The following is a 56,862-nucleotide window of genomic DNA, read 5'->3' as shown; positions in this document are numbered from 1 at the left end:
TTCTACCTGGGACTCTCGCGCGCCAGCGCCATGTCGAGTTCCATCATCGAGGCCAGCGCCAACTTCCTCGCCATCCTCTTTGCCGCTCTGGCGTTTCGCACCGAAAAGCTCGATGCGACCAAGGTGCTCGGCTGCGTACTGGGCTTTGCCGGCGTCGCATTCGTCAACCTTTCGGGTGCGGACGGCACCTTTGGCTTTACACTCGACGGCGAGGGATTTATCTTGGCTTCCACTATTGCGGGCGCCCTGTCGACCTGCCTCATTGGCATCTTCTCGCGCGAGCATGACGGCGTCTTGCTCGCCGGCTGGCAGTTTTTAGTCGGCGGTTTGGTCCTTACCGCCATCGGGTTTTTGATGGGCGGCGCGCTATTCCCCACCGAAATCGCCCCCGCCATCGCGCTCATCATTTATATGGCGCTCATTTCCGCCGTCGCGTACTCGCTGTGGTCCCGCCTACTCGCCGTCAACCCCGTTAGCCGCGTTTCGGTCTTTGGCTTTATGAACCCGGTCTTTGGCGTGCTGTTGAGCGCGTTGTTGCTCGGAGAGGGCGCTGGCACGAGTCCCGTTACCGTAATTGTGGCCCTGCTCTTGGTCTGCAGTGGCATCATCATTGTCAACAAACCTAAAAAGGCCTAACAAACCACCCCGTTTGGAAAAGGGCAGCTCTCGCTTTAGCTTAATGGAGTACACTGTATCTCGTTGATTTCGTACCGAGTCGCGGCGACAGACGCCGTCTTGCCGTAACGCGCCGGCGACATCGAGGGGATACAGATGCATAAGAAACTGGTTATGGGAAACCAGGCCTTTGCGTATGCCGCGCTTGCGGCGGGCGTTCGCGTGGTCGCCGGTTACCCGGGCACGCCGTCGACGGAACTTGTCGAGACAGTTGCCAAACTCAAGGCCCAAGGTAGTGCCGAGGGTGTCCACGTCGAGTGGTCGACCAACGAAAAAGCCGCGCTCGAGGTGCTGGCAGGTGCATCGTATGCAGGAGCGCGCTGCCTTTTTACCTGCAAACAAGTCGGACTAAACGTTGCCTCCGACCCGCTCATGAGCCTCAACTACGTGGGCATCAAGGGCGGTCTGGTGCTGTTTGTCGCCGATGATCCCGGCCCCATCTCCTCTCAAACCGAGCAGGATACGCGCCGCTTTGCCGCATTTGCGAAGATCCCCGTGCTCGATCCGCAAAATCTGGAGCAGGGTTACGCGATGATGCAAGAGGCATTTGAAATCTCGGAGCGCTACCATACGCCCGTTATCGTGCGCCCCACCACCCGCGTGTGTCACGCCTCAACCTATTTGGAGGTACCCGAGCATACCGTCGCACATCCCGCTGGCACCTTTGAGAAGGACCCCAAATGGGTTATCTTCCCGCGCCGTTCGTTTGCCGCCCATGGCGAGGTTAACGAGCGCCTGCCGCAGATTGCAGACGCCTACTCCAGCGGCAAGGCCGCAGACGCGTTTAACCCCATCGAAAACCATGGCGATGCCACGCCGCGCCTGGTGAGCTACCCCGCTCCGAGAAAAAGACGAGGCGCATCTTCGACAGCCGATACTAGTCCCCGAAAGCGCAGAAGGGGCGCACGACCATCGCAACGGTCGTGCGCCCCTTTTTTCTAGCGTATCTGGACGCCGGCTTTCTTCTTCTCGCGCTTGACGCGGTAGAGCTCCGCGTCGGCAGCACGGAGCAAGTCTTGCCAGGTATCGACGCCATCACCAACCCGTGCGTAGCCGATGGACATCCGCAACAGATACGGAACCTCGGCGCGCGCGAGCTCGTCGTTGATTGCCGCGCACAGATGCAAGATATCCTGCTCCGCTATCGCCTTTTGAAGCACCACGAACTCATCGCCGCCATAACGCGCGATAAAGCTACCAGACGCCGAGCAGACTTCTTTGAGCGCAGCGGATATGACCTGAAGAGCATGGTCGCCCTCCACATGTCCATAGCGGTCGTTAATCTGCTTAAAGCCGTCGGCGTCCATCACAAGCAGATACACGTCTTTGGCCTGATCCACATTTGAGAAGAGCGACAGTATATAGGTCTCAAAACGGTTGCGATTGTTGAGGCCAGTCAACGGGTCGGTCGAGATGAGCTGCTCCTGGAAGACAATGTAGAGCAGCAATATGCTAATCATTATGCCGACACAAAGGCCGGGCAACGAGTATACAACCTGAAAGGTACCGCCCACCAGGGCCGGAATGGCGAAAAATGCCAAGGTTCGATAGATGGTCTTCGTCTGCAGGCTCTCGACCCTGCGAGATTGCACAAACGCATGTAGGGACGTATGTATAACGTAACAGTAGCTGACAATGGGCTGGATCATATAAGCAGAGCCGCGACTATACACGCCCTGCGAATCGATATAGAACAGGGCGTGCGTCCAGTAACTGGTAAACGCCAGCACGACCACCAGAACCGTAGGCGACGCTACAAGCACCACCCTATAGCGCGAGGCCAAAAGGCGAGAACCCTGCACCGTCTCGGAATAGATAAACCAAATGAGACACACGATGGCAAAGAGCGAAAACGAAACCGCGTTGGAAATCCAGTTGACAGCAATGCCCAACGTGCCGTCCACACCATCCAATAGCACCCAGATCATATCGAATAATATGTACGCGGCAGAGGTGTAGCCAAGCATGCTAAACAATAGCTGCTGGGTGCTCGAGAACAAGGAGCGACGACTCCGCACGGCAAGCCCGATAAGAACAATCATGCTTAGCAGGAATATCTCAATCTTGAGCGCCTTAACCACCAGGCCCATCTCCCCATCATCAAACCGACAGCGCTTCTACGAGCCGCACGCATCACCATAACTCCCCCAATCCAGAGGGGAATGAGGGAATAATACCAGAGCGCCCGGGCGCTCTCACGGCGCGAGTTGCACGCCAGCATCATTGATGGGCGCCGATGGCTACTCGCCATCGATGTCGGCCGCGACGGCTTCCTCGATGGCCTCGACACCGGCGGGCGACAGGTCTTCCTTGCCCTGGTAGAACTTCTTATCGACCCAACCGGTCAGAATCGGAGCCATGATTGCCGTGATGATGACGGCGGTGGCGATCTGAGCGTATGCGGCGGGCGCAAGCTCGGCATAGCGCGGAGCGACCTCGGCAAGAGCAACCGGCGTGGTCATAGCCGTGCCGGCGATGGTGGAACAAGCCACGGCGGCTTTGCCGTTACCGCCGCACAGGCGCTCGAACGCAAAGGTGATGGGACCGACGACAAACAACGTGACAAGGCCCAGCAAGATGCCGGAAATGCCGCCGGTGATAAAGCTCGACAGGCTCATAGACGCACCGAGCTGAAATCCGATGACGGCAATCGCAGGATTGGTGCCGGGAACCAGCAGGTTCTTGATGAACGGAAAGAGGTTGCCCAAAACCATGCCAATCACGAGCGGCAGGATGGAACCGATGATGGTGCCAACGGGAATGTTGGCAAGACCAGAGACACCAAGAATGATCATGGTAACCGCAGGGCCCGCCGTGAAGAACAGGATGCCCACGGCGCCCTGCTCGGACTCGTCGCCAAACTCGCCCATGATGCCCGTGTAGAGCGCCATGTTGCAAAACGTAATGCCGCCGATGATGGAAACCGAGCTCAGGCCCAAAAAGTTGTCATTAAAGAAATACGCAACGCTCAAGCCCAGCACGGCTGCCACCACAAGCTTAGGAATCAGTACGACGATGCCGGTCTTGATGGCACCCGGCGTGGACTTAAAGCTGATGCCGGCACCCACGAACAACAGGATCGCGGCGACGATGGTATTGGAACCGCCGCGGCAGGCGGCGGTAAAGAAGCCGCCGATCTCGAAGACCTGCGGGCAGAAGGTATTGAGCAAAAGGCCGACGATCATCGGGTAGATCATGATGTCACCCGGAATGCGCGGTACTTTGAATTTCTTTTGCTCGTTGGCGATCGCTTCCTGTGCCATGAAACCCCCATTTCCGCCGACGCAGAACAAAAGCCCACGTCATGCTTTGCTACAGTAAAGTTTGACCATGGTACCAGAAGAAGCAGACCGGCTCGGTGAGAAATCCGATTCGTGGGGCCCGGACGGTAAACGCACCCCACTCCTATACGAGGCTCAAAACGATATAGAGCCCGATACCCGAGACGCAGCACCACAACATCGACTTTGTCTTGATTGCCACCGCAACGACGCCGACAGCCGCTGCGAAAAGAGCAGGCAAATAAAGAGCGATGTGCAGACAAAACCCGCAATAGCGGTGGGAACATCGACAACGGCGCACCTATCGCAACATAGGCAAGCATCACCGGCCAGACGGTTTTAACGATTTTGAGCACCATGGCGTTCCTCGTCCCGACAAGCTTTCCGAGCCGCATTCGACGACATGGCAGAATCATCGCCCGGCGGCAACCGAGTTCACCTACAATTGCCACCGGATCGAAAGACACAGAAAGACACAGCTTTTTAGGAAGTCGTTATGACAGCTATCGATCGAACGGGGGCAATCGCGGCCTTCAGGACCTACACCGATGCCTACGATGCCTCCAATCCGCGTATCGCGCTCAAAATCGAGCATACGTACCACGTTGCCGAGGCATGCGATGCCGTGGCACGCAAGCAGGACTGGGCACCGCAGGACATTGACCTGGCGTGGCTTTGTGGGCTGTTGCACGATATGGGCCGCTTTGAGCAGCTGCGACGCTGGGACACGTTTAAGGATGCCGAGAGCATGAGCCATGCGAAGTTGGGCCTCGAGGTCCTCTTTGGCAAAAACCCTGCAGACGCGCCCGCGGCAACAAGTATCCGCGACTTTATCGACAGCCCGGCAGAAGACGAGCTCATCCGCGCGAGCATCGCCTATCACAGTGACTTTCGCCTGCCGGCACAACTCGACGAGCGTACACGGTGCTTCTGCGATATCGTGCGCGATGGCGACAAAATCGACATTATGCGCACCATCGCCGACAGCACCGTCGACACCATCCTCAAGGTGGATGAGGACGCATTTCTCGCCAGCCACTTCTCGGCGCCGACGTTGGCCGCCTTTGACGAGCACCGCTGCGTCGCACGTGATGAACGCGACGAGCCCGCGGACTACCTGGTAGGACTCATCTGCTTTATGTTTGAGCTCGTCTATCCGGCGAGCCGCGCGCTGGCGCGCGAGCAGGGCGATATCTACCGCCTGCTCGACGCGCCCTTTGGTATTACGCAGCCCTTTACCGACCCCGCCACACAGGCAACCTGGAGCCGTCTTAGGGAAGAGATGCGCGACTGGCTGGCGCGCGCCTAGCGCTCAAGCTGGGCTAGCAGCTCCTCGACGACCTCGACGGCATCACCGACAACCTTGTACTGGGCAGCACCAAAGATGGGGGCATCCGGGTCCTCGTTGATGGCGATAATGCATTCCGCCCCACCGATGCCGGCAAGATGCTGGATGGCGCCCGAAACACCGATACTCACAAGCATCTTGGGCGAAACCGATACGCCCGTCTGGCCAATCTGATGGCGATACTCCAACCAGCCGGCCTCCACGACGGGTCGCGTGCAGCCAAGCTCGGCTCCCAGAGCCTCGGCGAGCCTTCGCATCAGCGGCAGGTTTTTCTTGGAACCAATGCCGCGACCTACCACGACCAGGCGCTCGGCATCGGCGATTGAAGCCTGCTGTCCCCACTCCTCGGCGGGAATCGAGATCTCGACACGAGCCTTAGCATCATCCGCAAGTGCTATCTGGGTGATCGTGCCGGAGCGGCCGTAGTCAAAGTCGGGCGCCTTAAAGATGCCGGGGCGCACCGTTGCCATCTGGGGACGATGATTGGGGCAGACGATGGTGGCCATCAGGTTGCCGCCAAACGCCGGACGCGTCTGTTGCAGCAGCCCCGTCTCCGTATCCATCGAAAGCACGGTGCAGTCAGCCGTAAGGCCCGTCTGCAAACGCACGGCAACGCCGGGTGCCAGTTCGCGGCCAAAGGCGGTCGCTCCGTACAGAATGGCCTCGGGCTTGCGCTCTGCCACCAAATCGCAGACGAGGCGAGCGTAGACCTCCACATCGTTCTGGCGCAGACGCTCGTCGCGACAGATCAGGACCTCGTCTGCACCGGCGCAAATCAGATGCTCCAGGTCACCGAGAGAACCCTCGGGGCCCATGCCGACCAGCGCCACCAGGCGACAGCCGCGTGTATCCGCAAGCTCGCGGCCCTTGCCCATGAGCTCGAAGGCAACGGGAGCCACCGTATCGTGCTCGTCGGTCTGCGCGAATACCCAAATGTCTCGATATGCATCGAGGTCAACCGCGCCGGCGGCCTCGTCGCGCTCGATCGAAATGGCATTGACGGGGCAAGCGTCGACGCACCCGCCGCATAGGATGCAGCTGTCGGTTACGCGGGCGCAACGGTTGGGCCGCTCGCCTTCCACTACGATGCCGCCCGAGGCACAGGAGCGAACGCAGCGACCACAGCCGATACAGGCTTCGCTATCGATAATCAGTCCGCTCATCTATGCCATCCCCTCGATAATCTTGGCAAGTTTCGCCGCCTGCTCGGACGCCGTTCCGTCAACGGCCTCGCATGTTTGGTCGCGGTCGGGCACAAACGATCGCACGACCTGTGTCGGCGAGCCGGCAAGACCGCAGCGCGCGGGGTCGGCGTTCACGTCGGCAGCGTTGACCACGCGCACGTCCGCCTCCTCGGCCGCACGAATACCGGCGATACTCGGCATACGCAGTCGGCCAATCTCCTTGGCAGTCGTCATCGCGCACGGCATCTCAAGATAGACCGTCTCCTCGCCGGCATCGCAGCCGTGAACAAGCGCCAGTGAACCACAGGTCGTAAAGCCCGCACTCTGCACGCAGCTCACGTCGGTCACGCAGGGAATCTCGAAGGCACCGGCAAGCTCGGGACCAATCTGGGCCGTATCGCCGTCCACCGCCATCTTGCCGCAGATGAGCAGGTCGAAGTCCTCGTCGAGCGCCTCGATGCCGCACTTGAGGGCATAGGTGGTTGCCAGGGTATCGGCACCTGCAAAGGCGCGATCGGTTAGCAGCAGTGCGTCATCGGCGCCTCGGGCGATGCAGTCGCGCAATAGCGATTCAGTCGCGGGGATGCCCATCGACACCACCGTTACGCGCACGTCCATGCCAAAGTCGATAAAGTCGTCCTTCAGCGCCAGCGCGCATTCCAAAGCGCTCGCGTCAAAGGGATTAATGACCGCCTGCTTACCATCGCGCACGATGGTATTGGTCTTGGGGTCCATCTTGACCTCGGTGCTGCCCGGCACCGCCTTGACACACACCACCATATGGAAATCGCTCATCTTCACGCGCCCCCTTTCTGGACGAGCTCATCCAAGAGCTGCTCCGAAAACAGGTTACCGCGGCCCAGCTGCCCGGCAGGATCGAGCTGGAGCTTGAGCCGCGCCGACTCGACCATGGCCTCGTGACCGTACATCGTCTCCAAGAAGCCCGCCTTGATCTTGCCGACGCCGTGTTCGGCGGAGACGGCGCCGCCCATGGCCGTGACCTCGGAAGCCCACTGGGCAAAGAGCTCTCCGCCGCGGCGGTAATCCTGCGCATTGCGCGGCAGAATGTTCACATGCAGATGGTTGTTACCGATGTGCCCCCAGGCGGCAGATTCAAGCCCACTTTCGGCCAACGTGCGGCGATAAAGGGCGATGACATCGGCCAAGTGTGCGTTGGGCACCGACATATCCGACCCCAGCTTGGTAATGGTGGGGTCCGTGCGGCGACGCTCGTCGATGAGCATGTTGACGCTCTCGGGCACCGCATGGCGGAAGAATCGCTGACACTCGCGATCGACCTCGGTGCGCGCGACCCATGTCGCATCGTCGCTGCCGCCCGCAAGCTCCAGTACCCACCCCAAGTGATACAGCTCCTCAGTCGCCTGGGCTTCGTCGTCGCAGTCGAGCTCCACGTAGACACAGACCTTGGCGTCTTTGTCGAGCGCCGGCAGCGAGGCGAACGCAGTCGACTGCTCGCGCTGACGACGCAGGATATCCAGGGCGCCCGCATCGAAATATTCGATGGCAGCCGCGTGGGACAGGACGGGACGTACAGAATCGGTGAAGGACACGGCCTTGTCTTCGCTGTCAAAGAAGCAGCTCACGCCCCAAACGACCGTAGGCGCCGCCTGCAGGGCAATCTCGAGCTCGGTGATGACGCCGAGTGTTCCACACGCACCGATAAACAGATCGATGGCATCCATATCGTCAGCAACGAAATAGCCCGAAGCATTTTTGGTCTTGGGCATGGTGTAGTCGGGAAGGTCGAGCTCGAGCGTGCGGCCCTGCACCGTGACGAGCGAAAGGCGACGACCCTGTGCAAAAACCTCGCCACGGTGAAGCTCGAGCAGGTCGCCATCGGTCAGCACGACATGAAGGCCCGTGACGTGAGGGCGCATGGGGCCGTAAGCGTAGCTACGGGCGCCGGAAGCGTTGCATGCCGCCATACCGCCCAGGCAGGCAGACGCCTCGGTGGGATCGGTAGGAAAGAATTGCTCGGGAGCTTCCTGGAACTCCTCGTAGGCCTCAAGCGATGCCTGGTCCCAGCCGGCAGTCGGCAGCACTTTCTTGCCCAGTTGCTTGCGCAGCTCAGACAGCACGACGCCGGGCGCCACGCGCAAAAGAAAGCGGCCCTGCTCATCGCGGCGAATGCCTAGGTAGCGATTCATGCGGGAAGTATTGAGAATGTGACCGCCATGAGGCACGGCGCCGGCGGCAAGACCGGTCCGGGCGCCCTGAACCGTCACCGGGACACGCTCGGCATGGAGCTTTTCCATAATGGCGCGGACCTCGTCCTCCGTTGTCGGAAACGAGATGCTCGAGGCCTCGCCCGATGTGCGAGACTCATCGCGACCATACTCTTCGAACTCGTCGGTGAAGGGTTTGATGGTTGCAGACACGCGAACTCCCCCTTTAGCTAACTACAGTGTTTGCAGGGAAATGTTACCGCATCGTTTCACCGACATGTTCGAGACCGTCTCCATAATTGACGTTTTTAACGTTCGCGCAATTCGGCGAACGGTGGAATTTTCGGGACAAGCGACGCTTTTGCCACACGTTGCCGCGCAGCCACAACATGTGCATTTATCAGTCAAAAATAGTTGAGATTTTTTTCACATGCTTTTACCTGCGGAGATATCGGCTCGTCAAGCAATTGGTTAGTTATTGGGCAAGTTGCGGCTGATACGGTCGGCATCGACAGCCAAACCAATAGGAGTTTTGGCCCCAGAGCAGGGAGGTTTCCATGGCATATTACTGGCCCCAATACGGTTTCGCCATCGAAGTCGATGACGACCCCTATCTCTTGCCTTTCGACGAAGATGCATTTCCAGGTACGGAGGTCTACCACGTCACCACCGATGTGATCTGCGACCCCGAGTCGTTCTCGGCGCTCGCCCACCACATCGCGCGTATCCACAACATCGAGCTCCCTCACGACTTCGACGAGCTCATCTATTCGCGCCGCCTGATGCTTCACATGCTCTTTGGAGCGGACCCGTCCACGTTCGCACGTGTCTACACCACCAAGGACGCCGCATGAGTGCGAAGAAGCCGCCCCGCCTTGCAGGACTGGGGCGTCGCAAGAAACTCGTCGTTGTCTGCCTGGCTGTCGTCTGCGCCCTCATCGCCGTAGGGCTATACGCCTGGCAGTCGCAGCCCGTGCCCGAAGCGGGCGCCTCAGTCACGACGGCAGAAGGTAAATCGCGCCAAGAAATCCAGGATGAGCTCGACGCCATCGTCCGCGACAACATGATGACGATCTCGGTCGCGCCGGTCGCACAGTTGCAGGAAGGCGGCAAGTTGCGCGTCAACGTGCAAAACGTCCAAGACAACAAGTTTCCCCAGCGCTTCCGCGTGATTCAAAACGACGAGACCATCTATGAGTCCGGTGTGGTCGAAGCCGGCAAGACGGTTGAGACCTGCCCCGCCGGCGATATCCAAGAAGGCGAGGCATATATCGAGATTCAGGCACTCGATGCCAAGACCTACGACACCCACGGCAATCCGACGCGCGTCAAAGTGCGGGTGGCACAGGCAGAAGGCTAGTGGCCGACGCGCTCGCAGGGGCAGCACCCTGTCCCCATTCGTCCAACCATCACGGAAACAGTCCGTGACGAGCAGAAAGGATCGATTATGAACACACCCATGAACCTGAGCGGAGCCAGGGCACTCGCCGTGGGCGCAGGGCTTACGCTCGCACTTGCGATGGGCGCCGCGCCAACGGCGGCCATGGCAGAGGTGCGCGTTGGAACCACCGATGTGACGGTGAAGGCCGACATTAGCAATGTTTCGTTTAAGGCGCCAACGGTCATCCCCTTTGCCGCCAAAGCCGACGGAACGCTTGTAGGACCCTCCGACGAGACGATTACCATCGACAACCTCTCGGCATATGGCATCCACGTCACCAACATGAAGGTCACGGCCAAGAACGACTGGACAATCGTTGCAGACGCAAAGACGGGCTCGGCCCAGAACTCCATCGATTTTAAGGTTGGCCCCGATACGGCAGAAAAGGATGCCAGCTCGGCGACTCAGACTACGGGCCTCGATCTTTCCAAAGACGCAAGCTTCGACATGAAGTACAAGGACATTGGCGACGGAACGGACAAAATTAGGCTCAATGTGAGTGGCCACGTCGCCCGCGTCACGCGTGACATCTACCACGCCACCGGTACGGGAGATCAAGTGGCAAGCATCACCTGGACGGTCGAGCCCGGTGCGCACGCCACGTCCTAAGGCGATTGCACTGGCCGCCATCGTCAGCATCTTGGCGTCCGCACCCGCAATGGCCTTTGCTCAACAAGAGCAAGCGCAAGCGGCCACAGAAGTGACCGTCGATCTTTCGGGCCTTAATCGCGGCAGCCGTCACGAGCCGCTCGTCCAGACGAGCGACACCCGACAACTCATTGCGGTAGGCGTCGCCACGGTGGGAGCAGGACTGACGTGCCTTGGCCTGCACATCAAACGCAACCAATAGCCAAGCACGACCGGAGTACGCGGAATAGATAGGAGAACCATGGCACCCAAAAACCTTTTGCCCGTTGCCGCGCTCTGCAGCGCACTGGCGAGCGGTACGCCTCTCGCCGCTTGGGCGACGCCCGCCACGGCAAGCTCCTTACCGCAAGCTCTGAACCCCGCGTCGAATTCGTCGGGTATCGTCGCCTGCCAACGTTTTTCGCTCGCACATGCCACGGTCCGAACCTCGGGATGCCTTCACCGCAATACGGTCGACTCGATAGTCGTGGATATCAATCGACCGGACAAGGAGAACGGCCCCCAGACAGGTTGCGCCATCTGCACATGGAAATCGGCTGCAGTCGACGCCGATGGCGACCCATGCGACTTAGAGCTGCGCATCGATATTGCCTCGGTCGATGACTCGGCGAACGGGGCAAAGGTCGTCTTCGACAGCGCGGCCCATGAAGAAGAAGGGGGTGTATGCCTGGGCTGCGTTCCCTCGAATGTCGATGGCGCGCAGCCCATCATCTCCTTTACGGCGTCGCTGCGGCTGACCAAGGCGGACACCGAAGCCATCGCAACGGGAGATGCGCCTTTGCTGTTCTACGCTGGCGACGCGGACGACCAAAAGGTTCAAAGCACCGGGCAGAAGGGCTCGCTTAACCTCACGCGCGGATCAGAACCCGCCCCCATCAATATCGATGCCCAGGAGCCGGGCGTGCAGCGCATTCTCGCCGATCCGGCGCTGCTCCAAATGACATGGCACGGAGTGGGGTCCGTCGAGATTGCCGCTCCTATATCGAGCGATAATGACAAATCCCCCAAAGACGAGGTCGCAGACGCACCGGCACATGTTAACGATGCATCATCAGAAGACAACGCTGCGGTTCCTCTCGAGAAGCCAAGCGGCAGCGCCACCGAACTAGGCGATTCCCAACCGAAAGACGGCCTGGACTTTGCCGCTCCCCCAGGTGTCGACGAAGGCAACTGTTGCATGATGGTCGCGCTCGACCACACGGAAACCGTCGATGCTGCAAGCATTGAGCCAGTCGCTGCCAATGCGCCCCGCCGCAAAAATATCCTCATCGCATTCCCCAACACCGTCGAGCTCGTCTTTTTGCCTTCGGGCGAAGTCGTCGCGCCTACGGCACTTACAGCAGTGGGAGCAAAGAGCGCATCGAACGATATCCAAGCTATCTCGGCACTTGATGCCACAACGACCGCCAAGTTACACCTTTATTCCGTTGCAGCAGACGGAACGCGAACCGAAGAATTCGACGGAACCAAGCTTTTGGTTCCTCGTCGCATCGGTATCCAAGAAGACGTCCCCTATCAAATGGAACTTGAAGGGTTCGATCGCGCACGAGATGCCGACATCATTGCCGCAGCCATCGAATCCCCGCAGCACCTCATGACGCTGCGCTTCGACTTTAGCCCCATCCTGTCCTAGACCGCTAACCGCCGCTTGGCTCGGATACTGAGCGCCCCCTCCCCGTTCTGCTACGATTGCCGCGTTGGCATCAATTACAGGAGGGTTCATGCCGGGTTTAGGAACGATCATCAACGTCGCGCTTTTGATCGCGGGCGGTCTGCTTGGCCTTATGGGTGGGCGCTTCATTACGCCTCGCATCCAAGACACGCTCATGAAGGCGTCGGGGTTGTGTGTTCTGTTTATCGGCCTGGGCGGCACCATGCAAAAGATGCTCGTTATCGATGGAGAGGCGTTGGCGACCACCGGCACCACCATGCTTATCGTCTCATTTGCCCTCGGTTCGCTCATCGGCGAGGCCATCAACCTGGAGGCCGCCATCGAGAACCTCGGCGAATGGCTCAAGCGCAAAACCGGCAGCGAAGGCGACAACGAGTTCACCAACGCCTTTGTCTCGGCATCGCTCACCGTGTGTATCGGTGCCATGGCCATCGTAGGATCGATTCAGGACGGTCTGCTCGGCGACTGGTCCACGCTTGCCCTGAAGGGCGCGCTGGACTGCATCATCGTCTGCACCATGACGGCCTCGCTTGGCCGCGGCTGCATCTTCTCGGCCCTGCCCGTTGCCGTATTCCAGGGCACGATCACGCTTTTTGCCGGCTCACTCTCCCCCATCATGACCACCGCAGCCCTCGACAGCCTTTCGCTTGTGGGCTCTATGCTCATCTTCTGTGTTGGGGTTAACCTTATTCGACCTCAGACCTTCCGCACGGCCAACATGCTCCCCTCCGTCGTCGTGGCGGTCATCTACGCCCTCTTGTTCTAAATCTATCTACGTAGCGGTTTCTCGAACACCTGTTTGATGCTGTGCTATGATATGAGGTCACCGAAGCTGCGTTAGGAGAGGAGAAGCGGTGGCCGACCAGGACGTCAAGATGCTCATCGAGCGCATTATGGCCGAGGCCCGGACCCATCAGTCCGCCCGCTTCTCAAACGAAATCTATGCTGACGAGCCGATTCTCAAGACCGGTCGACAGATGCAGAACTTCCTCCCCGACCAGTACCGCAAGATGCGCGAGATATCACGCTGGCAAGATGATCCCAAAGGCGGCGCGGGACGTTGGCTATCGGAGGCGGAGCTCTTTTACCGCCAAGGCCTGCTGATGGCCGACTTCGAGGACGATTGTCCCTACAACGGCACCTTTAAGTCGTACTTTCCCACCTACAATGCCATGAGCGATCGACAGTTGCGCGGCTACTTTACCTGGCGTGCCCAAGTGCGCCGCGGAACTGTCGAGGAAACGTCTACGTCCTTTGCCTTCCTGTATCTCTATGAGCTGATCTGCGGCATTGGCGTAGATGACCCACTCGATGGCTTTAGCAAGATCAAGGCCTTTTGGAACGCCTATCGTGCCTTCGAGCCCGGCATCGACCGGTTTGCACGCGTGTGGTTGCAAGATTACGCCGTTTTCCACGGGCTCGACCCCAAACTGCTTCGCGACTCTAAAACCGTCATGTTCGATAACGCCCTTATCGAGCTGCGGCGCGCGGCTCGAGACCTTGCACCTGCACCGACGCCGTCGGACCTGGCGCCTGCGCGTCGCAAGACCTCCGAGCCTACGCTCCCCCTCCCGCCCGACGAGGCGGGCGAGGAGCGACTCATGGCCGCTATCAACGCCCTCTCCACGTATAACCTCGATAACTCTAGACTCGATCGCAGCCACCATCGCGACCTACGCCACGTGGCATGTGCCGTGTACGTCCGCATGGCGCGCTACTATGACACGCATCGAAAGACCGGTATCGTGGCGAGCTTGTTTGGGGAGGAGACGGCCATGCCCTATACCATGTTTGCCTCGGCCGTGTTCTTTGCGCCCGAGCGCCACGAGGACTGCGAATACCGTCTTGACCCCATCCATATCTACCGCTGCCAAAACGGTTTTTGGGAATGCATGCGAATTCACGGCAGCAGGCAAAAGAGCAGCAAGCTTGGTGAGATGATGCGCGCCTGCGACCAACGTCTGCGCCTGGCCCTAGCCCCCGCCCACCCCCTGAAGGAGGAGAAGGTCCCCAAATATCTGGCCAAAATCATCGATGACGAGATCGTGGCATGGCTTTCGTGGGATGCCGCACACCAGCCCATCAAGATCGATATCGATTTGAGCCAGCTGGGGCACATTCGGAGCGCCGCCGCGCAAACGCGTGAAGCGCTTTTGATTGATGAGGAGCGCGAGGACGGCATGCCCGTGGAAGCCGAGGCAACGCTTATCGAGCAGCCGGGCCGCGAGTCTGCGCCCGGCATGACTGCCGAACCTGGCGAGATGACCATTCAGCAAGACGAACCCGACGAGCCGACTGTCTCCGCCGAAGAGTTTGGCGTCATGGCACCGCTCCTCGTGTCTGCGCCCGCACCCGCAACGCCCGCGTCTGCCGAAGCTACGAACAAACTCGCGCCCGCCGAAGATGCCTTTCTTCGCGCGCTCCTCGAGCAAAACACAGCGCAAGCGACATCGGCAGTGGAGAGGTCGGGCCAGAGCGAGGATATGCTCGTCGACAACATCAACGAGACGCTCTTTGACCTGGTGGGAGACACCGTTATCGAGTTCGGCGCGGCAGGACCGCAAATTATCGAGGATTACGAAGCAGACGTGAGGGGATACCTAGACCATGAGTGATACCGCATCCGCAGCACCCCGCGTGCCCAAGCGCGTCGCTGCCGTCATTCTCAACTCACTCAAGGGCGGTGTGGTCCCGCGCATCGGCCTTCCCTATATCACCGTAGGGCGCGAGGTCGAGATCCGCGCTCTGCTCACCGATTTGAGTCTCATCGCCGACGGTGGCGCGAGCTTCCGGTTTCTGGTCGGTCGCTACGGCGCAGGCAAGAGCTTTTTGCTCCAGACCATCCGCACGCACGCCATGGGCGAGGGGTTCGTCGTCGCCGATGCCGACCTGTCGCCCGAGCGCCGCCTGCAGGGCGGTCAGGGGCAGGGCCTTGCCACCTACCGTGAGCTCATCCGCAACATATCGACCAAGACGCGCCCCGAGGGCGGTGCGCTCAACCTTATTCTGGATCGCTGGGTCGCCTCGTGTGCCGACGTCGACGAGTCGGTCGTCAATGCCCAACTGGCCCCGCTCGAGGAGATGGTCCACGGCTTCGACTTCGCCCGCATGCTCCGCCGCTACCGCACGGCCGTATCCGAGGGCGATGAAGAGGCCATGAGCCGCGTAACCAAATGGATCCGCGGCGAATACCGCACCAAGAGCGAGGCTCGCGCCGAACTGGGTTCCTCGACCATCATCAGCGATGACGACTGGTACGACTACGTTAAGCTCATTGCGCGCTTTTTGGTCTGCAGCGGCTACAAGGGCATGCTGGTGCTCATCGACGAACTCGTGAATCTGTATAAGATTCCCAACGCGATCACGCGCCAATACAACTACGAGAAGATCCTGACCATGTACAACGACACGCTCCAGGGCAAGGCGCAGTACCTGGGCATGATCATGGGCGGCACGCCAACCTCCATCGAAGACCGCCGCCGCGGCGTGTTCTCCTACGAGGCCCTGCGCAGCCGACTCGCTCAGGGCCGCTTTGCACGCGAGGACCTTAAAGACATGCTCGCGCCCATCATCCGTCTGCAGCCACTCACCTACGAAGAGTTGCTGGTGCTGATCGAAAAAATCATGCAAATTCACGCCGGCTACTTTGGCTGGACGCCCACGCTTACCGAGAACGACCTGGTGGACTTCCTCAAGATTGAGTTCGGTCGCGTGGGAGCCGACACGCATCTGACGCCGCGCGAAGTCATTCGTGACTTTATCGAGCTGCTCGACATCCTATGCCAAAACCCCAACGCCAACGTGGCCGAGCTGCTGCAAAGCGTCGGCGGTGACGCGCCAGCAGCCGCAACAGACGACACCGGCACCGCAGGCGCCGACCGCAACTTCGCCGAATTCGCCATCTAACCTGCCAAAAAGGGACAGGTTTATTTTGGCAGGTTTTATCTGGGCAAACATTGAAGCAGTCATGCAGCAAGCCACTGCCTGCCGCGTTGAGAGATTCGCTTTTGAAAGGAGGCCCCGTGAACGCCTTTGACCGCTACGCCCCGTTTATCCAAGACTTCATCTACTCCCACGATTGGGAGAGTCTCCGCTCCATTCAGGTTGCGGCGGCAGATGCCATCTTTAACACACAAGACAATGTGCTCCTGACGGCATCCACGGCTTCCGGCAAAACCGAGGCGGCCTTCTTTCCCATCCTGACCGAGTTTTGGGAAAGGCCGCCCGCGAGCGTGGGCGCCCTCTACATCGGCCCCCTCAAGGCGCTCATCAATGATCAGTTCGTCCGCCTTAACGACCTCTGCGAAGAGGCCGATATCCCTGTCTGGCACTGGCATGGCGATGTCTCGCAGTCGCACAAGGCTAAGCTCATCAAAAAGCCGAGCGGCATCTTGCAGATTACGCCCGAGTCACTCGAGGCGCTCCTGATCCATAAGCACATGGCGATCCCGCGCATGTTTTGCGACCTGAGCTATGTGGTCATCGACGAGGTCCACTCGCTCATGCGCGGCGACCGTGGCGGGCAGACGCTCTGCCTTATCGAGCGACTCTCGCGCATGGCCGGCGTGCAGCCTCGACGCATTGGCCTTTCGGCCACCATCGGCGACCCCGAGCGCACGGGCGCTTTTCTCTCACAGGGAACGGGACGTGACTGCGTTATCCCCCGTTTTGAGGAACCGCGCCGCGTGTGGCGCATCTCCATGGAGCACTTCTACAACTCGGGTCCCCAGGCACAGCAGCGGGGATTCGAGAGCATGGGTCCTCAAGAGGCCGAAGTTCTTGCCTCCGAGCGCATTGAGGCAGCAGCACCCACGGCGCTGCCGGCCGACACCCAAGGCATGTGCCACAGCGGACAGCCCACACAGGAGGAGCGCCGTCAACGTCGCAAACGGGCACAGGGTAAGGCTACCTCCGGGAACCGCTGCACTTCTTCGGCCCCCGAGGGCGAAGTCGACATCCCCCGGGCCGCCGAGCAAGCGCTCCTCAACCCCACCGACACCGCACCCGACAACGCCGATCCCGGCATGGGCTATATCTTCGAACACACCCGCGGGCGCAAGTGTCTGGTCTTTGCCAACTCGCGCGAGGAGGCAGAGGCCGTATGTTCCATGCTGCGCAGCTACTGCGAGAGCCGACACGAGCCTGACCGTTTCCTCATCCATCACGGCAATCTTTCGGCATCGTTGCGCGAGACGGCAGAAGAGCTCATGCGCGATGAGGAGCAGGCACAGACGACCGTCACCACCTCTACGCTTGAGCTTGGCATCGATATCGGCCGTCTGGAGCGTGCATTTCAGATCGATGCGCCATTTACCGTCAGTTCCTTTTTGCAGCGAATGGGCCGCACGGGACGCCGCGACCTTCCGCCCGAGATGTGGTTTGTCATGCGCGAGGAAGAGCCCGAGCCGCGCACGATGATGCCCGAAACCATTCCGTGGAAGCTCCTGCAGGGCATCGCACTCGTACAACTCTATCGCGAGGAAAAGTGGGTCGAGCCGCCCGAGCTCGATCGACTCCCCTACAGTCTGCTCTATCACCAGACTATGTCGACGCTTGCCAGCACCGGAGAGCTCACGCCGGCAGAACTTGCCCAGCGCGTGCTCACGCTCAGTTATTTCCACCGCGTCTCAGCCGATGACTATCGCGTGCTGCTGCGTCACCTCATTAAGATCGACCATATCCAGGTCACCGAGGGCGGCGGACTCATCGTGGGCCTCGCGGGCGAGCGCATCATCAACAATTTTAAGTTCTACGCCGTGTTCCAGGAAAACGAGGAGTTCACCGTTCGCAGCGAGTCGGCCGAGCTAGGCACGATCGTCAATCCCCCACCGCCCGGTGAGCGCATCGCCATCGCCGGGCACTGCTGGATTGTCGAAGAAGTGGACTGGAAGCGCCACACCGTCTTTGCTACGCAGGTCAAGGGCCGTGTGCCGGCTTACTTTGGCGATTGCCCCGGCGACATCAACACGCATGTACTCGAGCGCATGCGTAAGGTGCTCAACGAACATGCCGCGTATCCGTACCTTATGGGCAACGCGCGAGCCCGTCTGGCGCAGGCTCGCCATACGGCCGAGATTTCGGGTGCGGGCACTAGGCCGCTCATTAACCTGGGCGGCGACACCTGGGTGCTCTTCCCCTGGCTGGGCAGCTATGCCTTTTTGGCGCTCGAGCGCATGCTCAAGATTAAATGTGCCGCGGAGCTGGGCCTTCGCGGACTCGACCCGTCGCGCCCGTACTTTATGCAGTTTAAGATGAAGGCCGACGAAGAGACGTTCTTTGAGGTACTCGCCGCCGAGGCCGAGAAGGACTTCGATCCCATCGAGCTCGTCTATCCCGGCGAGGTGCCTTACTTTGATCGTTACGATGAGTTCGTTCCCGAAGAGCTCGTGCGTAAGGGCTTTGCCGAAGGCGTGCTCGACATAGACGGCATGAAGCAGCGTGTCCGCAGCTGGCGCGACCACGCATAAAACGGGGCTGACTATATGAGCAGTCAATTTGGGACGGGGCTATTTTAGCTGCCCTTGCAGGTAAAGCGAAAGGTTTGGCCGATTAGTGGCAGGGATAGCTAAAATAGCCCCGTCCCAAATTGACTGCTCCCGATGTGGAGCGAGCCGGCATCCGAAAGCAGCTAAAAAGCCCCGTCCCAGAAAGACTGGTCGCAGAAAGACGCGCTAGTCGTGAAGGACGGCGCCGAGGAAGTCGGCGTCAAAGGGCACGGCTTCGGCAAAGGCATGGTTCCCGTCGCTGGCGATGAGCAGGTAGTTTTCCTCGCCGCCGAACTCTGTATCGCCACAGGGGACCACCCAGGCGTGGCCGAATACCTCGAGTGCCGTGGCAGCACAGTCGCGCAGGAACGTTACATCGCTCCCCTCGTTTGCGCTCACGATATTGGCAACGTAGATACCCCCGGGGTTCAGGCTGCCCCGCACTAAACGCAACGCCTCAACCGTCGCCAGCTCGCCTACGGGCTCGGCACCGCCAAAGCAATCGCTCACGACCACGTCGTAGCGACGATGGCCCACACTCGTCACACCCAGATACGAGCGAGCCTCAGCGGTTATCACCCGCAGGCGATCGCCCGCCGCGCGCTCTAGCTCGTCTAGGTAGAACCAGCGGCGCGCCAGGCGCGTAATCTCTCCGTCATACTCGATAACGTCCATGCGCAGGCCCTCATGCGACATCAGCGCAAATTTGGGATAGGCAAACCCGCCGCCACCTAGCATAAGCATACGGCTGATACCGTGACCATAAACGTCACGCATCGCATCCTCGGCCTCAAACACGTCGTCAAACGCGCGATAATACGCAAAGACGGGCTCCGCCCAGCGCTCGCCGACGTAACTCGCGCTTTGGTAGACACCGCCCTGCACCAATACGCGGACTTCATCGCCGCCCTCATCGTGCACGCGTTTCACACGCGCCAACCCATTGCGGGTTCGCGCAACCTGCAGGCAGGCAGCACGAACAGCGACGGCAGCCGCACCAAGCGCCGCGGCTCCCAGAGCAACGCCGGCAACAACGCCGGCAGAAACACTCGGTTTGTTCATCTAGAGCTCCTTTTGCAGATAAAGGCCATGGTCATAAAATCCAAGATGGCGATAGTACTCGCGTGTGCCAATCGCGCTGATCACGTTGATGCGCGCATAACCCGCATCCCGGGCAATCTCGCACGCACGCTCTACGAGCAAACGCCCCAACCCGTGATGCTGCGCCGCCTGGCCCTGGTCGCCCACGCGCGCCGCCATGCCGTACACGTGCACCTCGCGAATCATCGCCTCGTCCGGCGTCGTCGGCAACTCGTCCGCATGCGCGGCAACAAACGAATGGTCGGGCAGCGACAGGCGCAAAAAGCCCGCAATCTTGCCCTGCGGCGTCACCCACTGCAAAAAGCGCTCGTGCGTCACCGGCGTCTCGTACGCTACATCCTCGTCAAGGGTCAGTTCATCCAAGTCGGCACCCGCCGTGCTGATCTCGCGATAGCGTATCTCACGCACCGTCGCACCGTCACCCCGAGCAGCCAGGCGGTTCTCGACGAGCTGACGCAGGTTGGGCTTCTTGTTGCCCACCATAATGTCATCGGAGCTAAAATCGCGGATCATGCGGCTGATACGGCAGAACGGCGGCGTCACCACGATGTCATCGGCTAGCACGTCGAGCAGCTCCTCCTCGGTATAGGGGCGCCACTCGCCGCGCTCGTAACAGCCCACCAGACGCGAGCCCTCGATGAGCGCGCACGGGTAGACCTTGACCTCGTCGGGCATAAAGGCCCCCTCGGTCATAAAGCGCTCGTAGTCGCGCTTGTCCCCCTCGGGTGTGGCACCCAGCAAGTTGAGCATAAAATGCGCGTGGATCTTAAAGCCAAACAGGCGCGCAAGCGAAAACGCCCGCTCGATTTGCCCCACCGAAATGCGACGCTCGTTGATATCGAGCAGGTACTGGTCGAGGCTCTGGATGCCCATCTGAATCTTGGTGCAGCCCAGGCGGCGGATGAGCGTAAGCGCCTGCGGCGTTACGGCATCGGGGCGCGTCTCGATAACGAGTCCCACCACGCGATGCTTCGCCGTCTCGTTGATGCGCTGCTGACGCTCGAGCTCCTCCATCGTTGCCGTCTGCCACTCGGTGACCTCGCCCCACGGCGTACCGGGGCCGTACAGACGACGCACCGCACGGTTATAGCCGCGCACGGCAGCATCCACACGCTCCTGCTCGTCGGCAACGCCGGCAGCGAGCTCGGCCTCGTCTGTCGCAATGCCGGCAGCCCGATAGCGCTCGCGGCGCTCCGCTACCACCGGCGGCAGGGCATCGGCGGGTGCATCGTCGAGCAGACGCCCCGCCTCGGCACGGCTGATGCCCGGACGCGCCAACATGGGGTTGGCCGCCACGCCGGCGACGGCATCGTCATTGAGCGCACGGAAAAGCTCCGACATAAACCATGTCTGATAGCCTTCCGGATAGTCGCTCCAGGTGCCACCGAGCACAATGAGCTCAATCTTATCGGTCGCATGCCCCATCTGCGAAAGCGCGGTCAGACGAGCGCTCACCTGCAGATACGGATCGAAGCAATTTTGCTCCGCACGGGCGCACGCGGGCTCGGCATGCAAATAGCTTTTGGGCATACGCAGGTCGTTGGGGCAAAACAGGCAATCGCCCGAGCACGGCCACGGCTTGGTGATGACGGTAATGGTCGCTACGCCCGAAGCCGTGCGGCGCGGCTTCATGCGTAGCACCTGCAGCAGTTGACGTTCCAGATCGGAATCGACATTCCACGCAGCCCAACGAGCCGGATCCTCACGTTTAACCCGCTGGTAGAACGGCAGCAGACGGCGCTTGGCCAGATCGCGCTTGTCGGCACCCTCACGGCGTGCCTCGGCATGTATCAATTTGACGAGCGCCTTGTCGTCCACGGTCTCGCCGCGACGCAAGGCTTTAAGTATGTTCAAGATAATCTGTTCCATGCCCCCATTGTAAAGGCAAAGGCGCCGGAGCCCGTCACGGCCCCGGCGCCTTCATCAAAGAGCACGCCTATATGTACCGATCTCCGAAAACCGCGTGTCACTCCGGATCAAACGACATGTCACCCGAACCGACCTCAAAACGATACGTGGCAGACTTATCACCGTTATCGAATTCAAGATTCAAAATGGTCTCGCCGTCGTAGCCAAGCGGAAGGAAATCGCTCTCGAAGTCGCCGCTGCCCACGGTAAGGCTCGCCTTAAAGCCCGTAGAATTCGGAACCGTCATCTCCACATCGCCCGAGGCCACGCTCACGTCCATCGACTTCGCGGGGGCCTGGTAAAGCTCGAACGTCACATCGCCCGAACCGACCTCAGCGCTGAGCGCATCAGTCACGCTGCCCGAAAACTCTACATCTCCCGCACCCAGGAAAAGGTCGAAACCATCACAGATGACACCGGCAATCTGCAGATCACCCAAGCCCACGTGCGCGTTGACTCCCTTCAGATGTTCGGCAACACGGCGTGGCAGCTCAACCGTAACTGAGCGATCGATTGCCTTACCGTTATCACTTCCAAACTGGGAAACCTTGAGCGTCGAGTCCTCGACGGATGCGATGTTTTGCGTCGCGGCCTTGGAGGCATCCATACCCTCGGCAACGCGCCCCCGCTCTATAACGCGAGCCTTGTTGCCATCAACAACCTTGACGTCCACCGAAGCCGCATTGATATCGAAATCGAGGTAGCGGAACTCATCGGCATCAAAAGTCACACTCGAAAGTTGCTGAGGCCGAGCGGAATAGTTACCGCTATTCAAGGAATCGTCCTCGTCAAACATATCGTCAAAATCAGACAAATGGCCAGATAGAATACCGGTCGTACGCACCATATCGGAATGAGCCAATAGCCGCGAAATGCCAAAGACAAGCCCAATGATGAGCACAAACGCTCCGACGCCAACGCCCAAGCGTACCTTGGATTCATGCGAAAGCTTCATCATTCATCACCCTCTTTGGCAATCGGCTCAGCGGTGGTCGCGGTAGCCACGTCAGCATCAACCGCAGCGGAAACATTCCGAGCCCTAGCTGTCACCGGTGCCGGACCAACCTGGATATCACCGTGCGCCCAATCGCCATCGAGCGCACGCGCCACCCAGTGATAGATGGGAATCGTAAAGAAGATCAGCGCAGCAAAGGGGCCGGCGCCAAACGGGAACATCAGCAAAAAGAACAGTAGCCAGCACACGGCCCAATACGGGAACGACTGGAACGGGCCCTTCACCGGAGTCGAGCCAACTGCGCCGCCACTCGTCGCCTGCGCCGTAGCGGCATTGGCGGCCTGCGCACTCCAGCTTGCCGCTTGCGCCGCCTTGGCCGCAGCATCACTCGCCTGTGTTGCCGCCTCGGTGGCACGTGCCGCCGCCTCATGGGTGCGTGCGCGCTCTGCCGCCTCGGCCTCGCGCTGGCGGGCGCGGTCCTCGTTCTCAAACTCGATATCGTCCTCGATCTCATCGCTCGGATTGAGCAGCTCGTCCAGGCTCACGCCATAGAGTTTGGCGAGCGAGATCAGGTTCTCGGTATCGGGCGAGCTCTCTGCGCGTTCCCATTTGCTGACCGCTTGGCGCGACAGTCCCAGCTTTCGCGCCAGCCCTTCTTGGCTAAAGCCTTTGCTGCGGCGAAGGTCGGCGAGCCGCTGCGCAGTTTCTACATTCATGGTTCCTCCTATGTGATGCCAGCCGTGCCGCCGGACCGTTTTTGTTCTTAAGGCGCCTTGCACAGTTAAAAATCTATCCGCCACCGCCAAAAGCATGCCACCTATTCTAGTGAGATTTTTGACAACCGGCGGTTGCGGGTGCATATGAGCTGCGGAAATGTGTCCAAACAAAGCAATGACACGTAGCTTGGTTGTCCCCGTTGCGGCGTTAACGGTAGTATGGTCGTACTGTTAATTCCGCACCGCCAACGGAGGGAGTCCCGCGCCGTGAACCGCGATTTCGCCTCATCGCTCATCCAGCTCAACAACACGTTCTATCGCGAGCACTCCGCCTCCTTTTCCGATACGCGTCAGGCCCCGTGGCCCGGCTGGGTGCGCACCATGGACATCGCACTCGAGCAGCTCGACGTCGCCACAATCGAGCATCCCGTCCGCGTCTTCGATCTCGCCTGCGGCAATATGCGATTCGAGAACTTTGCCGCCGGCGGCGCACTTGCCGCCAAGGGCGTCGACGGCGCAAACTCCTCGGCAGATGCCAGCTGCCCGTTTGAGTTCTATGGCGTCGACTCGTGCCAAGACCTGGCCATCGATGCACGCGGTCACGCCCTGCGCATTCCCAACCTGCACTTCCAGGAACTCGACGTGCTCGACGCCCTCATGAAGCTCAACCCCGCCGAGACACCCGACGCGCTTTTCGACGCCCCGCTCGCCGACATCTCGGTCTGTTTTGGCTTTATGCACCACGTGCCGTCGTGCGAGTACCGCGTACGCGTGCTCGACGCCCTGGTGCGGCAGACGCGCCCGGGCGGCATCATCGCCATTAGCTTTTGGGAGTTTATGAACGACGAGCGCATGGCGCGCAAGGCCGTTCGAGCCGAGGCCCGCGCCGAGCTCACCCCGCCGTTTGAGGGTTACGATTCCGCGCAGTTTGAAGCCGGCGACCACCTCATTGGCTGGCAAAACGACCGCCATGCTTACCGCTATTGCCATCACTTTGACGATCAGCAGATCACCGACTTGGTGCGCGGCGTGCGCACGTTCTACAAGAGCGGCGAGGTCCCCGTACGCGAGCTTGAGCGCTTCCATGCCGACGGTCGCAGTGGCGAGCTCAACCGCTACGTGATTCTCAAGCGCCTGTAGGCACCGACGACTCGCCGGCGAGCCGCACCGCATCTTTCGGGCAAGCTATGCCTACCTTTTTTCAACCCATTGACGGAACGCGCAGCTAAGCGTTCCATACTTATGACCAAGGAGCCTCATGGGAGCCGTCCACGTTCGCACGCCTAAGAACTTTGTGCTCGAAGAGCGCCTGGAGCGCTACGCCGATGCGATTGAGACGAACCCTGAAATCTATGCCGGAGATTGGCGCGAGGCCTGTGCGCCCGCAGGCAGCAAGTCTTTCGAACACCTTCACCTGGATCTTGGCTGCGGCAAGGGGACGTACCTTGTAGAGCGCGCGGCCCACGAGCCAAACACGCTCTTTATCGGCATGGACCAGGAGCCCATCTGCATCGCCTATGCCGCACAGAAAATCTGCGAGCAGGAACTGACCAACGCACTCGTCCTGCCCCGAGGCGCCGCATCGTTGCCGCAGCTGTTTGCCACAGGCGAGCTCGATGCCATCACCATCAACTTTCCCACGCCGCAGCCTAAGGCCAAGTACGCCAAAAAACGACTCGTCCATGTCGACCATCTGATGCTCTACCGCCCGCTTTTTTCAGCCGGCGCCACCGTCACGCTGCGCACCGACAGCAAGCCATTGCGCGACTACGCCCTGGGGCAGTTTGCCGCGGCCGGCTACGACACACTATGGGTAAGTGACGACGTTCGCCGCGACCATCCCGAGCATCCCGAGACCGAATACGAGCGCCGCGCGCGCGAGATGGGTGCCGCCGTCTATGGCATTTGCGCCACTCCCGACGCGCTGCCCAGCGATGAACAGCTCACGGCGGGCCGCGCGCAGGAGCAAAGCCTTGCGTGCTACCTGCCCGACAATCTCGATGAGCTCACCTACGTGCCCCTCGGCATGGAAGAGGCCGTCGAGAATTTTAAAAACCGCGCCCGCAAGGGCAAGAAGCGCTTACCGCAGGAGTCCCAGGGGCCTCTGATGGTCGCGGCTTCGGCAAACAAGCGCAAATAGGCGCCAGCAAACGACCCTCAAATCTAAGTGAGTAGACTTTTTTGCAATAGCCAAGCACAACCCGCATAACCAATACTAAAACCGCAGGTAGAGCCTTTGCGCAAAAGCCATGTGCTCGCGATATTGCAAAAAGTCTACTCACTTAGCTGGCAACTGCACCAAACAGCTGGGCAGAACGCCCATTTCCTGCATTTTCTTGCCTGCGAACGCATCGATGCGACGCTACGCCATAATAGTTGGCGGACAATCGCGAGAGAAAGCAAACACATGGCACAGACCACGACAGATACCGCCGCCAGCACCGTCTCCGGTGCCGGCGCCGCCAGCTCGTTCTCGGGCGGCACGGGAACCGAAGCCGAGTTTGGCTCGCTCGGCGCGCTCTCTCCCACCTGGTGGGAGCCCGAGGACGGCAGCGAGCCCGAACCATGGCTCACGCCCGATCAGGCCTTCGAACGCTTCTTTGAATGGACGAGCGACCGTGGCATTGAGCTGTGGGATCACCAAGAAGAGGCCCTCATGGACCTGGCCGCCGGCGATCACGTCATTTTAGGCACACCGACCGGATCGGGTAAATCGCTCGTCGCGCTGGGCATGCTCTTTATGGGCATGGCTCAGGGCAAGCGCTGCTATTACACGGCCCCCATCAAAGCCCTGGTCAGCGAGAAGTTCTTCGACCTGGTACAGGTACTCGGCCGCGATAACGTCGGCATGATCACCGGCGATACGCATATCAATACCAAGGCGCCCGTCATCTGCTGCACGGCCGAAATCCTTGCCAACGATGCGCTGCGCGAGGGCGAAGATGCCGATGTTGGCTGCGTGGCCATGGACGAGTTCCACTACTTTGCCGACCCCGACCGCGGCTGGGCCTGGCAGGTACCGCTGCTCACCCTGCCCCACACGCAGTTTATGCTCATGAGCGCCACGCTCGGCGATGTCACCGCCATCGCCGCCTCGCTCGAGGAGCACACCGGCGCTGCTTGCGACTTGGTTGTCGATGCCCCGCGTCCTGTTCCGCTGAGCTACGACTATGTGACGACCTCCCTCGAGGGCACGGTCGAGCTCGCCATGCGCCGTGGCGAGGCCCCGCTCTATATCGTGCACTTTAGCCAGGATGCCGCCCTTGCGACGGCGCAGTCGCTCGCCAATTTTGGCATCGCCAGCAAGGAGCAGCGCGAAGCCATCAAAGAAGCGGCAAAGGGAACGAGCTTCTCCACGGCCTTTGGCAAGATTCTCAAGCGCCTGCTTGGATGCGGCGTCGGCGTGCACCATGCTGGCATGTTGCCGCGCTATCGCCTGCTGGTCGAGCGCCTGGCGCAGCAGGGCCTACTGCCCGTCATTTGCGGCACCGACACACTCGGCGTCGGCATCAACGTGCCCATCCACACCGTGGTCCTCACTGCGCTCACCAAGTTCGATGGTTACAAAATGCGTCGCCTGCGCGCCCGCGAGTTCCATCAAATTGCCGGTCGCGCCGGCCGCTCGGGCTTCGATACCGAGGGCATGGTAATCGCCGAGGCACCCGAGCACGAGATCGAGAATGCCAAGCTTATGGCCAAGGCGGGCGACGACCCCAAAAAACTCCGTAAGATTAAAAAGAAAAAGGCCCCCGAGGGCTTTGTCTCCTGGAACAAGCAAACTTTTGAGCGCCTGATCGAGACGCAACCCGAAACACTCAAGCCACGCCTGCGCATCACGCACTCTATGGTGATTAGTGTGGTCGAGCAGGGCGGCAATGCCCGAGCCCGCGTACATGACCTCATCGAGACAAGCCTGCAGACCCCCGAAGAGAAGGCCAAGCTTGAGGTTCGCGCCGACGAGATCTTCGCCACGCTCATCGACTCCGGCGTCGTCGTGCGCACCGAGGTGCCGCCCGCACCCGACGCTCCGGCTGACGCCGCGCCGGACATCGACTACGCGCTGACGGTCGACCTGCCCGAGGACTTTGCGCTCGACCAGCCGCTCTCGCCGTTTTTGCTTGCCGCGCTGGAGCTGCTCGACCCCGAAAGTGAGACCTATACCATGGACCTCATCTCGATGGTCGAGGCCACGCTCGAGGACCCCAAGCAGGTATTGCGTGCACAGGAGCGCGCCGCACGCGATCGCGCTATGGCCGAGATGAAGGCCGACGGCATCGAGTATGAGGAACGCTTGGAGCGCATTCAAGACGTCACGTACGAAAAGCCGCTCGAGGATTTGCTCGACGCCGCTTTTGACAAGTACTGCCAGGAAGTGCCCTGGGCAAACGACTACCAGCTCTCTCCCAAGAGTGTCCTGCGCGATATGCTGGAAAGCGCGAGCGATTTTAAGGGTTACATTCAAAAGCTCGGCATCGCCCGCTCCGAGGGCATTTTGCTTCGCTACCTGGCAGAGGCCTACCGTTCGCTCGACCGCACCGTACCCATCGAGAAGCGCGACGAGCGCCTGCGCGACATTATCTCGTGGCTGGGCTTTGTGGTGCGCTCGGTGGACTCGAGCCTGGTGGACGAGTGGGAGAACGCCGGCAACCCGGCAGCCCTCGATGCCGCGCCGCCACAGGGCATCGACGAGGTCGTGGCGGACCGCCGCGGCTGCACGCTGCTGGTGCGCAATGCGCTCTTCCGCCGCGTGAACCTTGCCGCCCGTGAGCACGTTCGCGACCTGGGCGAGCTCGACGACGACTGGGGCATGAGCGAGATCCGCTGGCAAAAGGCCCTCGATGCCTACCATGAGCAGCACGAGGAAATCCTCACCGACGGAGATGCCCGCAGCGCCGCGATGTTTTCCATCGATGAGTCCGACGAGAAGACCGCGCACGTATGGCACGTGCACCAGATCTTTGCCGACGAGGACGGCGACCACGACTTTGGCATCATGGGCGATGTCGATCTGGACGCCACGCAAGACGGCGGTGAAGTCATCTTCAAAAACTACCGCGTCGGCTTTATCGAAGACCTGCTCGAGGACTAGTCGAACATACTGGAACGAAACGAAGCGGGGCCGTTGGCAATATTGCCAGCGGCCCCGTTTTTGCACTATACGCTATGCCTTACTCGGTATCCTCGACCTCATACGAATCCGCCTCGGCTGGCTCATCGTTTGTCTCTGGCGCAGCCCCGCGCGCCTCGTCAAACGCCGCCTTCATGGTCTTGTTGCCCCACGTGAGCTTGCGAATGGTAAGATCATCGGCCTTCTTGTTGGCTAGGCGCAGATTGTTCTCGGAGGACAGCAATGCCTCCTTGGTTTTCTGCAGATGGCTAATCGTCTTGTCGATCTCATCGATTGCCGTTTGGAACTTGCGACTCGCGATCTCGTAGTTGCGACCGAAATCATTTTTGAACTTCTCCATCTTGGCTTCGAAGTTCGTGACGTCGATATTCTGCTGTTTGTACTCCGCTAGCTCCTGCTTATAGCGCAGTGAGCCCATGGCGGCGTTGCGAAGGAGCGTGATCATGGGAATGAAAAACTGCGGGCGAATCACGTACATCTTCTCGTAGCGATAGCTCACGTCGACTATCCCTACGTTATAGAGCTCGCTCTCGGGCTCGAGCAGCGTGCAGAGCACCGCGTACTCACAGCCTTTCTGGCGACGATCGTGATCGAGTTTCTTAAAGAAGTCCTCGTTTTTATGCTTGGTCGCGGTCTCGTCGTTCTCGTTTTTCATCTCGAACATAATCGAAATGACCTCGTTGCCGCTCGCGTCGCACTCGCGGAAGATAAAGTCGCCCTTGGTACCCTCGGACGCATCGTTATCCTTCTCGAAGTACGCGTTGGGAAATGCCGTCATGCGCAGACGGTTAAACTCGGTCTCGCAGTGCTGCTCGAGCGACTCGCCCACCATCTTGGTGGACAGACGGACCTTCATGTCCTTAAGGCGCTCGATCTCTTCATCCTTGTAGCGAATCAGGTCATCGCTCGCGCGCTTGGCCTGCGCAAGCTCGAGCTCGTGTGCCGCCTTGGCCTGTTCCTCGCGAGAATCGCGCACCGCCAGCTCGCTCGTCAGTTTGGCACGCGCCTCATCGCGCTCTCGCTCCGCCGCGGCGACCGCCTTCGACAGCTCCATTTTTGCAGAAAGCTCTTGCTCACGAAGCTGTGCACGAAGGCCCTCGGCCTCGCGCTCAGACTGAGCCTTTGCGGCGGAAAACTTCTCTTGTACCTTCGCGCGATAGTCAGCAAGCGCGCGCTCGGCCTCGCTGCGAGCGGCATCGAGCTCACGCTGCGACTCTGCCGCGGCAGCGGCAAGCGCCATCTCCTGGGCCTTGTCCGCCGCGGCAAGCCTGGCCTGCAGCTCGGCAATCTGAGCATCACGTGCAGCTAAATCGTTTTGAGCGGCATTGCGCGCCGCCGACTCGACGAGCTTGGCTTCGTCATCTTTGCGCTCCAGCTGCGCACGCAAATTGTCGATCTCGCGCTGGAGTTCGGCATTCTCCTTTTGAACGTTGGCTCGTGCCTCTACCGCCGCGCGCTGGCTTGCACTCTCGCGCTCTGCGGCAGCGCCCTCGAGCTTGGCACGCAGCTCGGCGAGCTCAGCATCGCGCTTGGCAACCTCTTGTGCCAGCTGTTGAGCTGCAGCATTCTTCTGCTCGGTAAGCTGAGCGTTGCGCTGGGACTCTGCCTTTTGCAAGGCAGCCATCGAACGCGAGCGCTCAAGCTCCAGCGCTTGCTCGCCCTCGCGCTGGACCGCCTTCACACGCTCATCCAGGTCGCGCGAAAACTCGGCATCGCGCACTTGCTTGACGATATCCGCATAGCCGGATGCATCGACCTTAAATACTTCGCCACAATGCGGGCACTTAATCTCGTTCATAGCAGCTCCTCGATAGACGCAAATTTCAACCGCCTACACTCTACCGCGCTGCGCGGACAAAAAAGGTGCCGCCACCATAATGGCAACGGCGCCAGAACCGCCACAAAGGTGCCCGTCCCCTTTGTGGCGGTTTGTGTAACGGTTCGAAAATTACAGTCCAAAGAAGCCTAGGATTTGGTCACGGCTTACGGGCTTGTACTCGTTGGCATCGAGGCCGACATCGTAGCGAAAGGTAGGACGTTCGCGATCGCGGTTGCGCGCATTGGTGCGGTCTCCCCTGCTGTGGATATGCCCGTGCAGCATGATGGCGCCACGTGCCTTGCCATTCCAGCTGAGCATGGGGTAGTGGCTCATAACCAGACGATGACCCTTGGCATAGCCGGGGGCAATCTCCAGGTAATCACGCACGTCTTCCCAAATCTGCGGCACGTCGGGATCTTCCCAGTCGCCGTCATGGTTACCACGGATGAGCGTCACGTTCTGGCATTCGATGCGCTCGCGCAGGCGCACGGCATCCGCTAGGGGCAGACGATAGGTAAAGTCACCCAGAATATAGAGGCGGTCGTCCGCAGCCACGCACTCATTGATGACATCGATGACCTTGCGGTTCATCTCCTCAACCGAGCCAAACGGTCGGTCCATGTCGTGCAAGATATTCGTATCGCCCAGGTGCAGGTCGGCGGTAAACCACATCATCGTCTCAGTCCTCATTTCGCAACGCGTCCAACTCGTGCTAAGTATACAGACGCAGCGATGCGGCAGTTACCCAAAGAGCCCGCCAAACAGTCCGCGACGGCGCTTGTCTTTCTTTTTCGACGCATCACCCTGAGTTTTCTTGTCCTGTCGCATCTTACGGTCCTGCTCCAGCTCATCGTCGTCGAGTAGCATATCCCACTCAAACGAATCGTCCGTTAAATCGAACAGGTCATCGTCATCAAACATGGCAGCCTCCCTTACCGATTAGCGGGCATCCACCACATAGAGGCCAACGCGCACCTGGTGCCACGGGCTACGCTCGGGGGCAACCTGTTGCACGCGGGCCTCAAATACGTCCTCATGGCCGTAATACATCATCAAGGACAGCGGGCCGACCTCGTTTCCCGGAACATAGCCAAGTTTGGTCTTGCCATAGTAGATCGCGACCGCCTCGGGATCATGGGGATTATCGCGCTCGGCGCACAGCGTCAGTTTATCGCCCACTTTAAGATCGCCTAGGACCAAAGCGCCGTCGGCATATTGAAATCCTGCGATATGAAACGACAGAAGAACACGTGAAGGCTCGTACATGGCAACTCCCCTAACGGCCGGATAAACCGGCGCTTAACCTTACCGAGAAGTCTACGGGTCCGTGCGGACACAAATTCATCCTGTCTGCGTCTTTTCGACCGTTTGTCCCTATGTCATCTGATTCTAATGCACAAACATGCGCACGAATTTGTGCTTCCAGTTTGCGTAAGGGGCATAGCGAAATGGCACGTCCAGCCACGTTGCCTTGTTCACGATGCTTTTCTTGTGGCTAAACGTATCGAAGCTCTCGCGTCCATGATACTGCCCCATACCGCTCGCTCCCATGCCGCCAAAGCCCATATGACTCGTAGCCAGGTGCATGATCGTATCGTTGACGCAACCGCCACCAAAGGGCACGTAACGCACAAAGCGCTGCTGAACCTCACGGTCCTGGCTAAAGATATACAGGGCCAGCGGCGTCGGACGATCCGTAATAAACGTCTCGGCCTCCTCTAGGCTCTCAAACGTCAGCACCGGCAAGATGGGACCGAAAATCTCCTCCTGCATCACGGCGTCATCGGGGGCCACGCCGTCCAAAATTGTCGGCTCAATCTTGAGCGAAGCCTCGCGCGCAGCACCTCCAAGCACGACCTTATCGGGATCGATCAGGTCGTGCACGCGCGCAAAATGCTTGGCATTGACGATATGCCCGTAATCCTCGTTGTCGAGCGGATGCTCGCCAAACATACGGCGCGCCTCTTCCTTGATGAGGCCCAGCAACTCGTCGTGCACACGCGTATCGACCAGCAGGTAGTCGGGCGCCACACAGGTCTGCCCCACGTTGAGCCATTTACCAAAGGCGATACGCCGTGCCGCAACCTTCAAGTTTGCCGTCGCATCCACGATACAGGGACTCTTTCCACCCAGCTCAAGCGTCACGGGCGTAAGGTTTTTACTTGCGCGCTCCATGACGAGCTTGCCGACCGGAACGCTACCGGTAAAGAAGATCTTGTCCCAGCACTCATCGAGCAGTGCTTCGTTCTCGGCGCGCCCGCCCTCGACAACTGTCACCAGGCACGAATCAAATGCCTCTTCGCAGATCTGCTTGAGCACCGCACTCGATGCCGGAGCATAGGCGCTCGGCTTGATGACCACAGTATTGCCCGCGGCAAGGGCGCCGGCGAGCGGCTCGAGCGTTAGCAAAAACGGGTAGTTCCACGGGGCCATGATGAGCGTGACGCCATAGGGCACGGCTTGCGTCTTGCACACACTCACGGCGTTGGCAAGGTCGCACGGACGCAGGCGCGGACGACTCCATCGAGCCACATGTGCGATCTGATGACGAATCTCGGAAAGCGACGTGCCGATCTCGCACATATACGCCTCGTCATGCGACTTTCCCAAATCGGTCTTGAGCGCATGGGCAATATCGGCCTCGTGGGCCCGCACCGCATCGCGTAAACTCACGAGCGCACGACGTCGAGCATCGACATCAAACGTGGCGTGCGTCTTAAAGTAGACGCGCTGATCTCCGACAATGCGCGCAATTTCCTCGGTGTTCATGGACCCTCCTAGTTCTCGCCCTCAAACATACCACCCGCGACGACCTCGTACATGCGCATCAGCTCCAAACGGTCCATCAAAAGTGGAACGGGGTACAGCGGATTGGCCTCGGCATCGGCATGCGCCGCCATCTCGGGAATGTCGGAGCGGCGAATGCCCGTCACATATATTGGGAATGTCCAAGGCGGCGTTCATTCGATCGACCCAATCGATAAAGGCCTCGACGGCATGCGTCAGGGCGCCCATGCCCGTCTGCCCCGTAATGGAGGCGGGCAGACCGCGCGAACTCGGGGTCGTGCACCGCAAAGCGCGGGATAAGCACAAAGTCGTTAATGGGGTACTTGTAGTGCGTCTCGTCATCGGTGATAACCGCCGCGAGCGTGACTTCGCTTCCCGTGCCGGCGGTAGTGGGAACCGCAATAAGCAGCGGCAGGAGACGGTGGACGCGCAGCAGACCGCGTATCTTGTTGATGGGCTTGTTTGGCTGCGCGATGCGTGCTCCCACGCCCTTGGCACAGTCCATGGCCGAGCCACCGCCAAAGCCGATAATGGCCTGGCAGGCGCTCTCTCAGCATGCTCCAGAATGCGTGGCTCGGTATAGGGCAGCACCGGCGATGCGATGCGAAAAACCGTTTGATACGTTCGGCACCAGGCGCAGCGGCGAGCTAGATGCATAAAGGAAACTCCCTCATTTGTTGATTGGTCAACATTTGTTCGACTGATTGTACTCATCAGAGGTCGCAGGCGGCCTGCCAATCGTTAATCAATCAACATCTTCATCTCTCAAAATTGTTTTATCAAAAATCATTCCTAATAGGCTTCACATTTTGTTGCATTTATGGATAATAGAACTCGTCAAGACGCACGTCCGGAGAGGGCCCTTACGGGATCGGACAAGCGCCCCATCGCCATCCATCGAAAGGATCGAATCATGAAATTTGTTTGCCCCGTTTGCGGTTATGTGGAAGAGTTCGACGGCGACCAGCTGCCCGAGGATTTTAAGTGCCCCCAGTGCGGCGTTCCCGGTTCTCGTTTCCTGAAGCAGGAGGAGGGCAAGCTCGAGTGGGCTGCCGAGCACGTCGTGGGCGTCGCCAAGATGGAGGGCGTCTCCGAGGACATCGTTGCCGACCTGCGCGCCAACTTTGAGGGCGAGTGCTCTGAGGTCGGTATGTACCTGGCCATGGCTCGCGTCGCCCATCGCGAGGGCTATCCCGAGATCGGCCTATACTGGGAGAAGGCTGCCCACGAGGAGGCCGAGCACGCCGCCAAGTTCGCCGAGCTCCTGGGCGAGGTCGTGACCGACTCCACCAAGAAGAACCTCGAGATGCGCGTTGAGGCCGAGAACGGCGCCACCGCCGGCAAGACCGATCTTGCCAAGCGTGCCAAGGCCGCTGGCCTCGATGCCATCCACGACACCGTGCACGAGATGGCTCGCGACGAGGCCCGCCACGGCAAGGCTTTCGCCGGCCTGCTCAAGCGCTACTTTGGCTAAGCCAACCGCCTGAGAGATAATCTCTAACTTTAAAGGGCCCGAACCGCATGGTTCGGGCCTTTTTTTCGTGTCTCATGAACTCGTTAACGCCCTGAAATAGGGCCACCTTCGGCAACGACTTCTCGTCAAAAACTAAGTGAGTGGACTTTTTGGAACTTGCCGAGCAGACCATCCATATTGCTCTATAAAGCCGCAGGTAAATGACTTGTTCCAAAACGGCCTGGTCGCCATCACGCCAAAAGTCTACTCACTTAGATCCGCGCTGTCCACGATCGAGCTGTTTTGTGTCCAATGGACATCTTTCCGTCGATTACTCCCAATTTTGTCCAGTCAACGAATAGTTCAGACCGGAGTAATGCCTCAACCCTTTGCTCATCCGAGCTTTTATCGCGATATTCAACATCGAGCATCCTGCATACGGCCTTAACGATCGCACGGAATCTATCCTCATCGGATATCTGTCCGTGTGTCAGGAGAAGCACGTCGTAGCCCATGGCTTGAAGCGCCGTCATGCGGTCAGCGTCACGCAAGCCATCCCCCGCGCGCCCGTGCGAGGCCTTTCCCTGACATTCAATGGCCACCTGTCGCCTCCCGTCCGGCGAGGAAAGAAGTAGATCGATATATACGCGGGTCTTTCCTACAATCGCTCGAGCACTTGTGCTTAACATCACTTTGACATTGAGCTCTATGCCGCAAAAACCTTCACCTCCCAGGGCTCGCGGCAGTCCAAGCAACAAATACGCCTCGACCTCAAAAGGCGAAGCGGCACCCAATGGAACGAGTTGCGACACCGCCATAAATCGATTGCCGTAACGCATCCCGCAAACATCTGAACAAAAACGGTCAAGGTCCCCATCCAAAACCAAAGCGTCGCGACGCCACAAATTTGAGGCGGCGCCGCCCTCGGACGGGCAGCGCACCCAACCCAACGTTGTCGAAATCGTACCCGAATCAATTGCACGCGAAAGCTCCACCTCAAGTGCCGCCGGCAGGGCGCATACCGCAAACAAGCCGCACATCTCCGCCAATACCAGAAGAAGTTGGAGATCCGTCAGATGTCGAGACATGATAAATGCCGTCAGTAGAGGAGACGTGACCAAAAATCCATGCTCCGTTTCCAGCACGGATTCCCTGGGGAGTTCACCAAGAAACAGCCGCTGCCTAATGTTGGCAGGGCAAGTCCGTTTGTTTCTCGTCCAAACCAATGTATACAACGGAAAACCGAGCGCGACCGCAGCCGTCGGGTTGCGGACGAGGTCATATCGCTGCCGGTCTTCATCCGGCCGCGGAAGCGGAGGACACAAAGCGCGGACTTGAGGGGGCAAACGCCAGTACCTAAAAGCCGATATGTCACAAAGTAAATCCTTCATAGGCACAGGAAAGCACGAATTTCAACCCAGTCGGTCTCTCATTGGCGCGAACGCACCAAAAATGGCTCCGAACGAACTGCAAGGTTTTTAACAGCCCTCCCCAACTGGCCAAAAGCTTACCGAGAACTGGACGAAGCCCTGTTGAAAACCCCATTTTTTTCTCATGCGGTAGCTTTGCGCGGCAAGTGAGTAGACTTTTTGGGACATCCCGAGCAGACCGATGATCCCACTTCTCAAAACCACAGGTAGATAGCTTGTTACAAAACTGTCTGGTCGCCAAAGTGCCAAAAGTCTACTCACTTAGGTTACAGAGTGCCCCATTAGCTGCGATTCCAGGGTATTAAGCACCTCCGGACTCAGGTCGTCATACTGGACAAGAATTTGAGTTGAGTTTTCAGGGACAGATGCGCCATCGGCGCACCAATAACAGTTACTGATATCGATAAAAGGGATGCTCGAGCGCGTGAGGGCCTGCGCAAAAGAGCTTCCGCCCGTTCCCCGCTCCGCAACCACGGTGCAGTAAAGGCCTGCGTCTGCATGCTCGATCGAAACCTCTCCTGCTGGAAACGCATTCCGTACAAGCGCCGCCAGGCCATCACGCGCCTCACGAGCACGAACGCGCACGCGGTTCACATGTCGCTCGTAATCACCCGATTCCAGCAAACGAGCCAAAGCGACCTGGTCGACAGAGCTCACCGACGAGGCGTAGAAACCAAGGTTGCACCTAAACCGCTTCATCAGCTCATCGGGCAACACCATGTACGCTAGACGCAACGCCGATGAAAGGCTCTTCGAAAACGTGTTGGTGTAGATGACCGATTGAGCGGCATCGATCGAAGCAAGCGCGGGAATCGGCTTGCCGGCCAGACGAAACTCGCAATCAAAGTCATCTTCGATGAGATATCGACCTGGTCGCTCGGCGGCCCAGCTCAGCAGCGCATAGCGACGCGCAATGCTCGTCACAAGGCCGGTCGGATACTGATGGGACGGCATCAGGTGAAGGACATCGGTCCCCGTTTTCTGCAGAGCGCTCAAGTCTACGCCCTCATCATCCAACGGGATATGTCGAACTTTGCAACCCATAGCCTGATAGATGCGCGTTAGGCGCAAATAGCCCGGGTCCTCAACGGCATACACCTTGTCGGCTCCAAGCAACTGAACCAACATGGTATCGAGCAGCTGGGCGCCTGCGCCGATAACAACGTTGTTGGGGTCGACATTCATACCCCTTGTCCCGCGCAGATGGTGGGCAATTGCGCGTCGTAGCCGAGTGGTGCCCTGTGCCGGCGCGGTCGAAAAGATTTCGCGCTCGTCTTCGGATGCCAGCGTCGCCCGCAGCGCGCTTTGCCAAAGCCGCGCCGCCTCCAAAGCAGAAGGAGAAAGTGCATCGAATCGCTCGACCTGTCCGTTGACATCATGCGCGCCGGAACCCGCAGAGACGGCATCCCGGTCGATGCCCTCTGCAGCCGAAGCCAAAACCGGTGCATCCGGAAGCTCGCAAGCGTAGTAGCCACGACGCGGCATTGAGCAAATATAGCCCTCGGCAAGTAACTGGCTATATGCATTCTCGATGGTAATGACACTGATTCCCAGATGATTGGCAAAGGCGCGCTTAGACGGAAGATGCTCCCCCGCCGCAATGCGTCCAGCAACGATATCATCTCGAATTTGCTGGTAAATATACTCATAGAGCGATGCTTCGCCGCGTTTTTCCAAATTGTAGTCAAGCATGAGTTTATCACCTGACCTTATTAAGTTATTCAATCTGGTATTAGTCTGACCTTATTATTATCTCTAAAACTGAGTATTTCGCCATACCCAGCTCCCCGATAGGATGTTCCGTCAAGCAATGCACATGCCAACCAAGGGAGCAACCATGGCAGAACAGACCAGCAAGGCAGATCGCGTCAAACTCAATCGCGAGCTCGCGCAGATGCTCAAGGGCGGCGTCATCATGGACGTCACCACGCCCGAGCAGGCACGCATCGCCGAAGAGGCGGGCGCCTGCGCCGTCATGGCACTCGAGCGCATCCCGGCCGACATCCGTGCCGCAGGCGGCGTCTCACGCATGAGCGACCCCAAGATGATCAAGGGCATCCAAGAGGCCGTCTCCATCCCCGTTATGGCCAAGTGCCGCATCGGCCACATTGTCGAGGCGCAGGTCCTGCAGGCCATCGAGATCGATTACATCGACGAGTCCGAGGTTCTCTCCCCTGCCGACGACGTCTATCACATCGACAAGACCCAGTTTGACGTGCCGTTTGTCTGCGGCGCCCGCGATCTGGGCGAGGCGCTGCGCCGTGTTGCCGAGGGCGCCACGATGATTCGCACCAAGGGTGAGCCGGGTACGGGCGATGTCGTCCAGGCCGTGCGTCACATGCGCAAGATCCAAAAGCAGATCCGTGACGTTGTTGCCCTGCGCGATGACGAGCTCTTTGAGGCAGCCAAGCAACTGCAGGTTCCGGTCGAGCTGGTGCGCGAGGTCCACGCCACGGGCAAGCTTCCCGTCGTGAACTTTGCCGCCGGCGGCGTAGCGACCCCCGCCGACGCCGCGCTGATGATGCAGCTGGGCGCCGAGGGCGTCTTTGTGGGATCGGGCATCTTTAAGAGCGGCAACCCGGCCAAGCGCGCCGCCGCCATCGTCAAGGCCGTGGCAAACTTCACCGATGCCAAACTCATTGCCGAGCTTTCGGAGGACCTGGGCGAGGCCATGGTGGGCATCAACGCCGACGAGATCGAGATTATCATGGAAGAGCGCGGGCGCTAGTCCGGCAGAAAGGATCGCCCATGAGCGATTATGCAGACCAAACGGTCGCCGTGCTGGCGGTCCAAGGCGCTTTTGCCGAGCACGAAGCAAGACTATCCGAGCTGGGCGCACACTGTATTGAGCTGAGGCAGGCGGCCGATTTGCAGCAGAACTTTGACCGTCTGGTACTTCCCGGCGGCGAGTCCACCGTTCAGGGCAAGCTACTTGCCGAACTCGATATGCTCGAGGATCTTCGTACCCGCATTGTTGAAGGCATGCCTGTACTGGGAACTTGTGCCGGTCTGATTCTGTTGGCGCGCGACCTTGCCGCCCACGATGACAAGGGAACACCGCGCTTGGCAACCATGAATATACTCGTTGAGCGCAATGCCTATGGCAGGCAGCTCGGCAGTTTTCGCACCAAGGGGCAGGTAGGCGGTATCGACGGTGAGGTGCCGTTAACGTTTATCCGTGCACCCCGCATCGTCGAGGTACACGGCAATGCCAAGGCCTTAGCGAAAGTCGACGGACGAATCGTCGCCGCCCGTCAAGACAATCAGCTCGGCGTTACCTTCCACCCCGAGCTCGACGACGACACCCGCCTCCACGAGCTCTTCCTCCAAATGTAGGCAGAAAACAAACGAACGTGGATTTTCGGACGCATAGCAAATGAGAGTGGAAATCCCCCACTTTGAGCTTGGATGCAGGCTCAAATCGGGAGATTATCCACTCTCATACTATGTAGTCGTTGGGGACGTTCTCAAACGACTAGTCAAACAAGAACGTCCCCAACGACCAGATTGCGATAGACGGCCACGTTTGCCCAGATAATACCGACCAAAATAAACCTGTCCCTTTTTGGCAGGTTTGGATCAAGGCAACGCCGATGTTTTGGCGACGACAGCGAAAACCCGTACACGCGAGCAGGGTGCCTTGAAACGAGGCGGCATTGACCTTTTGGTCATGCCGCCGAAGTTGAAAGGCAGATTGCCGCTCTGGCGGGCTTGCAGCGTCGGCCCGTTACGGCGTTTGGTAAAACGCCGTAACTAAAAACGGTTGCCGCGGAAGCCACCGCCGTTGCGGCCGCCACGGTCGCCGCCTCGACCGCCGCGGTCGCCGCCACGGTTGCCGCCGAAGCCGCCACGGTTGCCACCGCGGTCGCCATAGCCACCACGGTTGCCGCCAAAGCCGCCGCGACCGCCACGATCGCCGCCACGGTCACCAAAGCCGCCACGGCCACCGCGACCACCACGGTCGCCGCCACGGCCACCGCGGTCGCCAAAGCCGCCGCGACCGCCACGGTCGCCGCCACGGCCACCACGGTCGTCACGGCCGCCGCGAGGACCGCGATCCTCGTCCAGACCCATGGCGACGAGCGGAGCGATAACCTTATCGAGCGCGGCCATCAGCTCGGTGGCCTCCTCGTAAGAAAGCTCGGGCAGGAGCTTCTCCTTCTTGTTGGCAAGCTCGACCAGGCCCTCAGCGGCATCCTCGGCAGCGAAGACAACGATCTTGCGCATATCGCCCTCGGCGTTGTCGATGCGGCCGACCAGATCGGCAGCCTCGGCCTCGGCCATCAGGCCATCGAGCTCACGAAGGCGCATGCCCAGCAGATCGGACATTTCCTTCTGCTCCATCTTGGGCTTGAGGTCAAGGAGCTTGATGGCGCGCTCGATGTTCGCCATACGCTCGGCCTTAGCCTCTTCCTCCTTGGAAATAGCAAAGCGACGGCTACGCAGCAGGCGGGCGGCCTTCTGCATCTTGTCCATCAGCTCTTCGTCATCGTAATCAACGGCGGCCTCGACAACCTCGGCCTCCTCCTCGGCGGAAACCTCGTCAGCAGCCTCAACCTCGGTAGCTTCGGTCTCCACGGTCTCGACTGCCTCGACCTCGGCAGCCATGGTCTCGTTCTCGGTCTCGTTCATGATCTCTTCGTTCTCGGACATGAGACTCCTTCTTGGCCCTCTCGGGCATCATCGCCCCATTCGCGGGGCCCGTCGCGCACTCTTTGCGCTTTAAACATTCATGCCTCTCGGCAAAACGTTCCTTAGTTTATGGTGTCGCCATCCAATCTAGCTGCAGAATCTATATGCACACATTAATGCGACATGTCGCGGTATCATGGCCTGAACCAAACGTGTCCACCTTAAGGAGCCCGCCATGATTAAGCCCATCATGAAATCCGAGTTCTTTTTGCGCCTGCCTTCCGAAGACGCAGGGCCCGACGATGCCGTGATCGGGCAGGACCTCCTGGATACGCTCCACGAGCATGAGCACGAGTGCGTGGGGCTCGCCGCCAACATGATCGGCGTGCGCAAACGCATCATCTGCGTAAAGGACGGCAACAGGACGCTCCTGATGTACAACCCTCAAATTCTTGAGCAGGTCAATGCCTATCAGACCAGCGAAGGATGCCTCTCGCTGATCGGCGAGCGTCCCTGCACCCGCTATCGTCGCATTAAGGTGGAGTATTTGGACGAGAACTTCGTCCACCGCATCAAAAACTTCTCGGGCTACACCGCCGAGATCATCCAGCACGAAATCGACCACTGCAACGGCGTCGTTATATAGTTCCGCGAGTCAAAGAAAATGATCTGTTTTCCTCCGTCCCCTTTGGATCATGGTAACGACGCAGGCTGAGCACACGACAGCGAGCGAGCCGCATTTGCGCCAAGGTGACGTGAAATGAGAGGGCGCTGACCTTCTGGTCGCGCCCTCGAAATTGAACGTCAGATTGGCGTGAATGCGGCTCGTGTAGCGTCAAGCGGTCCGCCGTTCGGTAGAACGGCGGAACCAATTAGGACTGGCGGTAGTGATCAAAGAAATCGGCGAGGTCTTCGAGCGACTCTTTGAGCACTTCCATGCGCGGCAGGTACACGATGCGGAAGTGATCGGGCTCAGCCCAGTTGAAGCCGCCGCCACGCGTGATGAGGATCTTCTTCTCGTGCAGCAGGTCGAGGGCAAACTGCTCGTCATCGGTGATGTTGAACTTTTTAACATCCATCTTGGGGAAGATATAAAACGCCGCACGCGGCTTGACCACCGAGATGCCGTCGATCTTGCTGAGCGCCTCATACACAAAGTTGCGCTGCTCGTAGACACGACCGCCGGGGCGGATGTAGTCGTTAACCGACTGATGGCCGCCAAGCGCCGTCTGGACGATCGACTGGGCCGGCACGTTGGAGCACAGGCGCATGTTGGAGAGCATGTTGATGCCCATGATGAAGTCGCTCATGCAGCGCTGGTTGCCCGAAAGCACCATCCAGCCAATGCGATAGCCCGCGATCATATGCGACTTGGACAGGCCGCTAAACGTAATGCAGGGCAGGTCGGGGGCGAGCGATGCAATGGAGACGTGCTCGTAGCCGTCCATGCACAGGCGGTCATAGATCTCGTCGGCAAAAATCATGAGCTGGTGCCTGCGCGCGATCTCAACGATGCCCTCGAGCACCTCGCGCGGATAGACAGAGCCCGTGGGGTTGTTGGGGTTGATGATGACGAGGGCCTTGGTCGCGCTCGTGATCTTGGACTCCATATCCTGCAGATCGGGATACCAATCGGCCTGCTCATCACACAGATAGTGCACGGGATGTCCACCGGCAAGAGTTGCGCACGCCGTCCACAGCGGATAATCGGGGCTGGGAATCAGAATCTCGTCGCCATTGTCGAGCAGCGCGTTCATCGAAAGCTGAATGAGCTCGGACACGCCGTTGCCCGTGTAGATATGTTCCATCTGAACATTGGGCAGGCCCTTGATCTGCGAATACTGCATGATCGCCTTGCGCGCAGAGAACAGACCGCGCGAGTTGGAATAGCCTTCGCAGTCGGGCAGCTGCTGGCGCATGTCCTTAATGACCTCATCGGGCGTGCGGAAACCAAAGGGCGCCGGATTACCGATGTTGAGCTTGAGGATGCACTCGCCTTCGTCCTCCATACGGGCTGCCTCGTCGACAACGGGGCCGCGCACGTCATACAGAACGTTCTCGAGTTTGGTGGATTTAGAAAAAGTACGCATGGTGGTGCTCCTTGCAATTTGATCTGAGGGATGGGGTTCGGGCTTGGAAACGTTGTGGGTCGATGATGTCTCGCCTTGATCGGCGTCACCGGCGAGCAGCCAGGTAACATCGACCTCCAAAATGCGGGCAAGCAGCTCTGCCACATCGCGCCGCGGAATCGTCTTGCCGCTCACATATTGGCTCATCTGACTCTTGCCGAGTTTTTTGCCGAGCATCTCCGATGCGCGGATTACGTCCGACTGGCGAACGTCGCGATCGGACATAGCCTGTCGCAGGCGATCGCTAAACGTCTCTTGGGTCACAGGAACCTCCTTGCTGGCAAAGTTCAATTTACAGAACACGAATTGAACCAAGGTTCAATTTAGCAAGCAGTATAGCGCCGTGCTATTTCTAAAAGTTCAATTTCAAAAATAACATGACCCAAACCTCAAGATTTACCCCAAGGCGGTAACGACGTGCGCCCATTTAGAGGTATTCGAGAAAACGGGCGGCGGCAAGCGAAACATCGGCCGTTCGATATATGGCGTTGATCTGCCGATGGGGATGCCCTTCGAGCGGACGCACGGCAACATCGAACTGACAGCGGCGCATGATGAGCGCGGGAAGAATGCTCACACCCAGGCCGTCCTCGACCATAGCCATAATCGCATAGTCATCCCAGGTCGACAGTTTTGAGTGCACTGCCAGTCCCGCCCGACGAAACAGCGGCGTAATCTCGTCATCGGTGCCGCGTTCTAGCAGAATAAACTGCTCGTTGGCCAAGTCGGCAAGAGAGACGACCTCCGCCGTAGCAAACAACGAGCCTGACGACACTACCGCCATTAACTCGTCACGCACCAAAGGCAGCGATGTCATGCCGTTTTCTCGGGGCTCACGAGGGATAAAGCCCAGATCGCAGCGACCCTCTGCCACCCATTGTTCAATCTCTGAATAGTCGCCCATCAGCAACTCGTAATCGACGTCTGGATGATCAGCACGAAAACGCGCAATCACCGGCGGCAGCACGTGGGTCGCCACGCTCGAAAACGTACCGATGCAGATTTTGCCGCGCATGAGCCCGCGCATCTCATCCACCCGTCGCTGCAAGCGAACGAATTCCTCGCAGAGCGCCTCGACAGCCGGCATGACCTGCCGCCCGTCGGCAGAAAGAGCAACACCTTCACGACTGCGGTCGAGTACCTTAAAGCCCCAATCGGCCTCAAGATCGGCCACCATGCGGCTCACGCCCGATTGCGAGTAGCTCAGGCGCTCGGCAGCACGCGTAAAGCTTCCAGCGCGCACGGTCTCCAGCAGCACCTGCATCTTTTGAATATTCGTTTCCACGACATGCCTCCACCCTTGCATGAGTTTTTGTCATGTTTTCCATGCATTATATTCGCTTTTCTTCTAAAGCCAGTTCACCCATAGTGAGCATGCACAGATATAGAGGGGACGGCAGCGCATGAACAACGGATTGATTACGTATTTAGCAGCATTGTTGTTGTTTGGCTCCAACGGCATCATCGCTGCGGCCATCGCACTCCCGAGCTCCGATATCGTGCTGCTGCGCACTTTTCTGGGAGCCCTTTCGCTTGTCGCCATCCTCGCCATTACCCAGCGCCATAAGCTGCAGGCGCCTTCTCGCCCCCGCGAAGCCGCAGCCCTCCTCCTCTCGGGAGCCGCGCTGGGCGCCAGCTGGATTTTTCTGTTCCGCGCTTATCAGACGATCGGCGTCGGCGTTTCTTCGCTGCTGTACTACTGCGGCCCCATCATCGTCATGGCCCTCTCGCCGTTTATCTTTGGCGAAAAACTAACCGGTGGCAAAATCGCCGGGTTTATCGCAGTCGCCTGCGGCGCTTTTCTCATTGCAGCGCAAGGTCTAGGCGGCAATATGCCCATTGCGGGCATCGTCTGCGGAATCGCCTCGGCCTTCTGTTATGCATTGATGGTCATCGCCAGCAAGGGCGCGCCGCACATCGAAGGCCTCGAGAACTCCGCGCTCCAGGTGAGCGCCGCCTTTGTGACCGCGCTGGTCCTTACGCTCGTCACCCAAGGCACCCCCTCATTCCTGTCCGCCAGTATCGCCGCAACCATCGATTGGCGCGCCGTCGCTATGCTCGGCGTCGTCAACACCGGCATCGGTTGTCTGCTCTACTTTAGCGCCGTCGCCAAACTGCCCGTGCAGACCGTCGCTGTCGTCGGCTACCTCGAGCCGCTTTCGGCCGTCGTGTTCTCGTCCGCCCTTTTGGGCGAAGTCATAACACCGGTCCGCCTGATGGGCGCCGTGCTTATCATCGGCGGCGCGATCTTTTGCGAACTCGCCGGTAAACGCTCAGGCGCCAAGACCGGTATCGCTCAGGCAGCACGCGTCTAAAAGTTCCCTCTTCAGTTTCAAAGCAGGAGCGCGTCCGCAGTTATTACATTGCAGCAAAGCCATACAGCGGATGCGCCCCTGTTTTGAAATGCTACCTGCGTACATAAATAATCCCCAGATGGAGATTATTGTCTAAAATTACCCGATGTGCCAAACAGCTCTTGTATGTTTAAAGACGGCATAAAAGTTATCTGTCCAAGACAGATAACCGGATGTCCAAGGGAGTCCACGTGGCGCACGCCAAACTGGAGGCAAACCTCCAAGACCAGCACGGTCAAGTACGTGGTAATCGCCATGAAGGCCGACAACCACAACGAGGGCGGCATCTTCGCCCTGTTTAGCCTGGTGCGCAAAGTAGCGCCGTGGCTGATTCTACCTGCCATGATCGGCGGCGCGGCGCTGCTCGCCAATAACTCCAGCTCGAAGTTCAGATCGAGGAAGCCGAGGAAATGGATGTCGATATCTTCTCGGACGACCTTGTCAACAGCAACGAAGCCGGTAGGGACATGAACTTCGACCCCACCGAGCTGCTCGGGAGCGTCGCCGATACGCCCGAACAGCAACAGCCCGACGGCCTCGAGAGCGAACAACTCAACGACGCCAACTTCTAACGACGTCGCGCGTCGACGACAGCGGCCCTGCGCCTCACAGGAGGCGCAGGGCCGCTTTGCATTGCAGTAAGGCCGCCGGCTACGAACGACGCGGCTCGGGAACCACGAGCCTATCGGGGCTCGCGCCCTCGGCATCCATCAGGCTCACGTAGCGAATCGACGGATCCTCATACGTTGAGTAATAGTAATTGCCCGTGCGCGCGCTAAAGCATCCGGTGTAGATAGTCTTCTCGAACTTGCCGTCACCCATCTTGGACGCACCCTCGATCATCGCCACCCCCTCGAGCGAGCGGAACATGCGAATGACGTTCTCGGCCTCGCTTTCTTTTTGCGGGTAATTGGCATTGAGGTATGCCGCCTTTACAAAACGGCTCGGCGAATAGCAGTCACCCGGAATACCGCGCATGCCGGCACCCGCGCCATAGGGCTTGAGCTCGGCGCCACGCCATGTCGCCGTCTGAGGAAAATCGCTTGTAGCGGTGATATAGGTGCGCAGGTTTTCCATGTGCCACGGGAAGGTCGGCTGATTGGCAAGGGTGTCGACCGGATCGTCGTATACATGCAGACCGTCAGCCATCATCTCGACCACGATGCTGCGCCGGCTGTCGCCGATAATCCAATGGAGCAGCGACACACCCAGCCCCTCTCCGGCAGATTTGGCAACAATCACCGTGTCGCGCAGCGCAGCCTCGACCTCGTCGACCGTCGAGAACGTCGCTGCCACCCACAGGGGAAACTCATAGGCTGCGATATTGGTCTTGCCATCAACCGGGTCCTCGGCATACTCGGCATAACCGGGAAAGTTGAGCCCTGCCACAGCCAGACCCGCATCGTTACCACAGTCGAAAAACATAGGATAGTTCTTGTAATCGATGCACATGCCAATTACCGCGTGTGCCGCCGACGCATCGTCGATAAACGAATACGGGATATGGAACCCGCGGGGCATCACGCGAACCTGTTGGCCGTAGCTAAAGCTCCAGTCGAGGTTGCGACCCAGATACATGTTGCCGGAATTATCGGTAAATCGAATGCTCGTGCACATGGCGCCTCCTAGCCATACGTCCTTGTTAAGCTCATTGTTACCAAACAAATAGGCGCTAAACACAAAGGTCCGGACATGACAATAACGTCACGTCCGGACCACACAAGCAAGATAAACTCAACCAAGTCAACCTCGCAGGTCGTCTAAGGGGTCAAAATACCGCAGATTGTCACGAAAGAGGAGCGAAGCGTACTTAAGGTACGCGAGCGACGCTTGAGCGGCAAGGTGCGGGCTTTGGTCCCCTTAGACCAACTTTCCAAGACAGTGATCGATCATATGCTGGATCATTTGTGCCTCAAAGCCCGTGTAGTCGCGGCGGCACTCCTTCATCTTGCCGTCGACGATCTGGTCAAAGGCAACCTTGCACTTGATATAGCGCGTGGACTTGGTGATTTCGTCGTGCGTCAGGCAGCTCTCCTCCATCTTGCTGGCGCCCAGGCCAAACACCAGACGGGGGTTGTAGAGCACGTGGGGCTCGCCGGCGTCGTCCAGATAGACGCAGACCTTCTTGGTGACGCCAATCTGGTTGGCGGCAAGGCAGCCGGCGTCCTCGAGCGACTTGATGGTGTCGATCAGGTCCTGTGCGACCGACTCGTCCTCAACAGTCGCAACCTCGCAACGCTGGGACAGGATAGCCTCGTCGCGGCAGAGCTCTTTAATCATACGTTCCTCCAAAGAGTTCAATGTAACTGCTTAAGTATACGGTACCTACACATTTTCATGCGAAAAATACCGTCCGCCTGTTACAAAGCGCCGAACTTCAACATGCGAGGAACATCGACCTTCCAAAGGCGATATAGTAGGTAAGTTCGTGTCAATCGGCCTAAACTCGGGGCCGAACAAGGAAAGGGTATGCATGGACGATCTTTTTCACGTCAGTGAGCGCAAGTCCACAATCGGGACCGAACTTCGCGCTGGACTGACAACATTCCTGGCGATGGCCTACATCATCGCCGTCAACCCTGCGGTGCTCTCGGGCGCTGGCATCGATGCGGGAGCGCTCGCCTGCGCCACCTGTCTGGGCGCCGGCATCATGACCATCTGCATGGGCATCTTCGCCAACCGCCCGCTCGCCTGTGCGTCGGGCCTGGGCATCAACGCCATGATTGCGGGCATCACCGCCACCATGTGCGGCGGTGACTGGCACGTTGCCATGAGTGTTATCTTCCTCGAAGGTATCATCATCTTGCTGCTCGTCCTTTGCGGCCTGCGCGAGGCCATCATGGACGCCATCCCCGTGGTCCTGCGCCACGCCATCTCGGTGGGCCTGGGCCTGTTTATCGCCATGATCGGCCTGTGCGACGCCGGCATCATCACCGCTGGCGCCGGTACGCTCGTCGGCCTGGGCGACATCGCCTCCCCCACCTTTATCGTCGGCATCATCTCCATCGTCGTGACGGTTGCCCTTGCTTCCCGCAACGTGCCGGGCTCGCTGCTCATCGGCATCATCGTCGCCGTTATCGCCGGTATCCCGCTGGGCGTCACCCATGCGCCCGAGGGTCTCATCGCACCGCTCGACTTCTCGACCTTTGGCGCCCCGTTTGCCAGCACTGCTGATGGCAACATGGCCATCGTGAAGGTCCTGACCGACCCGATGCTGCTCGTCGTTGCCTTCTCGCTGCTCATGAGTGACTTCTTCGACACCATGGGCACCGCGATGGCCGTCGCCAAGCAGGGCGAGTTCTTGACCGAGGACGGCAATGTCGAGGACATCCGTCCCATCCTGGTCGTCGACTCCGTGGCCGCCGCTGCCGGTGGCTTTATGGGCGTCTCCTCCATCACCACCTTCGTCGAGTCCACCTCTGGTGCTGCCGACGGTGGCCGCACCGGCCTCACCTCCGTCACCACCGGCGTGCTGTTCCTTCTCGCCGCGTTCTTCTCCCCCATCGTCACCATCGTTTCCAGCGCCGCCACCTGCGGTGCTCTGGTCTACGTCGGCTACCTCATGATGAGCGAGGCCTCCGAGATCGACTGGTCCGACGTGTCGCAGGGTTTCCCAGCGTTCATGATTGTCGCCGGCGTGCCCTTCACCTACTCCATCTCTGCCGGCATCGGTCTGGGCTTTATCGCCTTCGTGGTTGTCGCGCTCTTTAAGGGCGAGGCCTCCAAGATCAAGCCGCTCATGTGGATCGCAGCACTCGCCTTCCTCGTCTACTTCTTTGTAGCGTAAGGGCAAAGCTGCCAAAGCAAAACCTCAAGGCGCAGAGTCGTATCAAGCGGCTCTGCGCCTTTCTTTTAGCGACGGTCCCTATGCCGACGTGCGACAATCGTATTTGTAGATGTCGAAATGCAGAGAGAAGCTTGTCATGGAAGCGCGTCAAAAGCAGATAACCATTCATTCAAAGCATGTCGAAAGCGCGCCCGTCATTTACCTTCCCGCGGTCATGGGTGACGGCACCGAGGTCTATAGCCGTTGTCTTGAGCTTGATTGCCCGCCATTCACCCTGGTCGCCATTGGCGGGCTCAATTGGAATCGCGAGCTGAGTCCTTGGGAATGCGACGGAACCGTGCGCGATGCCGAGCCCTTTGGTGGTCAGGCGTCCGAGTTTCTCGATGAACTGCTGAATCGGATAATCCCAGAGGTCGAGCCATCACTTCCCCGCCCGCCTACCTGGCGCGGCATTGCCGGTTACTCACTGGCGGGCCTCTTTTCGCTTTGGTCGCTCTGGCAGACCGATGCCTTTGGCCGCGCCGCAAGCGCATCGGGGTCCCTGTGGTTTCCCGGATTTGTCGATTACGCACACGGGAACACGATGCCAGCCGCGCCCAACGCCGTCTATCTATCACTCGGCAAAAAGGAGACCAAGACGCCCAACCGCATGATGCGGCACGTACTCGACGACACGCACACAATGGAGAAACTACTCAGCGACCGAGGCATCCCCACGACCTTCGAGCTCAACCCCGGTAACCACTTTGCCCAAACCGATCTGCGCATGGCCCGCGGCATACACTGGATACTGACGCATTAAAAATGGCGCCCACGCGTACGCACGGGCGCCATTTTTTGATTTAGCTGAACACAACTACTACTCGACAGTCTCCTCGAGTTCAGAAACGGCGAACTCAAAGTCGTTGCCAGGCAGAATCGCGTTGAGCACGATACCCACCAGCGAGCCCACGGCAAGGCCCGAAAGCGAAATCGTCACGCCGCCCAGCTCCAGCACGATGGCACCGGCGGCGCTGTAGGCAATGCCGAGTGAGAGCACGAGCACCAGAGCGGCCACCAGCACGTTGCGGTTGTTCTGGAAATCGACCTGGTTCTCGATGAGGTTACGGACGCCCACGGCGCTGATCATGCCATAGAGCACGAGCGACACGCCGCCGATAACGCATGCCGGCATGGCGGCGATCACGGCAGCGAACTTGGGGCAGAACGAAAGCACGATGGCGCAGCACGCGGCAATGCGAATCACGCGCGGGTCAAACACGCGCGTCAGGGCGAGCACGCCGGTGTTCTCGCCATACGTGGTGTTGGCCGGAGCGCCAAAGAGCGAAGCCAGAATCGTGGCGAGACCATCACCGAGCAGCGTGCGATGCAGGCCGGGATCGGCGATGTAGTTGCGCTCGCAGGTGGAGCCAATAGCGGATATATCGCCGATATGCTCGATCATGGTTGCAAAGGCCAGCGGCATGATGGTGATGATGGCCGTCGTGGCAAGGCCGCTATCGAACTGCGGCCCAAAGAGTGCAAACACCGTGTTGTCCCACACGACGGGCAAGCCAAGCCAGGGAGCGGCTGCGACGCCGGAGAAATCGACCTCGCCCAGCGCAGCCGCAACGGCATAGCTCACCACGACGCCCAGTAAAATCGGCACGATCTTGACCATGCCGCGACCCCAAATATTGCAGATGACGATTACGGCGACGGCAACCACGGCAACGAGCCAGTTAGTCTGGCAGTTGGCAATAGCGGAACTCGCCAGGATCAGACCGATCGAAATGACAATGGGGCCAGTCACCACCGGCGGGAAGAAGCGCATGACGCGCTTGGCGCCAAACGAGCGGAAGAGCGCCGCAAGCACCGGGTAGAGCAAACCGGCGCAGGCAACGCCCAGGCAAGCGTAGGGCAATAGCTCGGCCTCGCCGTTGGGCGCGATTGCGGCATAGCCGGCAATAAAGGCAAACGATGAGCCCAAAAATGCGGGGACCTTACCGCGTGACAGGAAGTGGAATAGCAGCGTGCCCAAGCCGGCAAACAAAAGCGTTGCCGATACCGAAAGGCCGGTGAGCACGGGCACCAGCACCGTGGCACCAAACATGGCAAACAGGTGCTGCAGACCGAGCAGGAACATGCGCGGGCGGCCGAGCGACGAAGCGTCGTAGATGGCATCGGTGACGGCGGGCGTCGAGGACTGGGACATGGATGTCCTTTCGAATGGAAGGGCGCTCGGGCATAGCGGATAACCTGCCCGAACGATACGGTCCGAACCATTGTACGCGATACGCCATGTCTCGCACGCGCCGTCACTTGCAAACGGTACCGCTATTTCCAAACACGTTTGGCAATACGCTTGACCAGCGCGATCTTTGCCCACTGCTCGCCTTCGGTCAGCTTGTTGCCAATCTCGCAGCTGGCAAAGCCACACTGCGGAGACAGATACAGATTCTCAAGCGGCACGTACTTTGCCGCCTCATGAATACGCTCGACGGTCGCGTCCTCGTCCTCGAGCTCGGCTGCCTTGGTGGTCACCAGGCCCAACACGACCTTCTTACCGGGCGCAACGTACTTGAGCGGCTCAAAGCCACCGGCGCGCGGAGTGTCGAACTCCAGATAGAATGCGTCAACGTCCTCATGCGCAAACAGGTACGGGGCGATGGGATCATAGCCGCCCTCAAAGGCATAAGTAGAGTGGTAGTTGCCACGGCATACATGCGTATTGATCACCAAGTCGTCAGGCTTGCCCGCGATGGCAGCATTGTTGAGCGCCACGCCCAGCTCGCTCACCTTTTGCAGGTCAACCGGGCTCATGCCGGTCTTGGACACAAAGTCAGTATCGCAATAGATGCCCCAGGTGCAGTCATCAAATTGGATGTTGCGGCAACCCGCGGCATACAGATCGGCAATCACGGTGCGGTATGCTGCGGTGATGGCATCGGCGAGCTCTTCGTCGGTCTTGTAGACGGCGCGCAGGCTCTCCTGCTGGCCATCGCAGCGGTCGAGCGTGACTTCGGAGAACGTCTGGATCGGCGCCGGAATGGTTTGCCGCGCAACCTGGCCCTCGCCCTCAAGCGCCTTGACAAACTTGAAGTGCTCGACGAACGGATGGTTCTCGCCGCTAATGGGTCCGGTCACCACGGCGGTGTCGGCGGTAGTCTCCTCATCGTGGAACATATAGCCCGTACGCGAGGTGCGGCGCTCGATGCCGTTGAGACCCCACATAAAATCGAGGTGCCAGTAGCTGCGGCGGAACTCGCCGTCGGTGATGACCTGCAGGCCGGCGGCCTTTTGCCTTGCCACCAAATCGCGAATGGCCTCGTCCTCGACTGCCTTAAGTCCCTCGGCATCAAGCGCGCCTGCCGCATAGGCAGCGCGGGCGTCCTTTACGGCCTGCGGACGAAGAAAACTACCGACGATATCGGCGCGAAACGGCGCTTTGAGCTGGGTGGAATTGCTCATAGGAATCTCCTTTTGCATGGAATACTTTGGCGAGAAAGAGTATGAGCGCACTCCTGGTTATCGTAAAATATGCGTTTATATATGTTTGCCATATAGTTTTCCTATAGCCATTTTGACAGCCCAAGACAGCAACATCAAACGCTACCGGTTAGATATGCCTCCGGATGGCCTCGACATAAGCCTGTCCATAGCGCGTGAGGGTCGTATTCTTGCGCGTGATAATGCCGATCTCCATGTATTCATCCACATCGAGCGGAATCGAGATAATACCGGGGCCATTAAGCTCGTGGCTAATCACGCCCGAACACACCGTGTAGCCGTTGAGACCCATGGCTAGGTTGAACAAGGTCGCACGGTCGCGCACGCGGATATTCTTGCGGCGCTCAAACGTCGAGGTCAGTTCCTCGGAATAGTAAAACGAGTTGTAGCTGCCCTGTTCATAGGATAGGAACGGATAGTCTTCCAAGTCCTCGAGCGTCACGCTGGCGTGGTCCGCCAGTGGATGGTCGGCGCATACAAAGACGTGCGGCGTGGCGCAGAAGAGTCCTTCGAATACGAGCTCGTTGGCCGCCAGCATGCGCTCGATAACCTCGCGGTTATGTTCGGATAAGTACAGAATGCCCAGTTCACTCTTCATGTGCGCGACATCTTCGATGATCTCGTGAGTCTGTTCCTCGCGCAGGGTAAAGTCGTAGCGCGCTGCATCGAACTCACGGATCACGTCGACAAACGCATTAACGGCAAAGGAATAATGCTGACAGCTCACACTAAAGTGCGGCACTTGCTCGGATGCGCCCTTGTACTTATCCTCGAGCAGATCGGCCTGATCGAGTACCTGGCGCGCGTAGCCCAAGAATGTCTCGCCTTCCTCGGACACAATGACGCCCTTGTTGGTGCGCTCAAAGATGTGCACACCCATCTCGTTTTCGAGATCGCGAATCGAGGCGGTAATCGAAGGCTGCGACACAAAGAGCCGGCGCGAGGCCTCGGTGATGCTGCCGCATTCGGCAACCTTAACAACATACCTGAGCTGCTGAAGCTTCATGACTTTCTCCCTAGACGTTCGTGACGCCAAGACCCGTCGCGTCCATCTGGCGCATAAACGACGGCATCTCCCCCGTCGCGGCGCAGGCGGCAATCTGATGCAGAGCCCCGGCAACCGCATCGTCTGCCGCAGCGCCGATATGCCAACGCGCGGCAGCCGTGACGGCCTCATTGGCATTGGCGACTGCAACGGAGTTGGGAACGGCATTAATCATGGGCAGATCGTTATCGGAATCGCCGAACACCGCCACCTCGTCGGGCGTCAGGCCCAAAGCACGCGCCAGCTCCAGCGTGGCACAGCCCTTGTTCCAACCAGCCGGCAAGATATCGAAAAGGCGCACGCGGCTGTTGGGAAACACGAGCGAGAGTTCCGGCACCTCGGCGGCAACGCGCTCGCGTAGCTCCGCGAGCCCCTCACGCGAACGGGCACTCCAGACATTCGCCTTGAACACCGGCGCGTCACCGATAACGGGACGGCACGGGGCCTCTTCGCCTTTGAGCCACGCGTTGCCGCCCGACTCCATAGCGCGACGCACGCGCTCGGGGTCGCTCGTCACGCAATAGGCGTCATTGTCCCAAAAGTCATCACCCAAGCTGTAGACCTTCAGATAGGTATCATCGGTCTCTTGCTCCAAGTAGTCAGCCAAGCGAATAAGGGCGGCGTTATCGGTCGCATGCGAGGCTACCACCTCGCCGTCGACAAACATGACCTGGCCGTTGCAGAACGCACCGGTCGAGAAGCACTCGGAACGATTACGAAACATCCAGCCCATCGCGGAAGGCTGACGGCCCGAAACCGGGCCAAAGTGCAGGCCCGCCGCCTGCATGGCATGAATGCCCTCGATGGCGTAGTCGCTGGCGCCGTCATGCCCGGCTGGAATCAACGTATCGTCCATATCGGTCAGCACAAGTTTAATCATAAGGCCCCCAGTCATTTTCACCGTATCCATTGTAGCGACCTGCCAAAAAGGGACAGGTTTATTTTGGCAGGTTTTATCTGGGAAAATGCAACGCCCCAGTTGCCACCTGCCAAAATAAACCTGTCCCTTTTTGGCAGGTGCGCTAGTATAGGGAACAACAGATTCGATGCGGGAGTGCCGGCGGTGCAAACCACAAGGCTGAGAGGGCATGGGGCCCAATCCTTTGAACCTGTCAGTTAATGCTGGCGTAGGGAGCATGCCGCCTTTACAGGGGCGCTGTCTATGCACAGCGCCCCTTTTCTATGCCAAGGAGGCATGTGCAGTGATTGATTCGAAACAGCTTAAACAAAATGTGGTCAAGGCCGTGGAGGAGATTCGCGCCACCAATCCGATGGCCGGCTCCATCACCAACACGGTGACGATCGACTTTGTCGCCAACGCGCAGCTCGCCGTAGGCGGTTCGGCCGCAATGGTCTATCTGCCCGACGAGGGCGAGGCGCTCGTTGCCGGCGGCGGCGCCATCTATCTCAACATGGGCACGCTCTTCCCCATCTACGAGCAGACGATTCCCCGTGCGGCCAAAGCGGCACACGACGCCGGCAAACCCTGGGTGCTCGATCCGGTGGGCCTGGGCATCGGTAGCCTGCGCACCCAGCTGGTAAACGAGCTCAAGCAGTACAAGCCCGCCATCGTGCGCGGCAACGCCTCCGAGATCATCGCGCTCGCCGGCCTGTGGGGTCTTGAAGGCGAGGCGGCTGACCTGAGCCGCGTGCGCGGTGTCGATACCACCGATACGGTCGACGCCGCCCGCGGCGCTGCCGTGGCACTCGCCCGCTACACCGGCGGCGCCGTAGTGGTCTCGGGCAAAGTCGACCTGATTACCGACGGCACGACCGTGGCCAAGTCCCACGGCGGCAGCCCGCTCATGTCCAAGATTACCGGCTGTGGCTGCTCGCAGGGCGGCGTCCTGGCCGTGTACGCTTGCGCCGCCGATCCGTTTACGGCAGCCATCTGCGGTGCCGCTGTCTACAACGTTGCCGGCACGCGTGCCGCCGCTGTCGCTGATGCCCCGGCAAGCTTTAAGGTCGCCTTTATCGACGAACTCTACCGCGCGACCGCTCAGGATATTGCGAATAACCACCTCGAGCTCGAGGAGGCATAAGCCATGTCCGAACCCGCAACCGCTGCCGACATGAACACGCTCGTCGCCGTAGCCATCGCCCCGTGCGGCACAGGCGACGAGCTGTCCGCCGAGGTCGCCGAGGTCGTGCGCGTCATTCGCGAGAGCGGCCTTCCCAACCGCACCACCTCGATGTTCACCGAGATCGAGGGCGACTGGGACGAGGTCATGCAGGTCGTACGCGACGCAACCTTTGTGTTGGCAAGTAAGGGCATCCGCACCGAAGTCGTGCTCAAAGCCGATATTCGACCCGGTTTTACCGACACCATGACCGGCAAACTCGAGCGCATGGAAGCGCAGATCAAAAAGCAGGAGGAAGCACGATGAGCATCCGCAACAACCTTGATATCTCGGCCTATCTGGTACTCGGCCCCGAAAACACGCTGGGACGTCCCGTGGGCGATGTGGTAGCGCAGGCGCTCGATGCCGGCTTTACCTGCATCCAGGTGCGCTCCAAGGTGGCAAGTGCCCGCGAGATCATCGCGCTGACGGGCGACGCCGCGCAGGCTATCGCTCGCGCCGGCAAGACCGGCAAGGTCGCCCTGCTTATCGACGACCGTCTGGACTGCGTACTCGCCGCACGCGAACAGGGTATCGCCGTCGACGGCGTGCATGTGGGCCAGAGCGATATTCCCGTCGAGGTCTGCCGCAAGCTTCTGGGCCCCGATGCCATCGTGGGCCTTTCGGCCCGTTGCGAGGAAATGCTCGAGTACGTCAAGACCGCCGACATGAGCCTAGTCGACTACCTGGGCATCGGCCCGCTCCACGAGACCGAGACCAAGCGCGACTGTGGACGCGCGGCGGATGGCTCCATCATCACCAAGAGCTTTGAGGACCTGGCCGCGCTCCATGCGGCAAGCCCCGTTCCCATCGTGGTCGGCGGCGGCGTCAAAAAAGCCGATCTGCCGCAGCTCAAGGCCACCGGCGTCGAGGGCTTCTTTGTGGTGAGCGCCGTCTGCAGCGCTGACGACCCCCACGCCGCAGCCAAGGAACTTGTCGACACCTGGCAGCAGGCATAGGCATAGGCCGAGCAGCTGATTCGCAGCCTCATATCTTCAATAGCGGAAAGCGCATCCCAGTTTGGACCTCCATTCTGGGATGCGCTTTCCATATAGAGAGTCAGCGGGAAACTGTGTCCCAGTCTAGACG

The 56,862-nt window shown here is 59.4% G+C and carries 53 protein-coding genes, 1 pseudogene and 1 riboswitch (1 of these 55 only partly in view); of the genes and pseudogenes, 27 read left to right on the top strand and 27 right to left on the bottom strand.

The window, feature by feature from the left end; all coding sequences use genetic code 11:
- Both ACQRAJ_RS05260 and ACQRAJ_RS05255 read left to right on the top strand, forming a co-directional pair.
- On the top strand, nt 1-636 hold the 3' portion of the coding sequence (locus ACQRAJ_RS05260; protein WP_427747910.1) for a DMT family transporter. Its footprint begins 300 nt before the window's first position; 636 of the gene's 936 nt are visible here — the last part of the coding sequence; its start codon lies off the left edge, out of view; its stop codon occupies nt 634-636.
- Nucleotides 637-771: 135 nt separating this feature from the next.
- The gene (locus ACQRAJ_RS05255) at nt 772-1,617 is read left to right on the top strand and encodes a hypothetical protein (RefSeq protein WP_427747909.1); all 846 of its coding nucleotides are present in this window, start codon (nt 772-774) and stop codon (nt 1,615-1,617) included.
- Here the strand turns inward: ACQRAJ_RS05255 and ACQRAJ_RS05250 are convergent.
- Nucleotides 1,614-2,765, bottom strand: coding sequence for a diguanylate cyclase domain-containing protein (locus ACQRAJ_RS05250; RefSeq protein WP_427747908.1), 1,152 nt, complete (start codon nt 2,763-2,765; stop codon nt 1,614-1,616). The two genes, ACQRAJ_RS05255 and ACQRAJ_RS05250, sit on opposite strands and share 4 nt — an antisense overlap.
- Before the next feature lie 150 nt (nt 2,766-2,915).
- A complete protein-coding gene (locus tag ACQRAJ_RS05245) occupies nt 2,916-3,938 on the bottom strand; it encodes a 2-keto-3-deoxygluconate permease (protein WP_427719609.1) in 1,023 nt (340 codons plus the stop codon).
- A 514-nt stretch (nt 3,939-4,452) separates the two neighbouring features.
- Here ACQRAJ_RS05245 and ACQRAJ_RS05240 point away from each other — a divergent pair.
- Nucleotides 4,453-5,265 (top strand): HD domain-containing protein, encoded by an 813-nt coding sequence (locus ACQRAJ_RS05240; protein WP_427747907.1) that lies wholly within the window; start codon nt 4,453-4,455, stop codon nt 5,263-5,265.
- On the opposite strand, the gene ACQRAJ_RS05235 is transcribed toward ACQRAJ_RS05240, so the two are convergent.
- Genes ACQRAJ_RS05235 through ACQRAJ_RS05225 form a run of 3 tightly spaced genes read right to left on the bottom strand, consistent with a single transcriptional unit; the run spans nt 5,262 to nt 8,887 of the window.
- Entirely contained in the window at nt 5,262-6,467 is a 1,206-nt protein-coding gene (locus ACQRAJ_RS05235; protein ID WP_427747906.1) for an FAD-binding protein, read from the bottom strand. The genes ACQRAJ_RS05240 and ACQRAJ_RS05235 overlap by 4 nt on opposite strands.
- Nucleotides 6,468-7,283 carry an electron transfer flavoprotein subunit beta/FixA family protein gene (locus tag ACQRAJ_RS05230; protein WP_427747905.1) on the bottom strand — a complete coding sequence of 272 codons (816 nt, stop codon included), beginning with the start codon at nt 7,281-7,283 and terminating at the stop codon, nt 6,468-6,470.
- A gap of 2 nt (nt 7,284-7,285) precedes the next feature.
- Nucleotides 7,286-8,887 (bottom strand): FAD-binding oxidoreductase, encoded by a 1,602-nt coding sequence (locus ACQRAJ_RS05225; RefSeq protein ID WP_427747904.1) that lies wholly within the window; start codon nt 8,885-8,887, stop codon nt 7,286-7,288.
- 344 nt (nt 8,888-9,231) lie between these two features.
- Between ACQRAJ_RS05225 and ACQRAJ_RS05220 the strand changes: the two genes are divergently transcribed.
- The 9 genes from ACQRAJ_RS05220 (at nt 9,232) to ACQRAJ_RS05180 (ending at nt 18,902) form a co-directional block, all read left to right on the top strand.
- Nucleotides 9,232-9,528: a hypothetical protein gene (locus ACQRAJ_RS05220; RefSeq protein WP_154517147.1), complete on the top strand. Its 297-nt coding sequence runs from the start codon at nt 9,232-9,234 to the stop codon at nt 9,526-9,528.
- The gene (locus tag ACQRAJ_RS05215; protein ID WP_427719604.1) at nt 9,525-10,034 is read left to right on the top strand and encodes a hypothetical protein; all 510 of its coding nucleotides are present in this window, start codon (nt 9,525-9,527) and stop codon (nt 10,032-10,034) included. The genes ACQRAJ_RS05220 and ACQRAJ_RS05215 overlap by 4 nt, the downstream gene beginning before the upstream one ends.
- Nucleotides 10,035-10,121: 87 nt before the next feature.
- Nucleotides 10,122-10,724 (top strand): hypothetical protein, encoded by a 603-nt coding sequence (locus ACQRAJ_RS05210; RefSeq protein WP_427719603.1) that lies wholly within the window; start codon nt 10,122-10,124, stop codon nt 10,722-10,724.
- A 91-nt stretch (nt 10,725-10,815) separates the two neighbouring features.
- Complete coding sequence (locus ACQRAJ_RS05205) at nt 10,816-10,965, top strand: hypothetical protein (protein WP_154517138.1); 150 nt, start codon at nt 10,816-10,818, stop codon at nt 10,963-10,965.
- Between the two features lie 39 nt (nt 10,966-11,004).
- Nucleotides 11,005-12,396, top strand: coding sequence for a hypothetical protein (locus ACQRAJ_RS05200; RefSeq protein WP_427747903.1), 1,392 nt, complete (start codon nt 11,005-11,007; stop codon nt 12,394-12,396).
- Nucleotides 12,397-12,484: 88 nt separating this feature from the next.
- Nucleotides 12,485-13,201 carry a DUF554 domain-containing protein gene (locus tag ACQRAJ_RS05195; protein WP_427747902.1) on the top strand — a complete coding sequence of 239 codons (717 nt, stop codon included), beginning with the start codon at nt 12,485-12,487 and terminating at the stop codon, nt 13,199-13,201.
- 88 nt (nt 13,202-13,289) lie between these two features.
- Entirely contained in the window at nt 13,290-15,050 is a 1,761-nt protein-coding gene (locus ACQRAJ_RS05190) for a TerB N-terminal domain-containing protein (protein ID WP_427747901.1), read from the top strand.
- Nucleotides 15,043-16,341, top strand: coding sequence for an ATP-binding protein (locus ACQRAJ_RS05185; RefSeq protein ID WP_427747900.1), 1,299 nt, complete (start codon nt 15,043-15,045; stop codon nt 16,339-16,341). The genes ACQRAJ_RS05190 and ACQRAJ_RS05185 overlap by 8 nt, the downstream gene beginning before the upstream one ends.
- Nucleotides 16,342-16,457: 116 nt before the next feature.
- On the top strand, nt 16,458-18,902 hold the full coding sequence (locus ACQRAJ_RS05180; RefSeq protein ID WP_427747899.1) for a DEAD/DEAH box helicase: 2,445 nt from the start codon (nt 16,458-16,460) through the stop codon (nt 18,900-18,902).
- A gap of 204 nt (nt 18,903-19,106) precedes the next feature.
- Here the strand turns inward: ACQRAJ_RS05180 and ACQRAJ_RS05175 are convergent, their stop codons facing one another.
- The 4 genes from ACQRAJ_RS05175 to ACQRAJ_RS05160 all read right to left on the bottom strand — a co-directional run bounded on the left by ACQRAJ_RS05175 (nt 19,107) and on the right by ACQRAJ_RS05160 (nt 23,600).
- Nucleotides 19,107-19,982, bottom strand: coding sequence for a spermidine synthase (locus ACQRAJ_RS05175; protein ID WP_427728254.1), 876 nt, complete (start codon nt 19,980-19,982; stop codon nt 19,107-19,109).
- On the bottom strand, nt 19,983-21,890 hold the full coding sequence (locus ACQRAJ_RS05170) for an elongator complex protein 3 (protein ID WP_427728251.1): 1,908 nt from the start codon (nt 21,888-21,890) through the stop codon (nt 19,983-19,985).
- A 97-nt stretch (nt 21,891-21,987) separates the two neighbouring features.
- Nucleotides 21,988-22,887 carry a DUF4097 family beta strand repeat-containing protein gene (locus ACQRAJ_RS05165; protein WP_427728248.1) on the bottom strand — a complete coding sequence of 300 codons (900 nt, stop codon included), beginning with the start codon at nt 22,885-22,887 and terminating at the stop codon, nt 21,988-21,990.
- Nucleotides 22,884-23,600 carry a helix-turn-helix domain-containing protein gene (locus ACQRAJ_RS05160; RefSeq protein ID WP_427747898.1) on the bottom strand — a complete coding sequence of 239 codons (717 nt, stop codon included), beginning with the start codon at nt 23,598-23,600 and terminating at the stop codon, nt 22,884-22,886. Before ACQRAJ_RS05160 ends, ACQRAJ_RS05165 begins: the two co-directional genes overlap by 4 nt.
- A gap of 267 nt (nt 23,601-23,867) precedes the next feature.
- On the opposite strand from ACQRAJ_RS05160, the gene ACQRAJ_RS05155 reads away from it, so the two are divergent.
- From ACQRAJ_RS05155 to ACQRAJ_RS05145, 3 genes are all read left to right on the top strand, one after another.
- On the top strand, nt 23,868-24,740 hold the full coding sequence (locus ACQRAJ_RS05155; RefSeq protein WP_427747897.1) for a class I SAM-dependent methyltransferase: 873 nt from the start codon (nt 23,868-23,870) through the stop codon (nt 24,738-24,740).
- Between the two features lie 118 nt (nt 24,741-24,858).
- The gene (trmB, locus tag ACQRAJ_RS05150; RefSeq protein ID WP_427747896.1) at nt 24,859-25,740 is read left to right on the top strand and encodes a tRNA (guanine(46)-N(7))-methyltransferase TrmB; all 882 of its coding nucleotides are present in this window, start codon (nt 24,859-24,861) and stop codon (nt 25,738-25,740) included.
- A 267-nt stretch (nt 25,741-26,007) separates the two neighbouring features.
- Nucleotides 26,008-28,689, top strand: coding sequence for a DEAD/DEAH box helicase (locus tag ACQRAJ_RS05145; protein ID WP_427747895.1), 2,682 nt, complete (start codon nt 26,008-26,010; stop codon nt 28,687-28,689).
- 79 nt (nt 28,690-28,768) lie between these two features.
- Here ACQRAJ_RS05145 and ACQRAJ_RS05140 read toward each other — a convergent pair whose 3' ends face one another.
- From ACQRAJ_RS05140 to ACQRAJ_RS05110, 7 genes are all read right to left on the bottom strand, one after another.
- Nucleotides 28,769-30,526, bottom strand: coding sequence for a DUF2130 domain-containing protein (locus ACQRAJ_RS05140; RefSeq protein ID WP_427747894.1), 1,758 nt, complete (start codon nt 30,524-30,526; stop codon nt 28,769-28,771).
- A 150-nt stretch (nt 30,527-30,676) separates the two neighbouring features.
- Nucleotides 30,677-31,222: a metallophosphoesterase gene (locus ACQRAJ_RS05135; protein ID WP_427747893.1), complete on the bottom strand. Its 546-nt coding sequence runs from the start codon at nt 31,220-31,222 to the stop codon at nt 30,677-30,679.
- Nucleotides 31,223-31,288: 66 nt separating this feature from the next.
- A complete protein-coding gene (locus ACQRAJ_RS05130) occupies nt 31,289-31,468 on the bottom strand; it encodes a hypothetical protein (RefSeq protein WP_154517096.1) in 180 nt (59 codons plus the stop codon).
- A gap of 18 nt (nt 31,469-31,486) precedes the next feature.
- Nucleotides 31,487-31,813, bottom strand: a complete 327-nt coding sequence (locus tag ACQRAJ_RS05125) for an HIRAN domain-containing protein (RefSeq protein ID WP_195233157.1) — start codon at nt 31,811-31,813, stop codon at nt 31,487-31,489.
- 123 nt (nt 31,814-31,936) lie between these two features.
- Nucleotides 31,937-33,316, bottom strand: coding sequence for an aldehyde dehydrogenase (locus ACQRAJ_RS05120; RefSeq protein WP_427747892.1), 1,380 nt, complete (start codon nt 33,314-33,316; stop codon nt 31,937-31,939).
- 8 nt (nt 33,317-33,324) lie between these two features.
- Nucleotides 33,325-33,480, bottom strand: a complete 156-nt coding sequence (locus tag ACQRAJ_RS05115) for a hypothetical protein (RefSeq protein ID WP_427747891.1) — start codon at nt 33,478-33,480, stop codon at nt 33,325-33,327.
- The gene (locus tag ACQRAJ_RS05110) at nt 33,477-33,839 is read right to left on the bottom strand and encodes an iron-containing alcohol dehydrogenase (RefSeq protein WP_427747890.1); all 363 of its coding nucleotides are present in this window, start codon (nt 33,837-33,839) and stop codon (nt 33,477-33,479) included. The genes ACQRAJ_RS05115 and ACQRAJ_RS05110 overlap by 4 nt, the downstream gene beginning before the upstream one ends.
- Nucleotides 33,840-34,247: 408 nt before the next feature.
- On the opposite strand from ACQRAJ_RS05110, the gene ACQRAJ_RS05105 reads away from it, so the two are divergent.
- A complete protein-coding gene (locus ACQRAJ_RS05105; RefSeq protein ID WP_154517090.1) occupies nt 34,248-34,808 on the top strand; it encodes a ferritin family protein in 561 nt (186 codons plus the stop codon).
- 251 nt (nt 34,809-35,059) lie between these two features.
- Here the strand turns inward: ACQRAJ_RS05105 and ACQRAJ_RS05100 are convergent, their stop codons facing one another.
- Both ACQRAJ_RS05100 and ACQRAJ_RS05095 read right to left on the bottom strand, forming a co-directional pair.
- On the bottom strand, nt 35,060-35,932 hold the full coding sequence (locus tag ACQRAJ_RS05100) for a hypothetical protein (RefSeq protein WP_427747889.1): 873 nt from the start codon (nt 35,930-35,932) through the stop codon (nt 35,060-35,062).
- Between the two features lie 546 nt (nt 35,933-36,478).
- Nucleotides 36,479-37,909 carry a PLP-dependent aminotransferase family protein gene (locus tag ACQRAJ_RS05095; RefSeq protein WP_427747888.1) on the bottom strand — a complete coding sequence of 477 codons (1,431 nt, stop codon included), beginning with the start codon at nt 37,907-37,909 and terminating at the stop codon, nt 36,479-36,481.
- Nucleotides 37,910-38,054: 145 nt separating this feature from the next.
- On the opposite strand from ACQRAJ_RS05095, the gene pdxS reads away from it, so the two are divergent.
- Entirely contained in the window at nt 38,055-38,945 is an 891-nt protein-coding gene (gene pdxS, locus ACQRAJ_RS05090; RefSeq protein ID WP_154517081.1) for a pyridoxal 5'-phosphate synthase lyase subunit PdxS, read from the top strand.
- A gap of 20 nt (nt 38,946-38,965) precedes the next feature.
- Entirely contained in the window at nt 38,966-39,553 is a 588-nt protein-coding gene (gene pdxT / locus ACQRAJ_RS05085; RefSeq protein ID WP_427728221.1) for a pyridoxal 5'-phosphate synthase glutaminase subunit PdxT, read from the top strand.
- 417 nt (nt 39,554-39,970) lie between these two features.
- Here the strand turns inward: pdxT and ACQRAJ_RS05080 are convergent, their stop codons facing one another.
- Nucleotides 39,971-40,870: a hypothetical protein gene (locus ACQRAJ_RS05080; RefSeq protein WP_427719775.1), complete on the bottom strand. Its 900-nt coding sequence runs from the start codon at nt 40,868-40,870 to the stop codon at nt 39,971-39,973.
- A gap of 214 nt (nt 40,871-41,084) precedes the next feature.
- On the opposite strand from ACQRAJ_RS05080, the gene ACQRAJ_RS05075 reads away from it, so the two are divergent.
- Nucleotides 41,085-41,495: a peptide deformylase gene (locus tag ACQRAJ_RS05075; protein ID WP_154517072.1), complete on the top strand. Its 411-nt coding sequence runs from the start codon at nt 41,085-41,087 to the stop codon at nt 41,493-41,495.
- 226 nt (nt 41,496-41,721) lie between these two features.
- Here ACQRAJ_RS05075 and ACQRAJ_RS05070 read toward each other — a convergent pair whose 3' ends face one another.
- Together ACQRAJ_RS05070 and ACQRAJ_RS05065 are read right to left on the bottom strand one after the other, a co-directional pair.
- Nucleotides 41,722-43,203, bottom strand: coding sequence for an aminotransferase class I/II-fold pyridoxal phosphate-dependent enzyme (locus tag ACQRAJ_RS05070; RefSeq protein ID WP_427747912.1), 1,482 nt, complete (start codon nt 43,201-43,203; stop codon nt 41,722-41,724).
- Between the two features lie 202 nt (nt 43,204-43,405).
- On the bottom strand, nt 43,406-44,263 hold the full coding sequence (locus ACQRAJ_RS05065) for a LysR family transcriptional regulator (RefSeq protein WP_427747887.1): 858 nt from the start codon (nt 44,261-44,263) through the stop codon (nt 43,406-43,408).
- Nucleotides 44,264-44,381: 118 nt separating this feature from the next.
- On the opposite strand from ACQRAJ_RS05065, the gene ACQRAJ_RS05060 reads away from it, so the two are divergent.
- From ACQRAJ_RS05060 to ACQRAJ_RS05050, 3 genes and pseudogenes are all read left to right on the top strand, one after another.
- Nucleotides 44,382-45,293: a DMT family transporter gene (locus ACQRAJ_RS05060; RefSeq protein WP_427747886.1), complete on the top strand. Its 912-nt coding sequence runs from the start codon at nt 44,382-44,384 to the stop codon at nt 45,291-45,293.
- Nucleotides 45,294-45,560: 267 nt separating this feature from the next.
- Nucleotides 45,561-45,704: pseudogene (locus ACQRAJ_RS05055) on the top strand (KUP/HAK/KT family potassium transporter); the annotation flags it as partial.
- Nucleotides 45,705-45,742: 38 nt separating this feature from the next.
- Nucleotides 45,743-45,904 carry a hypothetical protein gene (locus ACQRAJ_RS05050; RefSeq protein ID WP_427747913.1) on the top strand — a complete coding sequence of 54 codons (162 nt, stop codon included), beginning with the start codon at nt 45,743-45,745 and terminating at the stop codon, nt 45,902-45,904.
- Between the two features lie 79 nt (nt 45,905-45,983).
- On the opposite strand, the gene bsh is transcribed toward ACQRAJ_RS05050, so the two are convergent.
- Together bsh and ACQRAJ_RS05040 are read right to left on the bottom strand one after the other, a co-directional pair.
- Nucleotides 45,984-46,949, bottom strand: coding sequence for a choloylglycine hydrolase (bsh, locus tag ACQRAJ_RS05045; RefSeq protein WP_427747885.1), 966 nt, complete (start codon nt 46,947-46,949; stop codon nt 45,984-45,986).
- Between the two features lie 243 nt (nt 46,950-47,192).
- Nucleotides 47,193-47,612: a peptide deformylase gene (locus ACQRAJ_RS05040; RefSeq protein WP_154517060.1), complete on the bottom strand. Its 420-nt coding sequence runs from the start codon at nt 47,610-47,612 to the stop codon at nt 47,193-47,195.
- A 193-nt stretch (nt 47,613-47,805) separates the two neighbouring features.
- Here ACQRAJ_RS05040 and ACQRAJ_RS05035 point away from each other — a divergent pair, with 193 nt between their 5' ends.
- Nucleotides 47,806-49,119, top strand: a complete 1,314-nt coding sequence (locus ACQRAJ_RS05035; RefSeq protein ID WP_427747884.1) for an NCS2 family permease — start codon at nt 47,806-47,808, stop codon at nt 49,117-49,119.
- Between the two features lie 136 nt (nt 49,120-49,255).
- Nucleotides 49,256-49,921: an alpha/beta hydrolase gene (locus ACQRAJ_RS05030; protein ID WP_427747883.1), complete on the top strand. Its 666-nt coding sequence runs from the start codon at nt 49,256-49,258 to the stop codon at nt 49,919-49,921.
- A gap of 57 nt (nt 49,922-49,978) precedes the next feature.
- Here the strand turns inward: ACQRAJ_RS05030 and ACQRAJ_RS05025 are convergent, their stop codons facing one another.
- From ACQRAJ_RS05025 to ACQRAJ_RS05010, 4 genes are all read right to left on the bottom strand, one after another.
- Nucleotides 49,979-51,313 (bottom strand): uracil-xanthine permease family protein, encoded by a 1,335-nt coding sequence (locus ACQRAJ_RS05025; protein ID WP_427747882.1) that lies wholly within the window; start codon nt 51,311-51,313, stop codon nt 49,979-49,981.
- Nucleotides 51,314-51,435: 122 nt separating this feature from the next.
- Nucleotides 51,436-52,569, bottom strand: coding sequence for a 5-methyltetrahydropteroyltriglutamate--homocysteine S-methyltransferase (locus tag ACQRAJ_RS05020; protein ID WP_427747881.1), 1,134 nt, complete (start codon nt 52,567-52,569; stop codon nt 51,436-51,438).
- Nucleotides 52,570-52,717: 148 nt separating this feature from the next.
- A complete protein-coding gene (locus tag ACQRAJ_RS05015; protein ID WP_427747880.1) occupies nt 52,718-53,614 on the bottom strand; it encodes a LysR family transcriptional regulator in 897 nt (298 codons plus the stop codon).
- Between the two features lie 10 nt (nt 53,615-53,624).
- Nucleotides 53,625-54,533, bottom strand: a complete 909-nt coding sequence (locus ACQRAJ_RS05010; RefSeq protein WP_427747879.1) for an HAD-IIB family hydrolase — start codon at nt 54,531-54,533, stop codon at nt 53,625-53,627.
- Nucleotides 54,534-54,693: 160 nt separating this feature from the next.
- A riboswitch (TPP riboswitch) is annotated at nt 54,694-54,804 on the top strand.
- A gap of 51 nt (nt 54,805-54,855) precedes the next feature.
- Here ACQRAJ_RS05010 and thiM point away from each other — a divergent pair.
- The 3 genes from thiM to ACQRAJ_RS04995 are packed head-to-tail and all read left to right on the top strand — an operon-like array spanning nt 54,856 to nt 56,732.
- The gene (gene thiM / locus ACQRAJ_RS05005; protein ID WP_427747877.1) at nt 54,856-55,695 is read left to right on the top strand and encodes a hydroxyethylthiazole kinase; all 840 of its coding nucleotides are present in this window, start codon (nt 54,856-54,858) and stop codon (nt 55,693-55,695) included.
- A gap of 3 nt (nt 55,696-55,698) precedes the next feature.
- Nucleotides 55,699-56,040, top strand: coding sequence for a thiamine-binding protein (locus tag ACQRAJ_RS05000; RefSeq protein ID WP_427719764.1), 342 nt, complete (start codon nt 55,699-55,701; stop codon nt 56,038-56,040).
- Nucleotides 56,037-56,732 (top strand): thiamine phosphate synthase, encoded by a 696-nt coding sequence (locus ACQRAJ_RS04995; protein ID WP_427747876.1) that lies wholly within the window; start codon nt 56,037-56,039, stop codon nt 56,730-56,732. The genes ACQRAJ_RS05000 and ACQRAJ_RS04995 overlap by 4 nt, the downstream gene beginning before the upstream one ends.
- The last annotated feature ends 130 nt before the right edge of the window (nt 56,733-56,862 follow it).

Source organism: Collinsella sp. SGI.184, from assembly GCF_050313415.1.
Classification (GTDB): Bacteria; Actinomycetota; Coriobacteriia; order Coriobacteriales; family Coriobacteriaceae; genus Collinsella.
The sequence above is the reverse complement of the archived record's forward strand: the minus strand, read 5'-3'. Positions and strand labels throughout refer to the sequence as shown.

Bases quoted from the DNA above. Each gene is read 5' to 3' on its own strand.
- ACQRAJ_RS05030 (WP_427747883.1), top strand. From the start codon at position 49,256: ATGGAAGCGCGTCAAAAGCAGATAACCATTCATTCAAAGCATGTCGAA.
- ACQRAJ_RS05175 (WP_427728254.1), bottom strand. From the start codon at position 19,982: ATGAACAAACCGAGTGTTTCTGCCGGCGTTGTTGCCGGCGTTGCTCTG.
- bsh (WP_427747885.1), bottom strand. From the start codon at position 46,949: ATGTGCACGAGCATTCGATTTACCGATAATTCCGGCAACATGTATCTG.
- ACQRAJ_RS05050 (WP_427747913.1), top strand. From the start codon at position 45,743: ATGGATGTCGATATCTTCTCGGACGACCTTGTCAACAGCAACGAAGCC.
- ACQRAJ_RS05145 (WP_427747895.1), top strand. From the start codon at position 26,008: ATGGCACAGACCACGACAGATACCGCCGCCAGCACCGTCTCCGGTGCC.
- ACQRAJ_RS05185 (WP_427747900.1), top strand. From the start codon at position 15,043: ATGAGTGATACCGCATCCGCAGCACCCCGCGTGCCCAAGCGCGTCGCT.
- ACQRAJ_RS05235 (WP_427747906.1), bottom strand. From the start codon at position 6,467: ATGAGCGGACTGATTATCGATAGCGAAGCCTGTATCGGCTGTGGTCGC.
- ACQRAJ_RS05220 (WP_154517147.1), top strand. From the start codon at position 9,232: ATGGCATATTACTGGCCCCAATACGGTTTCGCCATCGAAGTCGATGAC.
- ACQRAJ_RS05035 (WP_427747884.1), top strand. From the start codon at position 47,806: ATGGACGATCTTTTTCACGTCAGTGAGCGCAAGTCCACAATCGGGACC.
- ACQRAJ_RS04995 (WP_427747876.1), top strand. From the start codon at position 56,037: ATGAGCATCCGCAACAACCTTGATATCTCGGCCTATCTGGTACTCGGC.
- ACQRAJ_RS05160 (WP_427747898.1), bottom strand. From the start codon at position 23,600: ATGAATGTAGAAACTGCGCAGCGGCTCGCCGACCTTCGCCGCAGCAAA.
- ACQRAJ_RS05060 (WP_427747886.1), top strand. From the start codon at position 44,382: ATGAACAACGGATTGATTACGTATTTAGCAGCATTGTTGTTGTTTGGC.
- ACQRAJ_RS05210 (WP_427719603.1), top strand. From the start codon at position 10,122: ATGAACACACCCATGAACCTGAGCGGAGCCAGGGCACTCGCCGTGGGC.
- ACQRAJ_RS05215 (WP_427719604.1), top strand. From the start codon at position 9,525: ATGAGTGCGAAGAAGCCGCCCCGCCTTGCAGGACTGGGGCGTCGCAAG.
- ACQRAJ_RS05140 (WP_427747894.1), bottom strand. From the start codon at position 30,526: ATGAACGAGATTAAGTGCCCGCATTGTGGCGAAGTATTTAAGGTCGAT.
- ACQRAJ_RS05135 (WP_427747893.1), bottom strand. From the start codon at position 31,222: ATGATGTGGTTTACCGCCGACCTGCACCTGGGCGATACGAATATCTTG.
- ACQRAJ_RS05095 (WP_427747888.1), bottom strand. From the start codon at position 37,909: ATGCTTGACTACAATTTGGAAAAACGCGGCGAAGCATCGCTCTATGAG.
- ACQRAJ_RS05125 (WP_195233157.1), bottom strand. From the start codon at position 31,813: ATGTACGAGCCTTCACGTGTTCTTCTGTCGTTTCATATCGCAGGATTT.
- ACQRAJ_RS05165 (WP_427728248.1), bottom strand. From the start codon at position 22,887: ATGATGAAGCTTTCGCATGAATCCAAGGTACGCTTGGGCGTTGGCGTC.
- ACQRAJ_RS05240 (WP_427747907.1), top strand. From the start codon at position 4,453: ATGACAGCTATCGATCGAACGGGGGCAATCGCGGCCTTCAGGACCTAC.
- ACQRAJ_RS05110 (WP_427747890.1), bottom strand. From the start codon at position 33,839: ATGGACTGTGCCAAGGGCGTGGGAGCACGCATCGCGCAGCCAAACAAG.
- ACQRAJ_RS05105 (WP_154517090.1), top strand. From the start codon at position 34,248: ATGAAATTTGTTTGCCCCGTTTGCGGTTATGTGGAAGAGTTCGACGGC.
- ACQRAJ_RS05010 (WP_427747879.1), bottom strand. From the start codon at position 54,533: ATGATTAAACTTGTGCTGACCGATATGGACGATACGTTGATTCCAGCC.
- ACQRAJ_RS05255 (WP_427747909.1), top strand. From the start codon at position 772: ATGCATAAGAAACTGGTTATGGGAAACCAGGCCTTTGCGTATGCCGCG.
- trmB (WP_427747896.1), top strand. From the start codon at position 24,859: ATGGGAGCCGTCCACGTTCGCACGCCTAAGAACTTTGTGCTCGAAGAG.
- ACQRAJ_RS05120 (WP_427747892.1), bottom strand. From the start codon at position 33,316: ATGAACACCGAGGAAATTGCGCGCATTGTCGGAGATCAGCGCGTCTAC.
- ACQRAJ_RS05040 (WP_154517060.1), bottom strand. From the start codon at position 47,612: ATGATTAAAGAGCTCTGCCGCGACGAGGCTATCCTGTCCCAGCGTTGC.
- ACQRAJ_RS05075 (WP_154517072.1), top strand. From the start codon at position 41,085: ATGATTAAGCCCATCATGAAATCCGAGTTCTTTTTGCGCCTGCCTTCC.
- pdxS (WP_154517081.1), top strand. From the start codon at position 38,055: ATGGCAGAACAGACCAGCAAGGCAGATCGCGTCAAACTCAATCGCGAG.
- ACQRAJ_RS05170 (WP_427728251.1), bottom strand. From the start codon at position 21,890: ATGGAACAGATTATCTTGAACATACTTAAAGCCTTGCGTCGCGGCGAG.
- pdxT (WP_427728221.1), top strand. From the start codon at position 38,966: ATGAGCGATTATGCAGACCAAACGGTCGCCGTGCTGGCGGTCCAAGGC.
- ACQRAJ_RS05025 (WP_427747882.1), bottom strand. From the start codon at position 51,313: ATGTCCCAGTCCTCGACGCCCGCCGTCACCGATGCCATCTACGACGCT.
- ACQRAJ_RS05130 (WP_154517096.1), bottom strand. From the start codon at position 31,468: ATGTTTGATGACGATGACCTGTTCGATTTAACGGACGATTCGTTTGAG.
- ACQRAJ_RS05195 (WP_427747902.1), top strand. From the start codon at position 12,485: ATGCCGGGTTTAGGAACGATCATCAACGTCGCGCTTTTGATCGCGGGC.
- ACQRAJ_RS05230 (WP_427747905.1), bottom strand. From the start codon at position 7,283: ATGAGCGATTTCCATATGGTGGTGTGTGTCAAGGCGGTGCCGGGCAGC.
- ACQRAJ_RS05250 (WP_427747908.1), bottom strand. From the start codon at position 2,765: ATGGGCCTGGTGGTTAAGGCGCTCAAGATTGAGATATTCCTGCTAAGC.
- ACQRAJ_RS05000 (WP_427719764.1), top strand. From the start codon at position 55,699: ATGTCCGAACCCGCAACCGCTGCCGACATGAACACGCTCGTCGCCGTA.
- ACQRAJ_RS05015 (WP_427747880.1), bottom strand. From the start codon at position 53,614: ATGAAGCTTCAGCAGCTCAGGTATGTTGTTAAGGTTGCCGAATGCGGC.
- ACQRAJ_RS05080 (WP_427719775.1), bottom strand. From the start codon at position 40,870: ATGTCCGAGAACGAAGAGATCATGAACGAGACCGAGAACGAGACCATG.
- ACQRAJ_RS05245 (WP_427719609.1), bottom strand. From the start codon at position 3,938: ATGGCACAGGAAGCGATCGCCAACGAGCAAAAGAAATTCAAAGTACCG.
- ACQRAJ_RS05070 (WP_427747912.1), bottom strand. From the start codon at position 43,203: ATGTCCGATCGCGACGTTCGCCAGTCGGACGTAATCCGCGCATCGGAG.
- ACQRAJ_RS05020 (WP_427747881.1), bottom strand. From the start codon at position 52,569: ATGAGCAATTCCACCCAGCTCAAAGCGCCGTTTCGCGCCGATATCGTC.
- ACQRAJ_RS05200 (WP_427747903.1), top strand. From the start codon at position 11,005: ATGGCACCCAAAAACCTTTTGCCCGTTGCCGCGCTCTGCAGCGCACTG.